Below are 56,550 nucleotides of genomic sequence, written 5' to 3'. Positions count from 1 at the left end.
CCACTCGCGCCGGTTCGATGCTTTCGCCAACGCCGCCCATTATGCCATCCACGTGCTGGCGCAGGATCAGACCGATTTGTGCTGGCGCTTTTCGAAATCCGGCTCCGACTTCGCCGGTCTCGACCTCACCTGGAATGCACATGGCGTGCCGCTGCTGCCCAAGGCCTTGGCGCGGTTCGAATGCTGCGTCGCTGACCGTTTCCCAGCCGGCGATCACATGATACTGCTCGGGCGCGTGCTGGAACTGGAAACGCAGGACGGATCGCCGTTGCTGTTTGCCGGCGGCAAGTCCCAGGCTCAGGACGCGGTGTGATGAATATTCGCGCCGGCTCGGGCCGGTGCCGTCGATTGGCGCACCACCAGATGGCAGGCGAGCTCGACGCGGCGCGGCGGCAGGTTCGAATGAGCCATGTCGTCGAGCAGCACGCTGAGCGCGGCCGAGCCGATTTCGCGCATGGGAATGTGCATCGCCGTCAGCGGCGGATTGCAGAAGGCCGCCAGCGGCAGGTCGTCGATGCCGACGACGGAGACATCGCCGGGCACCGAATACCCGGCCTCCTGGATGCCGGCGATGGCGCCGAAGGCCAGGCTATCGCCGGCCGTCAGCACGGCGGTGAAATCGAGGCCACGCGCCGCAATGCGCTCCTTCACCGCCTTGCTGGCGAGCTCCGGCAGCCAGTCCTGCACCTCGACCACGAGATCGTCGAAGCCGGCGGCGCCGCTGGCGATCAACGCGTCGCGCCAGCCTTCGTAGCGGCGCTCGATGGTGCGCCGGCCGCGCCGCATCAGGAACAGGATGCGGCGGTGGCCGAGGCCGATCAGGTGCTGCGCGGCGAGCATGGCGGCGGAGCGGTTGCAAGGCGTGACGCTGGAATGGCGCATCGACGGATCGTCGCCGTTGACGAGCACGATCGGCTTGGAGAGGCCGGCCGTCAGCGTCAGGACTTCATTGTCGTCCAGGGTCAGGAAAAGGCAGCCGGCGACGCTGTCGTCATGCTCGGATTCGCGCAGCAGTGCGATCTCGTCATTGGGCGTCGAGACCGGCCGCGTCACCACTTCGACACCGAGCAGGCGGGCGCGCTCGTTGAGCCCGTCGAGCACATGGTAGGTGAACTGGCTGCGGGCACTGTCGACCATGGCCACGCTGCTTGCCGCCAGGATGACCTTGCGGCCGGCGACCGAGGCCGGAATGACGTAGTTCATCGACTTCGCCATTTCGATGATCTTGCTGCGAAGCTCATCCCTTACGCCGACCGCGCCGCTAAGGGCACGCGAGGCGGTGCTGACCGACACGCCGCAACGCGCCGCGATCTCCTCAAGTCGAACGCGACGGCTGGGTCGGCCCCTCTTTCCGTGGATCGTCATGCGCCTTCTCCAGCAAAGTTGCACAATTCTGCAAAAAATTTTCAGATTGCGCAAGAAAAATGCCTGTGAGACAGTTTCGGCAGGGTGGAGGAAACGGGAGGAATGATGCCGCTGTCGGCCGAACGCCTGAATTCCGCGCTTGCGAGCCTCGTGGCTGGCATGACCGGCTTGCGCCATGACGGGCGGTTCGATGAACCCAATCTCGACGGGACGCCGGGCGACTATGTCAGCTTCGAGAGCTGGGAATGGCCGCAGGGCGTCGGGCTCTATGGTCTTGTCCGGCTTTGGGCGCAGACCGGCGACGACAGCCTGCTGCAGACGCTGGAAGCCTGGTACGACCGGCGCATCGCCGCCGGGCTGCCAGCGATGAACGTCAACACCACGGCACCGCTGCTGGCGTTGAGCGAGCTTTGGCGCCGACAGCGCCAGCCGCGCTTCGAGCCGGCGTTGCGCGAATGGGCTGAGCGGGTGATCACCGCCATGCCGCGGACGCCCGAGGGCGGCTTCCAGCACAATGTTTCGGACCGGGTCAACGACGATGAATTGTGGGACGACACGCTGTTCATGGTGGCGCTGTTTCTCGCATCCTACGGCCAGGCCGCCGGCCAGCGCCGCTTCGTTGAGGAGGCGGAACGGCAGTTCCTCGTCCATGCCCGCTATCTCGCCGATCCGGCCTCGGGACTGTGGTTCCACGGCTGGACCTTCGCGGGCCGGCATAATTTCGCCGGCGCCCTTTGGGGCAGGGGCAATGCCTGGATCACCGTCGGCATCCTCGACGTGATCGAATTTGCCGACATCACGCCTTCGGTGAAGGCCTACCTGCTCGGCGTGCTCGAGACGCAGATCAAAGCGTTGCTCAAGGTTCAGTCGGGCTCGGGCGCATGGCATACCTTGCTCGACGACCCGACCTCCTACGAGGAGATCTCGGCCACGGCCGGATTCGGCTATGGGCTGATGAAGGCCGCACGGCTGGGGATCGGCCCGCCGGAATGCCGGGCCGCCGGGCTCCGCGCCCTGGAGGCGGTGGTGGCGAACATCGACAAGCAGGGTGTGGTGGCCAACGTCTCCTATGGCACACGAATGGGCCATGATTTGCAGTTCTACCGCGACATACCGATCCACCCGACCGGCTATGGACAGGCGCTGGCCATCCTGTGCCTGACCGAAGGGGCGCGGCACATCAAGGCGGAGGTGGAGGCGGCATGATGCGGACGCTGTTTGGCGCATCGCCGGCGGACATTGCCGGCATGGATACGGAGCGGCTGAGGGCCGAATTCCTGGTCGACGGCCTGTTCCGGCCGGGTGCGATCGAATTCGCCTACACCCACATCGACCGCATGATCGTCGGCGGCGCGGTGCCGCTGGCCAATCCGCTGCTGTTCGGCAACGGCGCGGATGTCGGCACCGAGTTGTTCTTCACCGCGCGCGAGATGGGCATCGCCAATCTCGGCGGCAACGGCACCGTCACTGTCGATGGCGCCCGCTTTGCCTTGGCCAACCGCGATGTCGTCTATGTCGGGCGCGGCGCCCGCGAGGTGATGCTGGAGAGCGACGATGCGGCAAGGCCGGCACATTTCTACATGAATTCGGTGCCGGCCGGCGCCGACATCCCGCATCGCCTGATCGCCAAGGGCGAAGCCAAGCCATTGGTGCTGGGCGACGAGGCGCGCGCCAACAAGCGCACGCTGCGCATGTATATCCACCCCGAGGTCGCCCCGTCCTGCCTCCTGCTCATGGGCATCACCGACCTGGCGCCGGGCAGCATCTGGAACACCATGCCGCCGCATCTGCACGAGCGCCGCATGGAGGCCTATTGCTATTTCGATCTCGCCGCGGCCGACCGGGTCGTTCATCTGATGGGTCGGCCCGACAAGACACGCCATTTGATGGTCGCCGACGGCGACGTCGTCCTGTCGCCGGCCTGGTCGATCCATATGGGTGCCGGCACCGGCCCCTACGCTTTCGTCTGGGGAATGACCGGCGAGAACCAGGCCTACACCGATGTCGACCCGGTTGCTGTGAAGGATTTGCGATGAGCGTGGCGGCAAAGACCGTTCAGACCGATTTTACGCTGCGCCGGCCGCTCGCGGCGGGACAGTCGGTCGTTCATTGGCGGCTCGGGCCTATCGCCGAGCAGCGCTACGATGTGGCCGACCAACCGATGAAGGGGGAGATGGATCCCTTCTTCTTCCTGACCAAGCACAAGAATTTCATTCCGCATGAATATCCGTGCCGCACGCAGTTCGCAGCCGAACGCCGCGGCAAGCGGCCTCAGGTCGGCGCCGAATTCAGCGCCGGGCGCATCTGGCTGCCTTTCGCTTCGCCGCGTGTCGACCTGTCCGGCTTCTGGTTCCGGCCGACGGTGCTTGGAACCTGGGCCGAGACGATCATCGACGCTGCCTCGGCCGGCGAGGCGCTGCTGCGGCTGCGCACATGCGGCGGCGCCATTCTCTTCGTCAACGGCGGGGAAGCCGGCTGGATGGCGCCCTACGGCCGCAATCTGGAAAGCGCCGAGGACTTCCGGGTCGCGCTCAGCGCCGGCCGCAACGATATCCGCATCTGGTTCGACGATCTCGCCGAGCGTGACGCCCGCTACTATTTCCAGCTCGACTATCTGTCGGGCCCGGCCGCTGCGGTCGCCTTGCCGATCGAGGTCGAGGGCGCGGTCGCCGATGCGATGGAGGCGGCGCTCGACGACATGCGTTTCGAGCGTCCTGCCTATGATGGCGGCGAGGTGGCGCTGGTCACCGGCGTGGCGCTGCCGCGCGATGCCCAGGTCGCGGTCGAGATCGAGGGCGATTTCATGTCGATCGAGGCGCCGGTGCGCTTTGCCTTCGAATTGTCCGCCGGCCAAACGCGGCTGCCGATCGCCGACACCGAGCAACTGCCCGCCGATTTTCGTCATTTCAAGGTGACGCTGACGATTGGTGGCCATGCCGCATCGCGCGTCTTCGGCGTCGAGATCTGCCACGCGCGACGACAGGGCGGCGCGCCGGAAACGCTTGCCGCGCGCATCGACGAGGCGCTGAGCGAAGTCGCCGGTCATGCCGAGGCCGACACGGTGCGCGCGCTGGCGCGGCTGGCGAAAGGGCAGGAGGGTGCCGAGACCGACGCCATGATCTCCGGCGTGCTGCCGGCGATCGAGGACTGTCACGACTGCGCCGACTTCATCCTGGTGCCGCTGCTGTGGTGCCGCAGGGCCTATGGCGATCGGCTGGACGCCGGCCTGCGCGGGCGCGTCGACAAGGCGATCCTCGGCTATCGCTACTGGATGGACGAGCCCGGCAACGACGTGCAGTGGTACTTTTCCGAGAACCACGCGCTGCTCTTCCACACCGCGGCCTATCTCGCCGGCGGGCTGTTGCCGCAAGCGCGCTTCGCGCGCTCGGGCCGCTCTGGCCGCGAGCAGTCGGCGGTGGGCGCGGCCCGGGTGCGGGCCTGGCTCGACCATTTCGAGGCTTGGGAAATGGCCGAGTTCAATTCGGCGCCCTACTTTCCGATCGACCTCAAGGGCCTGTGTGCGCTTTACGCGCTGGCGCCGGACAAGGACATCGCCGATCGTGCCGGAAAAGCTGTCATCCGCCTACTGGAGATCGTCGCCCGCTCGGCCCATCACGGCATGCTGACCGGTGCTCAGGGCCGCTCCTACGAGCACACGCTGCGCGCCGCGCGCTCGCTGGAGTTGTCGGGCATCTGCCGCATGGTCTGGGGCAAGGGCAATTACGGCATGCGCTTCCATGCGCTGCCGCAGCTTGCGTTGTGCCTGCGCGACCACGGCCTGAGCATTCCCGCCGAGCTTGCACCCATTGCCTCGGTCGCTGACGATACGGCGTGGGAGTGGAGTTTCGCGCAAGGACAGGACCGCTTCGCGCGGCTCTATCACCACAAGACGCGCGGCCATGCCATGGGCAGCGCCTCCGGCTATCGCTGGAACCAGTGGGGATACCAAGAAACGGTCCTTCACGCCCGGCTGGGCGGGAACGCGGATGCGCAAATCTGGATCAACCATCCGGGCGAAGTCTTGCAGTCCGGCTATGGCAGGCCGTCCTACTGGGGCGGCTCCGGCACCTTGCCCAGGGTCCACCAATACCGCGACCTCGCCGTCGTCAGCTTCTCCTGTTCGGACGAACAGCCTGATTTCACGCATGCCTGGTTTCCGGCCGGTGTCTTCGACACGGTCCGCATCGACGGTCAGTCGGCGCTGGCGCAGGCCGGCGACGCTTTCGCGATGCTCATGACGGATGTGCCGCTGTCCCAGGTTACCAGCGGCCCGACCGCCGGCAATGAATTGCGTGCGGCCGGGCGCAAGGCGACGTGGATCGTCCGTCTCGGCGACCGGAACACCAATCTCCCGACGCTCGAAAGCTGGAGCGATGCCTTCGCCGGCCTGTCGTTGCATTCGAGTGCCGATGGCCAACTCACCGTCGAGGATCCGGAATATGGCACTGTGCGTTTCCTCGCCGACGCAACGATAGTGGCCGAGGGACGGACACTCGATCCGGCCAGTTGGACCGTGCGCGGCGAGGCGACACGCATGAAACGCAGGGAATAGGGAGGATCAGGCCGTGCCCTCATGAGGAGAGGGCGGGGCGGCTTGAATTGATAGGGGCTGAACCCCGACAAAGGAGGAGACGTAGCATGATCAAGACCCGCACCTTGCTGGCCGCGATATCGGTCAGCCTGCTCGCATCGACCAGCGCGTTTGCCGGCGATGTGCGCATCATGTGGTATTCGGACGGCGTCGAAGGCGAAGTCATCCAGGACCTTCTGAACCGCTTCATGAAGGACAATCCCGACATCCATGTCACGCTGGACAATGTCGCCTACAAGGTGATCCAGGAGCAGCTGCCGATCCAGCTCGAAGCCGGCCAGGGCCCGGACATCGCCCGCGTCACCAACATCAAGGAGCTTGCCCAGCACTGGCTCGATCTCAGGCCGCTGGTTGCCGACCCGAAATACTGGGACGATAATTTCGGCGATACGCTGGACTGGATGCGCCCCGACGGCTCGAAGGCCATCACCGGCTTCATGACGCAGCTGACGCTCACCGGCGGCTTCGCCAACAAGACGCTGTTCGAACAGGCCGGCGTGGCGCTGCCCGGCGACAAGGCGACGTGGGACGACTGGATCAATGCCGCCGCCGAGGTGGCGAAGAGCCAGCAGCTACCGGCGGCGTTTGCGATCGACCGCTCCGGCCATCGCATTTCGGGCGCCAATGTCTCCTACGGCGCCAATTATATCGGAGCCGACGGCAAGCCGGCGAAAGTGGACGACGGCACCAAGGCGTTCATCACCAAGCTCGTCGACTGGACCGCCAAGGGCCTGATGCTGAAGGATACGTGGGTGTCGGCGGCGGGATCGACCTACCGCGCGGCGACCGACGATTTCATCAACGCGCAGATCCCGTTCTATTATTCGGGCAGCTGGCAGGTCGCCAATCTGTCGACCAAGATCGGCGACAGTTTCGACTGGGTGGCAACCGGTTCGCCCTGCGGCACGGTCGGCTGCTCGGGCGTGAAAGGCGGCGCGGCACTTGTCGCCATCAAATATACCAAGAACCCCAAGGATGTCGCCAAGGTCATGGACTACCTGGCCAGCGAAGCCATCGTGAAGGAGTTCAGCGAACGCACGCTGTTCCTGCCGGCGCACAAGGGCGTGGTCGCGAAAGGCGGGCTCAAGTGGGGTTCGGCAGACAAGAATGTCGGCCCGGCGCTCGATAGGTTCGTAAAGGCGGCGGGTGAGACCTTGCCTGCGGCCGACGCGCTGCCGGCGTGGAAATGGGCCAACGCCTACTATGCCGCTCTGGTGACCCGCGTCAGCCAGGTGATGGCCGGCGAACTCACCCTCGACGAGGCCTGGGGCAAGATCGACCAGGACATCGCCGACAAGGTCGCCGAGGGCAAATGAGCGCCTCCGCGACCCTCAAGGCATGGGCTGGCGCCGCGCTTGCGGCGCCGGTCGTCTGGCTTGCATCTGCCGTCAACGTGCCGCTCAAATCTTGGCAGCGCGCGACGGGTACCGGCGGCATGGCCGCCTTCTTCCTTGCCCCGAACATGGCGATCTTCGGCATCTTCGTGCTGGTGCCGCTGGTCATCAACTTCTTCTATTCGGCCACGTCAGGCACTGCCTACTTCCTGCAGGACCGCAGCTATGTCGGACTTGAGCAATATCAGCGCCTGCTCGATTGCAGCAATTATCTGGATACCGCCACGTGCCGCGAGGATCTATTCTGGAAAGCCGTGCACAATACCGGCCTGTTCGTCGTCGTGCAGGTGGCACTGATGACAGTCGTGTCTGTTGTCACGGCGCTGATCCTCAACCGCGAGATCGCGGGGCGCTCGTTCTGGCGCGCGGTGTTCTTCTTTCCGGTGCTGCTGTCGCCGGTCGTCACAGGCCTGATCTGGCGCTGGACCCTGCAACGCCAGGGACTGCTCAACTTGATCGTCCATGACTTCGGAGGCGAGCCCTACAACTGGCTGACCGACCGTTTCTGGGCCTTCACCGCAGCCGTCAGCGTTTCGGTCTGGGCCCATATGGGCTTCTACACGCTGATCCTGCTTGCCGGGCTGCAGGCGATCCCGCGCGATCTTTACGAGGCGGCCGAGATGGACGGCACCAAGCCGGCGCGGGTGTTCTGGCGCATCACGCTGCCGCTCTTGATGCCGAACCTGCTCGTCGTCATCGTGCTGGCGCTGATCCGCGCCGTACAGATCTTCGACGAAGTCTATGTGCTGACGGGAGGCGGACCAGGAACCTCCACCCTCTATCTCACGCAGTACATCTATGAGATCGGCTTCGCCTCGCTGCTGCGCAATCCGGGACTGGCCTCGGCGGCGTCCATGCTGATGGGGCTGGTGCTGGTCGTGTTGACCCTGCTTCAGCTGCAGGTCGGACGCCGGGGCGAACGCAAAGGGGTGCGCCAATGAGCGGCGTCATGACATTCCTGACCCGCCGGCGCGGCGGCCGTGGCTGGCATTGGACGGATGTCGTGAGCTGGCTGTGGCTCACCGGCGGTCTCGTCATCATGTTCGGCCCGGCCATCTGGCTGGTCGGCTCGTCGTTCAAGACGCCGGCGCAGCTTGCCGAGTTCCCGCCGACCATCCTGCCCTATGTCAGCCAGCAGGTCAGCGTCGAAGGTTACGACAAGCCGCTCACGCTCTACAAAGTGAAGCTGCCGGACGGTTCGACCAAGGTGCTGGCCGAGATACGCCGCCTCGGCATCGTGGCGCAGATGGTGGATCCGCAGGCGCCGAAGGACATCATCAAGGTCAACATCGCCAACCGGGAACCTGTGCGCGAAATCGGCTTCGCGACAGAAAACTACACCGAGCCCTTCGTCCATTTCGATTTCCTCCGTTATTTGCGCAATTCGGTTTTCGTCACCGCGATGGCGACGCTGATCACGTTGCTCACCAATTCGATGGCGGCGTTTGCCCTGTCGAAATACAGGTTCCGCGGCCGAGATCTCACCATGCTGGTGATCGTCGGCACGCTGATGGTGCCGCTGTCGGTCATCCTTGTGCCGCTCTATTCGGTGGTCAGCGCCGTCGGCCTGCTCGATTCGCTGTGGGGCGTGATCCTGCCGACCGTGGCGACGCCGACCGGCGTGTTCCTGCTTCGCCAATACATGCTGACCATCCCGGACGAGTTGCTCGACGCGGCGCGTATGGACAATGCGTCCGAATGGCAGATCTACTGGCGTATCGTGCTGCCGCTTGCCGCACCGGCGCTAGCGGTGCTCGCGATCTTCTCTGTCGTCTGGCGCTGGAACGACTTCCTTTGGCCGCTGGTGGTGCTGTCGCGCAAGGAGCTCTACACGCTCCAGGTCGGGCTCAATACCTATGCCGGCCAGCTCAACGTGCAGTGGCACTTTATACTGGCGATGACAGTGGTGACGATGATCCCTGTGGTTCTCGTCTTCGTCTTCCTGCAGCGTTACATCACCTCCGGCATTGCCGGCACCGGGCTGAAATGAGGGCGCCATGGGACGGATAACGCTTACCAGCATCGATCGCGCTTACGGCAAGATGAAGATCCTGCACGACATCAATCTCGACGTCGCCGACGGCGAGATGCTGGTGCTTGTCGGCCCGTCGGGCTGCGGCAAGTCCACGCTGTTGCGGCTGATCGCCGGGCTCGATCGTCCGACCGGCGGCAGGATCGAGATCGACGGCGTCGATGCCACCGACGTTTCGGCCGCGCAGCGCGGTCTGGCCATGGTGTTCCAGTCTTACGCGCTCTACCCGCATATGAGCGTGCGCCAGAATCTCGCCTTCGGGCTCGAAAACATCCGCATGGCGAAGGCCGAGATCGATGCGCGCATCGCGGAAGCGGCGCGCATGCTGGAGATTGCGCCCTATCTCGACCGCCGGCCCGGGCAGCTTTCCGGCGGGCAGAAGCAGCGTGTGGCGATCGGCCGTGCGGTGGTTCGCAATCCGACCGCCTTCCTGCTCGATGAACCGCTGTCCAATCTCGACGCCGAACTGCGCATCTCGACACGCGCTGAGCTGGCCGCCCTGCACAAGCGACTGGCAACCACGATGATCTATGTCACCCATGACCAGGTCGAGGCGATGACGCTGGCCGACCGCATCGTGGTGATGCGCTCGGGGCGGATCGAGCAGATCGGCCGGCCGCTCGATCTCTACAATGCGCCGGCAAACCTGTTCGTCGCCGGCTTCATCGGCGCGCCGCGTATGAACCTCTTGCCCGTGAAGGTGCTTTCCGTCGCCGTGAATGAAGTCGCGGTGCAAGGCCCGGGCGGACTGAGCGCCGTGATCGCTGCCAATGGCGCCGCCCTGAAGCCGGGAGACGAAGCTACGCTCGGTATCCGCCCGCACGACGTCGATCTTTCGGCAGGCGGTCCCGGCAGCGTCGAGGCGCGTGTCACGCTGGTCGAGGCTCTAGGTCCCGAGACGGTCGTTCACGCCACCATCGCCGGCGATGAGAAGATGGTCGCGGTGCTTAACCAGCAGGGCATCGGCGCCGGCGGCAAGCAGATCAGCCTGCGGCTCAATCCAGAGCGGATGCATCTGTTCGATACGGCAGGCCTGCGCGTGCCCACAATCTAACCCGGCAACAGGTAAGGTGGAAAAAACGAGTGACGGCGGCGCGCATGGCTGGCGTGTCGACATGGCGATCACCGTCAATCTGTTCCTGCGACGCCGGGGCTGGTGCACCTGTTTTCACTGTCAAAGACGCTACTGCTCCTGGCAATCGAACCCTTCAGGACGAAATTGGCCTTTGGTCGCTGCCCTCGCGCCAGCCGGTCGCGGGATGATACGGAACAATGCGGGAATCCTGAAGACTCGAACCCACGAAAAAATCAATAAAATCAATGTTCCAGACACGTCCTCCGGGCCCACCAAAATCGCTCAATATCAATCACTTATGGCCAACTTCGACCTGAAGTGGGCCAGTTCGCTTGTTCTACACACGACTGAGTTCGATCGCTCTGGCATGAACATGATCCAGGCCGGGGAGGACGATCTACGCCTGTCTCTATCTTTTACCCTTGCTCCTGTTCGTCAATCGGGTTGCGCACAGCCATTCATAGCCCAGTTGTTTCAAGGCTGAAAAGACCACTGGACGATAGGGGCGGCAAAAGGCGGTAACGGCCTGCGATCGGGATGGTTTGGCCCGCCACATCGATAGGTTGCGGATGCAAATAAGCTAGTGCGAAAACAGCAACCGTGTCGCAATGGTCATCGCAGCTGCGTTATCCTGACTTGGAAGGGGGCTTTCGCCGAACTGTTATTTATTTATGGCCGTCGTTCTCGCTGCGCCTGTTGAACGACGGCTTCGCGCCTATCTTCGACGTAGAGGCCAGTTTTGCTGCTGCTCGGAAGCAGACATTTCCCGGGCGCTATCAGACGCAGGTAGAGACGCGGGGAGCTCTTTGGATTTTTCGCTCCCATGGTCTTCATCATACGGTCGCGCGCAGCCGGGTTGCGAAGTTCCGTGGCTATGATTGTGGGGGAAACTCCACCGCGTCAATCGAGAGGCAATCGGTGACGATTCACGGAACTGAGATACTTCGAATACATGGCCGCGGTTTCAATCAACGGCCAAATTGTTCGTGCATCCCGTCTATTCGCCAGCGTTGAATTCACCTTTAAACAAGATTGTCTCCACCGGCCCCGCGGGATTAGTGATCCGCCTCTCCAGCACTTCTACAAGTGTACGTCCAACCACGGCCATGTCGACGGAATGAACGCCGATCTTCGCCGGTAGGAAGCGCGCCAGACGTGTGTTGTCGCGGGCGACGATGTGGACGTCGCGGCCCGGCTCAAGGCCCCGCCGGCCGAGTGCGTGCAACGCTCCAAGAAGGCCCAGTTCATTGGCGCATGCCAGGCCAGTCGGCGGATCTGACGACGCCAGCAGGCGATCGAACCAGGCTGCGCTCGATTCTATCGTGAATGTGCCGTGGCCGATCAGCGATTGGTCGACCGCAATGCCGGCCTCGGCAATCGCTCTTTGATAGCCTGCCAGACGCTTGGCGCTCGCCTGGTCTTTCGGCACGAGAAGTTGCAGCGCAATACGTCGGCAGCCCTTGCCCATCAGCCGTCGGGTCGCCTCGTAGGCGATCTGCTCATTGTCGATATCGACATAGGGATAGGCGATGTCCAGATCGGTTCTGCCGAAGGTGACGAACGGCATGCCCCGGTCGAGTAGCAGCTTGACGCGCGGATCGCCCGAGACCATGCGCGTGATGACCAGTCCGTCCGCGCTGTGCGCCTGGAGCAGGCGCCGCATGCTTTCGACCGGATCGTCGTCTGGTGTGGTGGAATATATGGACAGGCTATAGCCCGTTTGCCGCGCCGCCAGCGTCATGCCCTCGATCAGGGGAAGCTTGGCCAGATCGGACAAGTAATCGCTCGTCTCCATCGGCAGCACTGCCGTCAGCGTCATGGTCCGTCCGGTTTTGAGCGCGCGACCGTGATGATCCGGCACGTAGCCGACGCGCTTGGCCACCTCCTTGACCCGCGCCACGGTCGAGGGATGCACTTCCGGCCCGTCCTTCAGAGCGCGCGATACGGTGGTTACCGAAAGAGAAAGTTCCGCCGCTATCTGTTTTAGATTGGCCATGTCGCCCGACTTGATTTGCGAAAGCGTCGGCTGATTTGCTGAGCTTCGTAACGTTACCGGATTCGACCTAACGGTCAAATCCAACGCCACCACAACCGAAAGGTCCGTCTGAAAGTAGCTTGACTTCATCGCATTTCGCTGAAATCGTAACGTTACGATTGATAAAAAGCCCATCTAAGCGACATTTTGATGAATCCTGGAGGAGGAGAACCCATGTCCTGGCTACCACGCATTTCCCTGGCCGTGATCGCAGTCTCGGCTGCCTTGCCCGCCTTTGCCCAAACGGTCACCATCACGACCGCCGGCGGCGACTATGGCAAGGCCATGAAGGAGGCCATGTGGGAACCCGCCGCCAAAGAGCTTGGCTATGATGTCCGCGAGGAGACGCAAAGCGACGGCCTTGCCGCATTGAAGATGCAGGTCACCTCGGGTGCGGTCACCACCGACATCATCCATCTCGGTTCACCGGAAGGCGCGCAGGCGGCCGCACAGTCGCTGCTGGAGCCGCTTGACTACAAGATCATCGATCCCAAGTCCGTGCCGGCCGGCGCAAAGTCGGACTATTGCTATCCGTTCGACTCCTACGGCACCGTCATGTCTTGGAATACCAAGACCTTTGGCGAGAACCCGCCGAAGACCTGGGCGGAGTTCTGGGACGTCGCCAAGTTCCCGAACCGTCGCGCTCTGCGCGCCAATGCGCAGGACTTGATCGAGATCGCACTGCTCTCCGACGGCGTGGCGCCGGCGGACGTCTATCCAGTGCTTAGCACGCCGGAAGGCCTGCAGCGCGCCATCAAGCGGCTTGAGGCGATCAAGCCAAGCGTCTCGGTATGGTGGACCTCAGGAGCTCAGTCGGCGCAGTTGCTGAAAGACGGCGAAGCGGATCTGGTCGTTACCTGGAATGGACGGGCCCAGACGGTCAAGGCAGATGGCGGCGCCGTCGACTACACGTTCAAGGGTTCCGTAATAGGCACGGACTGCCTTGGTGTGCCGAAGGGAGCCCAGAACAAGGATGCGGCCATGAAGCTCATTGCAGCGATGACGCAGCCCGCGCGCGTGGCAAAGCTCACCGACTTCATCGCCTATGGTCCGGTCAACCCTGCCGCATATGAAGGGGGCCTTATCCCAAAGGACCGCTTGAGGACCCTGGCGACGGCGCCCGAAAATGCCGGCACTTCAGTGTTCTCGAACGCCGACTGGTGGGTCAAGAACGGCGAAGCCGCACAAAAGGCCTTCGATGAAATGATCAGCCGCTGACGCTCCAATGCATCAACTGCAGGGCCGGAGCGCATGATGAAATCGCTTCCGATCACCATCGACAGCGTGCGTAAGGCCTATGGGTCTTACGTCGCGCTGGACGATGTTTCGCTCGATATTAGGGCCGGCGAGTTCCTCACGCTGCTGGGCCCGTCCGGATCGGGCAAGACCACGTTGCTCATGGCTCTGGCCGGTTTTGTCCGGCCCGATGCCGGAAAGCTCCTGTTGGGTGATCGCAACATCACCCGCCTGGCCCCCAACAAGCGGGAGATCGGCATAGTATTCCAGAACTACGCCCTGTTTCCCCACATGAACGTCCTCGCCAACGTCGAGTATCCGCTGGCGCTGCGCAGGATACCGAAGGCGGAGGCGCGTCAGCGGGCGCTTGACACCTTGGCTCGCGTGAAACTGGAAGGTCTGTCGGAGCGCAGCGTCGCCGCCCTGTCCGGCGGCCAGCGGCAGCGGGTGGCATTGGCGCGGGCGATCGTCTTCGAACCTCGCGTGATGCTGATGGATGAGCCGTTGTCGGCGCTCGACAAGAATCTGCGCGAGACCATGCAATACGAGATCCGGCGCCTGCACGACGATCTGGGGATCACCACCATCTATGTGACCCATGACCAGCGCGAGGCATTGACCATGTCCGACCGGATCGCGGTGATGAGTTCCGGCCGCATCCAGCAGATCGATGCGCCGCAGCGAATCTATGATCGTCCATCGACCCGCTTCGTCGCGGAGTTCATGGGCGAGGCCAACATCGTGGCCCCGGGCCTGGCGCGCAGGATCGACGGCGCCGATGCGCCGCGCGAGACGCTGATGATCCGCGCGGAAAGCCTTCATCTCGATGCGAGCCTCGCCGGACGAGATGGAGTGGCGCTCGACGGGACGCTGCGCGCCAAGGCATTTCGCGGCGAGAACTGGCTTTTGACGCTGGCGCTTGACGGTGGGCAGGAAATCCTTGTGTGCATTCCGGCGGCATTGGCCGGTGGCTGCGCCGAGCTTCCCGCCGGTCAGAGGGTGACGGCCTATGCGCCAGCGGAGAAGGTTCACGCGATACCGGGAGCGATGGCGTGACCGTCGCCGCCGATCCTGCGCTCGCCGCGGATGGTCGACGCGAGCGGCGGTTTTTCCTTTCGCTTTCGCTCCCGGCGCTTTTCATTGTTGGACTGGCGGCGATACTGCCGCTCCTCTGGATTATCCGGCAATCCTTCCTGACCACGGCCGGTGAATACACCGTCGGCAATTACGAGAAGGTGCTGTCGAGCGGGCTGACCTGGTCGGCGCTGGCCACCACCCTTGAACTGTCGCTGGGCACGCTGGCGGCCTGCATCCTTCTCGGCACTCCGCTGGCGCTGGCTCTGGCCAGTGCCAGACCAAGGGTGGCCAACGTGCTGATGGCCTTCGTCATGCTGCCTTTGTGGACCTCTATTCTTGTGCGCACATATGGCTGGCTCGTGCTGTTGCGGCGTGATGGCTTGATCAACGCGGCTTTGACGGGTTCAGGGCTGACCGCGGAGCCACTGCCGCTGGTCTACAATTTCACCGGCACGCTCATCGGCATGGTTCACTACATGCTGCCGCTGTTTCTGCTGCCCGTTTACGCCGCGATGCGCGATATCGACACAAACCTCATTCGCGCCGCTGCCAGCATGGGAGCTACGCTCGGGCAAGTGATCCGCACGGTCATTCTGCCGCTTTCTGCCGGCGGCATCTTCTCGGGTTCGATCATTGTTTTCATCTACACGATCGGTTTCTTCATCACGCCAGCGGTGCTTGGCGGCGGCAAGGTGAATCCGCTCTCCATCCGGATCGAGCGCACGCTGTCGACCTTCCAGGATTGGGGCTCGGCGAGCGTCCTGGGCATTCTGCTCCTCGTGCTCATGGCGGTGATCGCTGTGATGCTCCTGGCGGCAAGACGGCTGATGGCACACAACAAGATGGGCGCGGCCCATGCTTGAGGCCTATCTGGACAACAGGCTCGCTCGCGTCCTTCTATGGGGCTTTTCCGCGCTTGTCATGGCGTTCTTGATACTGCCGACGCTTGTCGTCGTGCCGCTCTCCTTTTCGGCGTCCGACCTTCTCGAGTTTCCGCCGCGCGCCTATTCGTTGCGCTGGTATGAGAACTTCTTCGGCTCAGCCACATGGATGGCCGCGCTGAGGACGAGCCTGATTCTTGGGACCTTGACGGCGGCGGTTGCCGTACCGCTGGCGCTACTGGCCTGCATCTCGATGAACAGGCTCGGCGGAAGGGCCGCCGCGACCATTCAAGGCGTTCTGCTCACCCCCTCCATCGTGCCCGGAATCCTGCTTGCGATCGGCCTCTTCTTCGTGCTGGCGGCGCAAGGCCTGGTCGGAACGCTGTTCGGCGTGCTGGTCGGGCATGTGGTGCTGGCCATCCCGGTCGCCTGCATTGTGTTGGCGCCCGCTCTTGCCCGCTTCGACTGGAACCAGGTTCAGGCGGCGCGCAGCCTGGGCGCCGACTGGACCAGATCCATTGGCGGCATCATCGTTCCGCAACTTCAAATCAGCCTGTTGTCGGCGACATTGATGGCCTTCCTGACCTCGCTCGATGAGTCTGTCATCTCGATCTTCGTCGCGAGTGGTCGAAACAGCACGCTGCCGAAACTCATGTTCCTGTCGCTGCGCGACCAGATCGATCCGACCATCGCGGCGATCTCGACATTGTGGACCGCCATTGTCGTGGCCGTCATCCTGATCGTTACCCTTCGCCAAAAATCCTGACTGAGACCGAAAACATGCCAATCAATCCTATCGCAGCCGATCATTCGACAGACATACCCAAGGTGGGGCTGGCGATCATCACCGGCTCGGCAAACTGGGGACTGGCCTTTCCGGAGGATGTCGAAGTCGACGGCGTGCGCACCTTACAGCGCGATATGAGCTTTGAGACACCCTTTGGCCGCACCGACCACTGGAAGCTCATCGAGTTCGATGCCTCGATTACCGCCGAAGGCAAAACGAAACAGGCGCTATGTATGTATTCGCACGGCAACCCTCGCGACCATATCGACCATTCCTGCCATCGCCGCGCGTTCTGGGTGTTGATGAGCGCGGGTGTAAGGCAAATCCTGGCCTGCTCGACCATTGGCGCCGTCAACAAGGCGATCAAGCCCGGCGACATGGTGGTGCCCGCCGACATCATCGAACTGACGCAGACGCCGTTTTCACTGCTCCCTGGCCGCCAGAGCTTCGACTGCTCGGGCAAGCAGATCGTATGCCCAATATGCGCGGCCGCTCTGGTCGAAACCGCCCGCCGTCATTGGCCGTCCCAATGCCGCGTTCATGGCATCGAGCAGCAGCTGGTCGCTGCCCACTGTTACGGGCCGCGGCTAACAACCCCGGCCGAAGCCCTGGCGTTTCGAAGCATGGGAGCCGACGTGCTCAACCATTCGATCGCCCCCGAAGCGACCTTGTCGCGCGAGATCGGCGCCTGTTTCGTGCCTTGTGCGTTCGTGACGGCGGGCTTCAACGATTATATGGACCGCAATCGCCAGGAATTGCTTCAGGACGACGTGTTGCCAAGCCTCTCTATGACAGCATCGCGAGTTGCGCTGGAAACTGCCGCAAGATTACCGGCTGATCCGGAGTGCTCATGCCAGGGTTTGAAGTCGCCACAACCCGCAGAGCGCCTTACCCGGTTCTGAGGCAGCGAGGGAGTTTGACTGGTCACTCACGAGGAGCGCCTATATCGTCAAAGCAGTTGCGTCTGCGGGCGACCGCACCAAAATTGAGAGCGCCCCAAACGGCTTTCCGCGATCGGGACGTGTTACCGACCTCTCAATGATAGCCGCGGGTAGCGCTTGAGACTGCGGCGCGGCTTCCTGCAAATCCTGAATCTTGCCAGGGCTTGAAGTCGCCTCAACCAGCAGAGCGTTCCAGCCGTTTCCGAAGCCAAGGTCCGGTTCGAGCTACAGCGCGCCGGTCTATAGCTGTTCGGTCAGGAGCCGATGTCGACTTTCAGTTGGGACATCGTCGTTCGTCGTCGCGCGAGCGTCCGAACACCAATAGGCGACTTCGCGGCGGTCAGAACGCCTCCTTCGCACGGAACAGATGCCTACCGGCACCTACCTGGCGTCACGCGGATCCCCGCACGACCAGTCGTCCGGGAATGATCACCGTCTTCTTGGGCTCGCGGCCCAAGATCATGGCAACGGTTGCCTTCACCATTGCCTCGACGGGTTGTTCGTATGTCGTCAGATCATAGGCCGGCGCGGCAGCAAACAGCGTGTTATCGAAGCCCGCCACGGCGATGTCTGCCGGCACCTTCAAGCCGAACTCGCTGCGGATGACGTCCATCGCCCCGAAGGCCAGGACATCGTTTTCGCACAGCAGGACGTCAACGCGATCAGTGGGCGATACCTCGTTCAGATAGCGCCGCACAGCCTCCGCGCCCGAGGCCGCGCTATAATGGTGCGCCACCAGTTCCGGCATCTCAGCGATGCCGTGAGCCTTCCAGAATGCCTTGAAACCCCGATGCCGGCCAAGCGCGGTCGACAAAGTCTTTGGTCCGGCCATGAAGCCCGGGCGTCGGTATCCTTTTCCATGCAGATGCCTGCACAGGTCCTTGATGGCCAGGGTGGTGTCGCAGTTGATCGCAGGCACGCCGGGGATCTGGCTGTCGCGTGCCAGAACGAACATCGGGGCCGCTCCGTCCAGCCTGATATCCTGCAGCATTTCGGTTCTGAAAGCGGTGCCGCACATGATCACGGCATCCAGCTGGCGCTGATCGGCGTTGAGAAGCGCATGCACGTGGTCGAAATGCTCGTTGATGTTGATCAGGACGGCAACGAGACCTTCCGATTGAAGTTCGAGAGTTAGCCGCTCGAGGAACGACAGCTTGTAGGGATTTTCGAAGTCGTCGACGAGAACGGCCACTTGATGCGTAAGATTGGTCGCAAGGCTTCGGGCCAGCAGGTTGGGCCGGTAGTTCAGCCTTTCCGCGACAAGCATGACCTTGGCACGGCTGCTCTCGGTGATCGATGCCCCCGGCGTGAAGGCGCGAATGACCGTCCATTTGGAGACGCCCGCCTGTTCCGCGACGTCTCTTGCAGTCGCCCTCTTAGCCATCACTCTTCCCGCCCGCGTCGTCATATGGAATGCCTATTTCATTTTACGGCAAAATGAAATGGACGTTGACATTCCTTCCCCCGCCGCTATGAATATGCACGTTTGCTACCGGTAGCAAAGAGGTAGCCAGACGGGAGCATCGGCGCGTGTGAATGCGCCGAAAGATGGAGGAGGGGCGCCGCCAAGCCGCGCCCATTTGGAGGAATCGAAATGAAATCAATAGTGAGGAAGCTTGCCTTCGGCGCGGCCGTGCTCGGCTGCCTTGTGACTGGTGCCCAGATCGCTTCGGCAAAGGACGTCAAGATCATCGTCGTCAGCCATGGCCAGGCCAACGACCCGTTCTGGTCGGTCGTAAAGAACGGCGTGACGGCGGGCGCCAAGGATGTCGGCGTCAAGGTCGACTATCGCGCACCCGAGACGTTCGACATGGTGGCGATGAGCCAGCTGATCGACGCGGCGGTCAATCAGAAGCCGAACGGGCTGATCGTCTCGATTCCGGACGCTTCCGCGCTTGGGCCCTCGATCAAGAAGGCGGTCGCCGCCGGAATCCCGGTCATCTCGATAAATTCCGGCTCCGATGTTTCGCAGTCGCTCGGCGCTCTCCTGCATGTCGGCCAGGACGAGTATAGCGCGGGCAAGGCGGCGGGAATGAAGCTGAAGGAGATGGGCGGCAAGACAGCCATCTGCGTCAACCAGGAAGTCGGCAATGTCGCGCTCGACCAGCGCTGCAAAGGCTTCGGCGACGGCTTTGCAGGCAATGTGAAGGTTCTGCCGGTTTCCAATGATCCCGCCGACGTCCGCGCCAAGGTGAAGGCGGCGTTGAGCGCGAACGGCGACATCGACACCATCATGGCGCTCGGCGCCAGCACCGCCGGCGAACCGTCGCTGGCCGCCGTCAAGGATGTCGGCAAGCTCGGCAAGATCAATGTCGCCACCTTCGACCTTTCGGCGGACTTCCTGAAGGCGGTCGCGGCCGGCGACGCCGCCTTTGCCATCGACCAGCAGCAGTTCCTGCAGGGATATCTGCCGGTCGTCTTCCTGGCGAATTATGCGAAATACGGCCTGATCCCGGGCGGCAACGTGCCTTCCGGCCCGAACCTGATCACCAAGGACAAGGCGGCGCAGGTCGTCGAATTGTCGGCCAAGGGCATTCGCTGAATCAAGCATTGCCCAATGCCGATTGTCGACGGTCCTCCCCGGTTTCGGGGAGGGCGCTCGACCGCCAGCCGCAAGTTCCGCAACACCGTCCGGACACGAGCACCTCGGCAACTTCGCACGCTATGGGGAGGAATCATGGCTCAGATCGAACAACAGAGCGCCGCTGCCGCGAAACCCGATGAGCGGATCAGGCAAGTCGGTTTTCTCACACATATGATGCGCCGGCCCGAGCTCGGCGCCGTCGCCGGGCTGGTCCTGGTGGTGGTGTTCTTCTTCTTCACCGCCGACCCCTCGATGTTTTCGCTTTCCGGCCTGATGACCATCCTGGCGCCGGCGTCGCAACTGGGGATCCTGGCCGCCGCCGCCTCGCTCTTGATGATCGGCGGCGAGTTCGATCTTTCGATCGGCTCGATGGTGGCCTTCACCGGCCTGATCTTCGGCGCGCTGTTGACCAATTTCGGTCAGTCGCTTTGGATCTCCATCGTCTTCACGCTGCTGCTTGCAGCCGTCATGGGCGCGGTCAACGGACAGATCGTCATCAGGACGCGGTTGCCCTCGTTCATCGTCACGCTTGCCTTCCTGTTCATCCTGCGCGGCCTGACCCTGGTCGGTCTCAAATGGGCGACCGGCGGCTCGACCCAACTGCGCGGGATAGAGGATGTCGTCGGCGACGGATTGCTGAAGCAGGTGTTTTCGGGCGTCGCCTTCCAACCCTTGTTCAACTGGCTGGCCGAGCATGATCTCATCGAGAAATTCGACAATGGCGTGCCCAAGGTGACGGGTGTGCCGGTCTCGGTTCTCTGGTTCGTTGGGATCACGGGGGTCGCCACTTGGATGCTGCTGCGCACGCGCGTCGGCAACTGGATCTTCGCGGCAGGCGGCGATCCGGTCGCGGCGAGAAATTCCGGCGTGCCCGTCGACCGCGTGAAGACGGGGCTCTTCGCCCTGACGGCGTGCGCGGCGGCGCTCGTTGCCATCATCACCGTGCTGGATGCAGGCTCGACGGACGCGCGCCGCGGCTTTCAGAAGGAATTCGAGGCCATCATTGCGGCCGTCATCGGCGGCAGCCTGCTGACTGGCGGCTATGGCTCGGCGATCGGCGCCTTCTTCGGTGCCATCATCTTCGGCCTCGTCTCCATCGGCCTGACATACACCCAGTTCGACTCCGACTGGTTCCAGGTGTTCCTGGGCTCGATGCTGCTTCTGGCCGTCCTCTTCAACAACTTCATCCGCCGCAAGGTGACAGGGGAGCGCTGATCATGGCTGATGGCAAGACAGTGACCTCGCCGCCCGTCATCGAGGTCAACAACATCGTCAAGCACTATGGTTCCGTCATCGCGCTGTCGGGCGTTTCGATGAAGGTGTCGCAAGGCGAGGTGCTGTGCCTGCTGGGCGACAATGGCGCCGGCAAGTCGACGCTCATCAAGACGCTTTCCGGCGTTGTTCGTCCGACCAGCGGCGACTTCCTCGTCGAGGGCAAAAGTGTCAACTTCAACAGCCCTCGCGACGCGCTCGATGCCGGCATTGCCACGGTCTATCAGGATCTGGCGATGATCCCGCTGATGTCGATCACCCGCAATTTTTTCATGGGCCGCGAGCCGCTCAAGGGCATCCCGCCGTTCCGTCACATCGACTTCAAGCACTGCAATGCCGTGACGCATGAGGAGATGCGCAAGATTGGCATCGACATCCGCGACCCCAACCAGGCGGTCGGCACGCTCTCGGGCGGCGAGCGGCAATGCGTGGCCATCGCGCGCGCCGTCTACTTCGGGGCCAAGGTCCTGATTCTCGATGAACCGACTTCGGCGCTGGGCGTCGCCCAGACATCGATGGTGCTGAAATACATCCATCAGGTTCAGCAGAAGGGCCTAGGCGTGATCTTCATCACCCACAATGTCCGTCATGCCTATGCTGTCGGCAGCCGGTTCACCGTGCTCAACCGGGGCAAGACGCTTGGCACCTGCGCCAAAGGCGAGATCGGCATCGATGAACTGCAAAACATGATGGCCGGCGGCAAGGAACTGCAGACCCTGTCCGACGAGCTCGGCGGAACGATCTAACCTCGAACGGGATATTGATGATGACAACGGCCCTTGAGACCGCGGGACCCTTCACCTTGGCGGTTTGCGCGGAGATGGTGTTCCGCTCGCTACCTGTGCTCGATCGCCTCGCGCGGATCACCGAACTTGGCTTCGCCGCCGAGATCTGGGACTGGACGAAGTACGACATTGCCGCGCTTGCCAGGTCTGGAGCCTCGTTTTCCTCGATGACCGGCTATGTGACAGGCACGCTCGCCGATGACGCGGGCGCGGACGAGCTGATCAGGACGGCGAAACTCTCCATACCGGTCGCCAAGGAGCTGAATTGCCCGCGGCTCAACCTTCACGGCACGGGGCTCGACGGGCAGGGGCTGCCGGTCGTCAAGTCCGAAGACGTGACCGGCCAAATGTGGCTCAAGGCCCGCGATACGCTCAATCGCATCGCCGACCTTGGCGAGCAGGAAGGCGTGACCTTCGTGCTCGAGAACCTCAACGAGGCTGTCGACCACCCGAAAACACCGTTCGCCAAGGCGGCCGACACGATCGCGCTCGTCGCGTCGGTCAACCGGCCGTCGCTCAAGCTCAACCTCGACCTCTACCATGCGCAGATCGGCGAAGGGAATCTGATCGAGCTCTGCCGCCTTGCGCTTCCCCACATCGGGGAGATCCAAGTGGCCGATGTTCCCGGCCGCAACGAACCGGGTACCGGAGAAATCAACTACCCCGCCATCGCCCGCGCCCTCTACCAGATGGGCTATCGCGGAGTCATCGGCATGGAGGCCTGGCCGTCGGGTGGCGACGAGCTCGCGCTCAGCCGCTTCCGCCAGGCGTTCACCCTCTAGGCCACCCTTTTCTCGTCAATTGAATTTCGGAGTATCAAATGCCTGCCCACCGCCCTGTAAATATCGCCCTGATCGGGGCTGGCCGCATCGGTTCCTTCCACGCTGAAACCGTTGTGCGCCGGCTTGTCGACGCTAATCTGGTCGCGATCGCAGATCCGGCCGAGGGCGCGGCGCAGGCACTCGCCAGAAATCTGGACGTGCCAACCGTCGCGACCGAGGTCTCGGCAGTGCTTGGCGACCCGGCGGTCGAAGCCGTCATCATTGCATCGCCGGCGCGCTTCCACGCCAGCCTCGCCGTTCAGGCGGCCGAGGCCGGCAAGGCCGTCTTCTGCGAAAAGCCGATGGCACTGACGCTTGAGGAAGCGGACCGCGTGATCGCCGCTGCATCCAAGGCGCAGGTGCCGCTCCAGGTAGGCTTCAACCGCCGCTGGGACCAGGCTTTCGCCGAAGGACGCGCCGCGATCGATGCGGGCAAGGTGGGTACGCCGCAGTTGATCCGGTCGCTGACGCGCGATCCCGGCCCTTATGGCGGCATTCCGGAAAAGACGCCACGATGGACGATCTTCTACGAGACGTTGATCCACGACTTCGACACGCTTATCTGGCTCAACCCCGCAGCTCGGCCGGTCGGGGTCACGGCAATCGCCGATGCGCTCGTGCGCCCCGATGCCAAGGACAAAGGCTTCCACGACACGGCCGTCGTCACAATCCGCTTCGACAACGGGTCGATCGCCGTAGCCGAAGCCAATTTTTCCGCCATGTACGGCTACGATATTCGCGGCGAAGTCTTCGGTTCGGGCGGCATGATCACCATGGGCGACGTGCGCCGCTCGAGCATGACCCTCTTCGACAAAAACGGCGTCTCCAGCGATACGTGGCGGCGCGACACCGATCATTTCGTGCACGGCTACACCGCGCAGCTTGCCTCCTTCGTAGGCGCGGTTCGCAGCGGCGTGGTCAAAGGGCCGGCCGGTCAGGACGCGCGCACCGCGCTTGCGATCGCTCTGGCATGCATCAAGTCGGTGGAAGAGCGGCGCACCGTGTCGATGAGCGAGATCTGAAGGATTGCGCGAAGGTGGTGGGACATGTCGGTTTCAGATCACGGCACCAATCGGTCGCGACCTTTGCGGATCTGAAAGGAGGGATTGCTTGTCGCGAGCTCGTTTTCCCGCCGCAAGTCGAAAAACTCGCCGCCGTCGCCTTTGCGCGTCCTGAACTTCTGGCTTTCGACAGTGCGCTCGAGATTGCTGCCAGCGCCGGCGTCTCGAAGACGACCGTCGCCAGGTTCGCCAGGCTTCTCGGCAAGCGCAGCCTGAAGGAGGCAAGAAGCGTTTTCCGCGAGGAACTCCGACGGCGTCACGAAGCGGACGCTAGGCGGGCAGGTCAGTAGCTGCCATAGCGACAGCGTCGATCACTTCCTTTCAGCAATATCAGGCTTCGGTGATCTCGCAGTCACCGCCCGGTTGGGTGACGATTTCGTCGTGCGTCAGTCTGCCGCCGGCTGCCATGAATCGATGATGATTTGAATCGGAAAGGTGCACAGAGTGTCAGCGCGCAACCGCGTCGACATTCTCGTCGTTCCGGCTGACGAGGAACAGCCCGTGGCGCGCGCGCTGAACACAGTCTGAGTGGTCCGCAGGCTGCTGGGGCCGCTGCCGCACCTTACTTCGGCAACTTGGCGCCCCGCTTGCGCTGGACCAGCACGAGTGTGGCGTCATCCGGGTCAGTCGTGACTGTGAAGCCCATCTCGCGCTCGAGCTCGATTGCTGCGTGGTTTTCCCGGTTTTCGATCGACTCGATCATGTCGAGACCCTGCTCATCCGCGTGGCGGGCAATGTGGGCGAGCAACTCCCAACTGACACCCAGGTGCTTGCGGTCGTCGCGAATGCAGATTGCGACCTCGCCACGCCGGTCGGTCGGATCGCTGGCGAGCGTCGCTACCGCGATCAACATTCCGTCTGGTGCAAATGCAAGGAAGTTATGGATATGAGCATCATCCGAGCGCGTCATGGCAACCAGCCGTTCGTGCGAAACTTCCCGCACGGCGCCGAGAAAGCGGAAGCGCAGATCTTCAGGCGTCACATGGGTGAAAAACTCAGCCAATGCCGGCTCGTCCTCGGGGCGCGCGCCGCGCACTTGGAAACGGAATCCCGTGTGGGTGGTGAGCGTCTTGTTCATTGCATCTGATCCTTGGTCTGTGGTCTGGCTTCATCGCAGCGGCGAGGGCGGTTATTCGCCCATGTCCAAAAGCACGTCCTGCTTGAGGATTTCGATGCTGCGCAGGCCGAGCAGGCGAATGACGCCTTTGTCCTTCAGGCGGGTGAAGACCCGCGACACGGTCTCGATGGTGAGGCCGAGATAGTCGCCAATATCCAGGCGCGACATCGGCAATTCGACCTGGCGCAAGCCGCCCTGGCGTTCCGTCATGTCGACCAGGAATGCGGCGACCCGTTCGATGGCGTTCTGGCGGCCGAGGACCAGAAGATGCTCCTGGGCTCTGATCAAACCCTTGAGCGCCAGCGGCAGCAACTGGCGGGACATGTCAGCGGCCGCGGCGATCCGGACAACGCGGATACCTGTCGCGTTGATTGCCTCTGCGAAGAAATGATGCGTGGCGTCGGCCTCGAAGCCAAAAGTCTCTCCGGCCATATGAAAGGCGCTGATCTGCCGGCGGCCGTCAGCCAGCAGCCGGTACACACGCACGGCGCCGAACTCGACCTGGTAAAGAGGCCCGGCCTTTTCGCCCTGGGCGTAGATCTCCGTGCCGGCCGGGAAGAAGCTGACTGGTTGCGCCATAGCCCCGTCGAGGAGAGCGAAAGGGCTCGGCTGTGTCGGCAGTTCAATCTTGGCGATCTGTCGAGCGTACATGGCTGTCTCCCCGGTTGGTCCGTGACACAGCAATCGCGCGAATCCGCAGATCGCGAAATTCGGTTATGTCCCTAAGGGATACTACCTAGTCAGTTCAGCCCGATTCGATGCACTGGCGACTGCATGGCCTTCCAGGGCCGCCCAATTTTGCAGAACTTGACGCACACACCTTGTCGAGCGTCTTCGACCATGGCTAGTTCCGCGATGCCATGCAGCCGGCCGATTGAGGAAATCGGCGCAAGGCGGGGCAGGCTCCGACCCTCGCGCCAGCCGTGCCGGCGGACGTCACCCACGCTTGGCTTTGGCCGTTTTCGTCTCGGGGTCGCAGTAGATGCCGTAGAGCGTCTGGAGTATGCGTTCCACCTCCTCCGAAGCCAGGCGGTAGTAGACCTGCTGGGCGTCGCGGCGGGTGTCGACCAGCTTCAATGCCCTGAGCTTCGACAGTTGCTGCGACAGCGCCGACTGGTTCATCGCGACAAGGTCCGCCAGTTCGTTGACGGACGTCTCGCCGTCCAGCAGGTGGCACAGGATCATCAGCCGTTTTTCATTGGCCATTGCCGCGAGCAGTTCGGATGCCTCGCGCGCCCTCTTGTCCAACTCGGCGACTTTCTTATTGCGCATATGAACACATTAGCATATTAACAGTTACGCATAATATTAGCCCGATGCTGTCGCCTGTCAAGCCGACGGATCGATGACCCATCGATGACCCTGCGGGAAATCCACACTGGCAGGATCGTTTGACCCGCATCAAGTCGCAACCGGTCGCAAGGGCGCAAGATGAGCCAATGTCGCTGTCTGCGGCAGCGGCAAACATCGGCTCTGCACGCAAGCACCGCCGCAATGGGAGGATAGAGCATGGCGCATGTTGTGGTCCTGGGTGCCGGGCTGGGTGGTACCATCATGGCCTACGAGCTTCGCGACGAACTGGCGAGCGAACATCAGGTTTCCGTGGTCAACAATGGCAGCCACTATTCATTCGTGCCGTCCAACCCCTGGGTCGCCGTTGGCTGGCGCGACCGGCAAGCGATCGAAATCGACCTTGTTCCGGTGCTGGCGCGGCGCAACATCGGCTTTCATCCGCAAGGTGCCAGGCGCGTTCACCCGGTCGAGCGCACGGTGGAACTCAATGACGGCTCATCCGTCACCTACGACTATCTGGTGATCGCCACCGGCCCCGAACTGGCATTCGACGAGATCGAAGGCTTCGGGCCTGAGCACAACACCCAGTCGGTCTGCCACATCGATCACGCACTCAAGGCCAAGACGGCCTTCGACGCGCTCGTCGCCAAGCCCGGTCCGGTCGTCATCGGCGCGGTCCAGGGAGCGTCCTGCTTCGGGCCCGCCTATGAGTTCACCTTCATTCTCGACAAGGCGTTGCGCGACGCCAAGGTGCGCGATCGCGTCCCAATGACCTTCGTCACCTCGGAACCCTATATCGGCCATCTCGGCCTCGACGGCGTTGGCGACACCAAGGGCCTGCTCGAGAGCGAGATGCGCCAACATCACATCAAGTGGATCTGCAACGCCAAGATCGACAGGGTCGAGCCGGGCAAGATGTTCGTCCAGGAAATCGCCGACGATGGGTCGGTCAGACAGGCGCATGAATTGCCGCATGCCTTCGCCATGATGCTGCCGGCGTTCCGTGGCGTGGCGGCGGTGCGCGGCATCGAAGGCCTCACCAATCCGCGCGGCTTCATCCGCGTCGACAAGCACCAGCGCAACCCAGCCTTCCCCGACATATTCGCGGTCGGCGTCTGCGTTGCCATCCCGCCGATCGGCAAGACGCCGGTTCCGGTAGGCGTGCCCAAGACCGGCTTCATGATCGAATCCATGGTCATCGCGACGGCCCGCAACATCGGCCGGCTGGTCAAAGGCATCGCGCCCGATGCCCAGGGCACATGGAATGCGGTTTGTCTCGCCGATTTCGGCGATTCCGGCGTGGCCTTCGTGGCGCAGCCGCAGATCCCGCCGCGCAACGTCAACTGGTCGTCTTCCGGCAAATGGGTGCACACCGCCAAGGTCGGCTTCGAGAAGTATTTCCTGCACAAGATCAGGACCGGCAAGGCCGAACCCTTCTACGAACGCCTGGTGCTGCAGGTGCTGGGCATCGACAAGCTCAAGCAGATCAAAGTCGAGGCATCCGTGGATGTCCCGGCTGACTGACCAAGGTAAGCCGGCGATGGGGCCGGTTGGCGGGCAAGCGACAACCAGCGGTCGCCTGCGGCAAATTCAACACGAGCCCTTGCAGTCAATGATAAGTATTCGTATATTAAAATATAATCATATACAAATGGAGATGACAATGTCCATCGACCGTTCCGTTCTGGCCTTCGCGGGCACCATGGTGCTTTTGTCCGTCGCGCTTACCGCTTTTGTCTCGCCGCTGTTCGTCTGGCTGACGGTCTTTGTCGGCCTCAACATGCTGCAATCGGCGTTCACCGGCTTCTGTCCGGCGGCGATGATCTTCCGCAAGCTCGGCGTCAAGCCTGGATGCGCGTTCTGAGAAAGGTCAAGATGCGCTCGTCTGTTCTGTTCGCCGCGTTGCTGGCTACCTCTCCGGCGCTTGCCGGCACGCTGACGCTGGCGCCGACCACGGTGACCGAATGGAAGGCGGTCTATGGCCGTGTCGAGGCGCGCGACACCGTTCCGGCGCGCGCCCGCATCGGCGGCGTTGTCATGGAGCTGGCGATCACCGAGGGCGACATGGTCAAGGCGGGGCAGAAGATCGCCACCGTCCAGGACGACAAGATCGCCTTTCAGGTCGCCGCGCTCGATGCCGAGCTGCGCGCCCTGCGGGCACAGCTGGATACGGCTCAATCCGAACTCGAACGTGGCCAGACCCTGGTCGACAAGGGCGTTATTACCGCGCAGCGTCTCGATCAGCTGCGCACCGAGGTCGACGTCGCGCGCAACCAGCTTGCCGCGGCCGAGGCGCAGCGTTCGGTGATCGTGCAGCAGGGCGCCGAGGGCGATGTCCTTGCTCCCGGCGATGGCCGCGTGCTGGCCGTGCCGGTGACGCGCGGCGCCGTCATCATGGCCGGTGAAGTGGTGGCCACCATCGGGGGTGGCGGCGTGTTCCTGCGGCTGGCCGTTCCGGAGCGTTACGCGGCGTCCCTGAAGCAGGGAGCCGCCATCCGCATCAGTGCCGGCGGCAAGGAGTCCGCCGGCCGGCTCGCCAAGATCTATCCGCAGATGGACAATGGCCGTGTTGTCGCCGATGTCGAGGTCGACAATCTCGATACCAATTTCATCGATGCCCGGGTCCTGGTCGAGCTGCCGGTCGCCGAGCGCTCCGCGCTGCTGGTGCCGGCATCGGCGATCGAGACCCGTTCGGGGATCGATTTCGTGCGCGTCGCCGCCGGCGGCGGCGATGCCGAACGTGCGGTGGTCGCCGGCGAGCGGACCAAGCGCGCCGGCGGCGACTATGTCGAGATCCTGACAGGCCTCGCGGCCGGCGATGTCGTGATCACGCCATGAAAGATCCAGCATCGTTCGGTATTGCCGGCGCGCTGACGCGGGCCTTCATCGGCTCGCCGCTGACGCCACTGTTCCTGGTCGCGGCTTTCGCCTTCGGGCTGGTGGCGCTGCTGACGCTGCCGCGCGAGGAGGAGCCGCAGATTTCGGTGCCGATGGTCGACATCTTCGTGCGCGCGGACGGGCTGAAGGCCGACGATGCTGTCAAGCTGATCACCGAGCCGCTGGAGACGATCGTCAAGGGTATCGACGGCGTGGAGCATGTCTATTCCCAGACCCGCGACGATCAGGTGATGGTCACCGCCCGGTTCGTCGTCGGCACATCGTCGGACGCCGCGGTGCTGCGCGTCCACGACAAGGTGCGCGCCAACATGGATCGCATTCCCATCGGTGTGCCCGAGCCGCTGATCGTCGGCCGCGGCATCGACGACGTCGCCATCGTCACGCTGACGCTGTCGCCGAAGCCGGAGGCGGCCGCGCGCATGACTGCCAACGACCTCACCCGCATCGCGCGCGAACTGCGCACCGAGATTGCCAAGATCGACAATGTCGGCCTGACCTATCTGGTCGGCGACACCGGAGAGATCATCCGCGTCAACCCGAACCCGGAGAAGCTCGCCCTTTACGGCGTCACCCTGCAGCAGCTCGCGGCCAAGGTTTCCGGCGCCAACAAGGCTTTTCCGACTGGGCGCGTGCGCAATCAGGGCGAGCAGATCGATATCGTCGCCGGCGAGACGCTGGCTTCGCCCGACCAGATCGGCAACCTGCTCTTGACCTCGCGCGACAACCGGCCCGTCTATGTCCGCGACGTCGCCGACGTCGCCTTCGCCACCGACACCGGTGAAGCGCTGGTATCCACGGTCACCAGGGCCGGCGCCGGCGTGGAGCGCGTGCCGTCGGTCACGCTCGCCATTGCCAAGCGCGCCGGATCGAACGCGGTCGCCGTCGCTGATGCTATCCTGCATCGGGTCGCCCTGCTCCAGGGCGGACTGATCCCCGGCGATATCTCGATCGACGTGACGCGCAACTACGGTGAAACCGCCAACGACAAGGCCAACGAGCTCCTCTACCACCTCGGCCTGGCCACGATCTCGATCATCGTGCTGGTCTGGGTCGCCATCGGCCGCCGCGAAGCCATGGTCGTGGCCGTCGTCATTCCAGTGACCATCCTGCTCACGCTGTTTGCCTCGCGCGTCATGGGCTACACGCTGAACCGCGTCTCGTTGTTCGCGCTGATCTTTTCCATCGGCATCCTCGTCGACGACGCCATCGTGGTGATCGAGAACATTTCGCGCCACTGGGCCATGGGCGGCGGGCGCGATCGTCGGCAAGCGGCGATCGAGGCGGTGGCCGAAGTCGGCAACCCGACCATCGTCGCCACCTTGACCGTGGTCGCAGCCCTGCTGCCGATGCTGTTCGTCTCGGGAATGATGGGCCCCTATATGAGCCCGATCCCGGCCAATGCGTCGGCGGCGATGATCTTCTCCTTCTTCGTCGCGGTGATGGTGACGCCGTGGCTGATGCTCAAACTCGCCGAACGGGCGCCGGTGCACGCCCATCAAGACCATGGCAATGGCGGTCCGCTCGGCCGCGCCTACACAGCCGTCGCCCGGCCGATCCTGGCCTCGAAGAAGGCGAGCTGGGCTTTCCTCCTTGCCGTCGGCGTGCTGACGCTTGGCTCGCTTGCGCTGTTCTACACCGAGCATGTCACCGTCAAGCTCCTGCCCTTCGACAACAAGTCCGAACTGTCGGTCACCATCGACCTGCCGGAAGGGTCTTCCGTCGAGGCGACCGATGCGGTGGCGCAGGCCGTCGCCGCCAAGGTTCTCGAGCTGGAGGAGGTCCGAACGGTCCAGACACATGCCGGAACGGCGGCGCCCTTCAATTTCAACGGCCTCGTCCGCCATGCCGTCCTGCGCACCGAGCCGCAGCAGGGCGACGTTGCGCTCAACCTGCTGCCGAAAGCGAACCGTACCCGCTCCAGCCATGAGATCGCGCTCGATGTGCGCCAGCGCATCGCAACGATCCCGGTGCCGGAAGGTACCAGCCTGAAGGTCGTCGAGCCGCCGCCCGGCCCGCCGGTGATGGCGACCCTGCTGGCCGAGATCTACGGACCTGACGGCGAGACGCGCCGCAAGGTCGCCGCCAGGATCGAGACGGCGTTTCGCTCCGTGCCTTTCATCGTCGACGTCGACAATTCCTGGGGCCAGCCCGCGCGCCGACTGCGCGCCACGATTTCGACCGACGATGCGGAGTTCTTCCATGTCGAGGAAAGCGACGTCTTCGACACGCTCGCCATCCTCAATGGCGGGAGGACCGTCGGCTATTCGCATCGCGGCGGCGGCCGCCAGCCGATCCCGATCCGCATCGAGCGGCCGAAGGGCGAAAAGACGCTCGACGAGCGCTTCCTGACCACGCCAATTCCGTCGAATGTCCTGCCCGGCGACCGCGGCGTGGTCGAACTCGGCGATGTCGTGCGGGCGACGCCGGAGCGCGCTTCGTTCCCGGTGTTCAGGCACAATGGCCGCGCCGCCGAAATGGTGACGGCCGAGCTTGCCGGCAGCTTCGAGGCGCCGCTTTACGGCATGCTGGCTGTCGGCAAGGCCATCGACGCTCAGGACTGGACCGGACTGCAGAAGCCCGCGATCGCGCTGCATGGCCAGCCGGAGGATGAAAGCCGGCCGACCCTGTTGTGGGATGGTGAATGGGAAGTCACCTGGGTGACCTTCCGTGACATGGGGGCTGCCTTCGGGGTCGCGCTGCTCGGTATCTACATCCTGGTTGTCGCGCAGTTCGGGTCGTTCAAGGTGCCGCTGGTGATCCTCACCCCGATCCCATTGACCTTTATCGGCATCCTCGGCGGGCACTGGTTGTTCGGCGCGCCGTTCACGGCCACTTCGATGATCGGGTTCATCGCGCTGGCCGGCATCATCGTGCGCAACTCGATCCTGCTGGTCGACTTCATCCGCCACGCGGCGTCGCCTGAAAGGCCGCTAAGCGAGGTGCTGATCAAGGCTGGAGCCATCCGGTTCAAGCCGATCCTGCTGACGGCACTTGCCGCCATGATCGGCGCGGCAGTGATCCTGACCGACCCGATCTTCCAGGGGCTGGCGATCTCCCTGCTGTTCGGCCTGGCGTCCTCGACGCTGCTGACGGTGCTGGTCATTCCCGCGATCTACCGGGTGCTGCGCACGTGAACGGGAACAGAGCGGCCTGTCGAATGCTTTCCTGTTGTCGGATCGATTTCAAGTGGCGCCGGAATGCAACGTCGTCGATTCGCGTCAGATCAAATAGGCGCGCAGCGATTGTCGTTACGGTGAGGTGGATGGAGCTTCGCTCGCTGCCGTCCTTCACCAGCGACGAGTCTCTCGCAAATCTGGTAGCCTACAATTGAGGCGTCTGGCCGGCACAATTGGTGGCATCTACCATTGGGGTCCTTGCAGTAGTCATCCTTGTCTGGCCAACGATGGCGGATCGTGATCGCTCAAGGAGGGGTTAGATATGTCGACGTCCTTCCAGCCGATGCAGGCCAATTTTCGCGTGCAGGAGCTCTCGCAATGAGACGAATCGGCACTTTCCTGCTGGTCATGCCCATCACCATAGCGGTTATGGCCGGTGTGGCTTTCTTGAACTACAAGAACGAGCTTGGCCGTCAGCGGGACGCGGTCAGCCGAGGCAGTCTAATCGCCTACCTCGACATCGGCCCGATCGAATACGCCGACAGCGGTGCGGGCATTCCGCTGCTGTCGATCCACGGTGCCGGCGGCGGCTTTGACCAGGGTCTTGCCCTTGCCGCCGATCTTGTTGGGGGCGGCTTTCGGGTCATCGCGCCGTCGCGCTTCGGCTATCTTCGCACGCCCGTTCCCAGGGATCCCTCTCCAGCCGCGCAGGGCGACGCCCACGCGGCCTTGCTTTCTACACTGAAGATTCCAAAAGCGGTGGTTGTCGGTGTTTCGGCGGGCGCCCGTTCAGCGGTCCAGCTGACACTGCGGCATCCGGACAGGGTCGCCGGTCTCATTCTGATAGTCCCAGCCCTCTATTCACCCAGCAGTCCGGTTGCCATCCACGTGGGTCGCGGCAGCAAGTTTGCATTCTGGGCCGTCAGTGCAGGAGGCGATTTCGCTTGGTGGGCCGCCGAGAATATCGCACCGTCGGCACTTATTCGGTTTGTCGGCGTTCGACCGGCACTATTGGCGGCTGCGCCGCAAGCGGAGAGGGTCCGCGTCATGAGCTTCGTCAGGAGCGTTGAACCGCTGTCGCTGCGCTTCGCCGGTATCAACATCGACAGCGCGCCCGAGCTGCATGAGTTGCCGTTGGAAAAAATCACTGCACCCACGATAATCATCTCCGCGCGCGACGATCTGTTCAATACGCTGCCCGCTGCCGAATTGACCGCCGATAGGATCCCCGATGCACGGCTGGTCGTCTACGACACCGGCGGACATCTCTTGGTCGGACGGCTGCAGCAGGTTCGCTTAGCAGTCCGCACCTTTCTAGTTGCCGCTGGCGTGATCCCCCCATCAGATCTGTGACCAATGTGGCCTTGGCGCCGGTTGGGTGCTGTCGCCCATCGAATGCAACGGTTGGGCCGAGGGTAGAGCGTCATGCCGGCGCTCGCTTTCATAGCGACTGCCGAGCTGAGATTGCCGAAGCTAATGCAATGCATGTCGCCCGGAAGTGTCCTCGGATCCGGGATAACGACATGCATAAAATCAGAAGCTTACAGCAGGTCGGGCGAATCCTATTCGCCGCGACATGCTGTAGGGACGTACTCAAATCCGAGTCGGAGCGATTGGCCAGGACCGGGCTTGCTGCGAGGAAATGTTGATATGCTCTCAGTCTCCATGCGTCACAGCAGTTCAGCATTTTGCAAGAAGCAGCGGGCAGGCCGAAGCGCTGCCTTCGAACCACGTACCGCGCTCGCCTTTAACAATTTGCACGGCGTCATCGAGTTGGCCGATCGCGGCTGGCTTGCCCGTCGCGTCAACGAATTCGATCGCGGCGGCGACCTTCGGCCCCATCGAGCCGGCGGCAAAATCTCGTCCGGATATCTCCGTCGTGGCTAGCCGGCGGAGGGCACGGGCTGTGGCGGTGCCATAGTCGGCATAAACGGCATCGACGTCGGTCAGCAGCAGAAGCATGTCGGCCTTCAATTGGCGGGCAAGAAGGGAACTCGCCAGATCCTTGTCAATGACGGCTTCCACGCCGCAGAGGCTGCCGTCATCCATGGCTATCACCGGAACTCCACCGCCGCCCGTGCAGATGACGATGACGCCGCGCTCGACAAGGAACGAAATCACGGAGGCTTCCAGAATCTCAAGCGGCCTCGGCGAAGGTACGACGCGGCGCCATTTGTCGCCATCGGACGCGATCGGCCATCCGCGTTCCGCGGCAAGCCGAAGCGCCGTCGCCTTCTCGTACACCGGGCCTATCGGCTTGGTTGGTCGAGCGAAAGCCGGGTCGCGAGGATCCACCCGCACTTGCGTCAGCAGGGTGGCGAACAGCCGCTCCTTGAGGAGATTGCCGAGCTCCTGTTCAATGACGTAGCCGATCATCCCCGCGCTTTCGGCGCCAAGTACGTCGAGTGGAAAGGCTCCGCCGTCAGGATGGGCTGCCGCTGCTTGCAGCGCGAGCAAGCCCACCTGTGGGCCATTGCCATGCGTGATTACGATCGAGTGCCCTTCGCCGATCAGCGCCGCCAGCACGGATGCGGCACGCTTGATGTTGGCGCGCTGGTTGTCGGCGGTCATCGGCTCGCCGCGCCGCAGCAACGCGTTCCCGCCAAGCGCGGCCACGATAAGCATTTCAGTTGCCAATCGTCGCGACTAGCAGGGCCTTGATCGTATGCATGCGATTTTCCGCCTGATCGAACACGATTGACGCGTCCGACTCGAATACCTCGTCGCTGACCTCCATGCAGTCGATGCCGTATTCGCGCGCAATGAATGCACCGATCTCGGTATCGGTATCGTGGAAAGCCGGCAGGCAATGCATGAATTTCGCGTGCGGATTGCCGGTGGCCGCCATTACGTCGCTCGTCACCCGGTAAGGTGTCAAAAGGCGAATGCGCTCGGCCCAACCGGATTTGTCCTCGCCCATCGACATCCAGACATCGGTGTAGACGAAGTCGGCATCCTGGACGCAGTCCTTTACGTCTTCGCCCAATCTGAAGCGCCCCCGGCTGTTTTGCGCCAGGTCCCTGATGTGAGCGCTGAACGCCTCGTCGGGCCAGAGTTCGTTGGGCGAAGCAATGCGCATGTCGATGCCGACTTTGGCCGCGCCCAGCGCTAGTGACATCGCGACGTTGTCGCGCCCCTCGCCGACGAAAGCGACAGTCATGTCCGAGAGGTGCTTATGGGTGAACTCGCGCATGGTCATGAAATCGGCAAGAATCTGCGTCGGATGCGCTTCGTCCGTCAGGCCATTGTAGACCGGCACCCCGGCATAGGTGGCCAGCACTTCCGCCTGTTGCTGGGCAAAACCGCGATACTCGATGGCGTCATACATCCGGCCAAGCACACGTGCGGTATCCTTCATGGATTCCTTATGGCCGATATGGCTTCCGCTCGGACCGAAATACGTGACATGAGCGCCCTGATCGTAAGCCGCCACCTCGAACCCTGTGCGCGTGCGCGTCGAATCCTTTTCGAAGATCAGTGCGATATTTTTTCGGGAAAGGCGCGGCACTTCGTGTCCAGCGTGCTTGGCGGCCTTGAGATCCGCTGCAAGCCTCAACAGAAATCGAATCTCGTCACCTGTCAGATCGTCCAGCGTGACGACGGACCGGCCGTGCAGGTTGATCGACATTGTGAAGTTCCTTTCAGATTGGGTCGCGCGCCAGGGGACAGGTCATGCAGTGCCCGCCGCCGCGCCCACGGCTGAGTTCGGCGCCCTCCACGGTAATTACTTCTATTCCAGCCCTGCGCAGAAGGGTGTTGGTGTAGACGTTTCGGTCGTAACCGATGACCACGCCCGGCTCGATCGCGACGACGTTATTGCCGTCGTCCCATTGTTCCCGCTCTGCTTCATAGCGGTCGCCTCCCGTGGCGATGATCCGCAGCGACTTCAATCCGAGCCCGTCGGCGACAACAGACGTGAATGGCTCTCTTTCCTCCGTTACCTCGACTGCCTCGTCTCCGTCACCGGGTCGCAGCGAAAAGGAACGCAGGCGTTCGACAACGGGCGGATACATGGTGACCAGGTCGCGATCACAGAAAGTGAAAACGGTGTCGAGATGCATGAAACCGCGATCTCTCGGCATCAGGGCTGCAATCACACGGGTCGCTTCGCCGCACGCGAACAATTTTCGTGCAAGGTCGCCCACCGCTTGCGGCGTCGTGCGTTCTCCCATGCCGACGAGCACCGTTCCACCACCGATCGGCATGACATCCCCACCCTCCAGGCTATTACAGGTTCCCAGGTCAGGCGACACGAAGGGAATGCTACTGTCTCGAAAGCGAGGATGAAACCGATACACCGCTTCGACATTGGCGGCCTCCGGGCGGCGCGCGGCCCAGTACATGGGATTGACCGAGACCGAGCCATGGATCCAGCAGGAACTGTCGCGCGTGAAAAGCTGGTTCGGCAACGGTGGCAGCACGAACTCCTGAGGGGCGAACGTCCTGCCGGTCAGTCCCGCGGGCTCGAAGGGTAGCTCGGCACGAGCGATGCCGCCGACAAGCACGGTCGCGAGGTGATCCGATGGCATTTCATCGAGCCAACCCCGCATTTCGCCGACCATGTCGAGGCCGACGACACCGGCGTGAATCCTGCGGTCGAGGAGCCAATCGCGGGCCTTGGCCAGGCTCATTGTCTCTGCCAGGAGTTCTCCGAAGGAATGCACCAGCACACCGCGTTCACGCAAGGCATCGACGAAGACATCGTGCTCCTGGCGGGCCCGCTTGACCCACAGCACGTCGTCGAAAAGCAGCGCCTTGCAGTTTCCCGGTGTCAGCCTGCGCAGGCTGAGATCCGGTCGATGGACCATCACCTCGCGCAGCCGGCCGACTTCGGAGTGGACGCCCAGCTTCGTCATCGAGCCGCTCCCTTCAAAGCGGGCTGACGGCGCCGGTCCACATCTCGTAGACAGCGAGAATGGCGACCGCGATGAGGGCTACGGCGAGTGCCGCTTCGGCAGGACGGAATAGGCGCTGATTGGTTTCGCGGCGCGCCCAGATGTAGAAGATGATGCCGGGAGCATAGAGGATCGCGCACATGAACAGGTAGGCAGGTCCGGCTGCGTAGACGAGCCACAGTCCGTAGACCGTTGCCAGCAACCCGGCGATGAGCGGACCGGTGCGCTGCTCGCCAGTCGTATAGCTCTCTCCAGTCAATGCCAGCTTGGCCGCGTAGGCGCCGGAGAAGATGTAAGGCACAAGAATGGCTGCCGATGCGATGTAGAACAGGGCCTGATAGGTGCTCTGGGCGAAGAGCGTGATCACCAGGAAAGCCTGGACCAGTAGGTTGGTGATCAGCAGCGAAGTCGACGGCACACCGCGTTCGCTTTCCTTGCCGAAGAATTTCGGCATCGTCCCATCCTTGGCGGCGACATGCGGAATTTCGGCCGCCAGCAGCGTCCAACTGAGGAAGGCGCCGACCACCGACACGACAAGCGCGATGTTGATGAGGATTGCACCCCAGGGCCCGACAACCGCCTCCAGAACGCCGGCCATGCTCGGGTTTTTCAGCGCGGCAAGTTCCGGCTGGTTCAGGATGCCGAGCGACAGCAGCGACACCAGGGCGTAGAGCGCGAGGCAGGTGAAGAAGCCGAGAACCGTCGCCGTAGCGATGTCCTTGCGGCGCTCGGCACGGCCGGAGAATACGCTGGCGCCCTCGATGCCGATGAACACCCACAGGGTCACCAGCATCGTGCTTTTCACCTGTGCGGTGATCGAGCCGAGGCTGGCGTTGCCGAGACCGGTGAAGTCGAGAGACCAGACCTGAAGCTTGAAGGCAACGGCAACAACCCCAACGAACAGAACGATCGGAGCGATCTTTGCCGCCGTGACGATGAGGTTCACGACCGCCGCCTGCCGGATGCCGGCAAGGATCAGGAGGTGGATCAGCCACAGCAAAACCGATGCACCAAGCACCGCCTGCCAGGTATTGCCATCGCCGAACGCCGGAAAGAAATAGGACAGGGCGCTGAACACGATCACCGCGTAGGAGACGTTGCCGACCCAGGCGCTGATCCAGTAGCCCCAGGCGCTGTTGAAGCCGATGAAAGGACCGAAGCCGGCCTTGGCGTAAGCGTACGGGCCGGCGTCGAGTTCGGGCTTGCGGGTCGCTAGCGACTGATAGACGAAGACCAGTGCCAGCATGCCGACGGCGGTGATGGCCCAGCCGATCAGGATGGCGAGGGGACCCGCACCAGCCGCCATGTTCTGCGGCAGGCTGAACACGCCGGAGCCGACCATTGAACCGATCACGAGTGCAGTCAAGGAACCCAGTCGAAGTCTCGCTGGCGCCGCGGTCTCGACTTTCATAACAGCAATATCGATATCAGCCGTAGTCATGATGCGCTCCCGAATTTGAAGGCTCTGATGGGAGGCAATGAATAGGAAGACGAGGCTTCCAGCTTTGATGCCGGTCAAATTGAAACTTGATTTCCAAAGGTGTGAGTTGAGGGGTCACTCATCTCGCTCGACCAGAGATCGTTTGATCCTCATCAACGTCAAGACGAAATCGCCTCTGCATATTCAGGCCGTTCAATAAACCGAGCGCGGCCCGCTCCCATGCAGAGGTGCAATCATGAACAACAATATTCTGAGGCAGGACATCATCGATGAGCTGGAGTTTCAGCCGAGTATCGACGCGGCCAATATCGGCGTCGCCGTCGACAACGGCGTGGTCACCCTGACCGGCCATGTGTCGACCTATGCGCAGAAGGCAACCACGGAAGAGGCGGTACGCCGCGTCAAAGGTGTAAAGGGTATCGCGCAGGAGATCGAAGTGCGGCCTGTCGGCGGCAACCTGACGGCCGACGACGAGATCGCCAAGCGCGCCCTGCACTCTATCAGCTGGAATACCGTCGTCCCCGACGGAGCGGTACAGGTCAGGGTCCAGAATGGCTGGGTGACACTCACCGGCAAGGTGGAGTGGCAGTATCAGAGATCCGCGGCGTTCGCCGCGATCCGATATCTGGCTGGCGTTCTCGGCGTGCATAACAGCATCGAGGTGCTGCCACAGGCCACGGCGTCCAATGTGAAAAAGTGCATCGAAGACGCCTTGAAGCGCAGTGCGGAAGTCGAGTCGAAAGCGATAGAAGTCAACGTGTCCGACGGCAAGGTTACACTGAAAGGCAAGGTCAACAGCTGGGCCGAACGTCGCACGACAGAGCGCGCGGCCTGGGCCGTGCCCGGGGTGCGCATGGTCGAAGACCACCTTACAATCGCTTAAAGCGTCGGAACGTCAAAGGGACGCGAGCATGGCACGCCGGCGCCCATGCATATGCGGGGTTCCTTCGCCCACGTCGCATCGCGGGCGAAGGGGTCGATGTCGAACAAAGCCCGACCCACGCACGTCTCCGCAGTCGGCGAGGATCGGGCTTGGTGCACTGACAGATCGTCAGGCGATGTCGGCCGGTTCGGCCTTGCGTTTTCGCCCGGTGATCATGGCCCGGACCAGGTTTTCACGGTGCCGTAAGCTTGCCAACGCGACGCCGCCAATGTGCAGCAAGACAAGCAGCAGCAGGCCGTGCGCAGCCAGGCTATGCGCCAATTCGACCCACGACACGCCGAAATAGGCGTCCGTCGTCATCAGCCAGCCGGTCAGCGCGGTTGAGCCCATAGCCGCCATCAGCACGATCACCATCACACCGCCGGCCGGATTGTGGCCGAGGTAGCGGGCTTCGCGGCCGCTCAGTATTGCCGCGAGATAGCGCAGCACCGTCGCCGGATCGCGCACGAATTGAGTGAACCGCGCGTAGTGCGTGCCCAGGACACCCCATAGGAGCCGCATTGCGACCAGCGCGGCGGCAGCGTAACCCGCCAAATGGTGAAGGACCTCCGAAGAATGGGAGGTGAGCCAGGCGGTGATGAAGCTGAGCGCCAGCGCCCAGTGGAAGCCCCGCACGACCCGGTCCCAGACGCGCACCATCTCCGGCGATGGCTGCGCGTCCGTGATCGCTGAAGTACTCAGATCAATTTTCGCCGGCTTCGGCATTGTCGAGCTTTTCAAGGGTCTCGGCATTGTAAGCCCAGTTCACTTTCTTGCCGGCCTTGTCGACCGCGTAGACTTCGTAACAGCCCTTCTCGACCTTGATCTGGCGGACCGTGAGGCCTTCGCCGGTCAACTGGGCCTCGAGCGTTGCCTTGGGCTTGAACTGCGATTTCGGAGCGGTGCTGCAGCTGCCGCCGGCGGCGAGGGCTGGCGCGGCAATTAAGCCCGCCAGGGCGGCCAAGGTGAGTGTACGGTACATGATGGCTCCATTCTGAAGGCGCGGATGTTGCGCCCGTGGGTGGGATTCGGATCGGCTTTGTTGGACGGCGATGACCGTCATGGTGCGACATAGCCAATTCAAGCTGACAAACAGCTGACGGTTGCACGGGCAGCGACATCGACGCTGAAGATCGGGCTCGCGCCGGGTGGATTGATCTGGCGCAAGGCCGGCGTCTCACAGCGCGAGCAGCATGCCGGTCCGGACTGAGAGCACTTTTGCCGTCGTCCTGAAGGAGGATTGTCATGAAAACGATATCGAGAAATGCAGGGCTCGGGCTCGCTGCCGCAATGTTCATGGCCGGTGCTGCCGGCGCCGTCCAGGCCGCCGCGCTTGTTCAAGTCTCGCTGTGGGACAAGGGCGCAAGCATGGAAATGCCGATGGGTCTTGCCTATGCAATGCCAGGCCTTGATCCGGCCAGGGCGACCATGGGCATCAAGGCCTTGCCTGGAGCTGTGAAGGCCGGGGAGGTTACGTTCAATGTGAAAAATGACTCCAAGGACACCGTTCACGAGATGATCGTGATGTACCTTGCCGATCCCAGCAAGCCGCTTCCCTACGTTGAAGCCGAAAACAGCGTCGACGAAGACAGGGCCGGCGACAAGGGCGAGGTTTCGGAGCTTGGCCCCGGCAAATCAGGTGCGTTGACAGTCGACCTGAAGGCTGGAAAATACCTGCTCATCTGCAACGTGCCAGGCCACTACGGGGCCGGCATGTGGGCTGAGTTCACCGTCGATCCATAAAGCGGACAGCGGTTCGCGCTGCAGCGGTGGTTGTCCTGGTTCCGACGGTTGCCAGGATCGCCGGTTTTCAGGAATGGTGGCAAGCCGCGGGATCGGAAATGTGGCGATACCGATGGTGCGCCTCATCCCTGGTCGCCTGTCACCATTGTAAGCCCACTGTCAGCTTGGCTGTTCTAGCCGGGCTTTGCGACCGAGGAATGATTCCCCAAAAACAATCGCCTGCGGGGTCGCCGCATGCGATCAGGAGCTATTTGAACATGCAGCTTTTCAAGTCTGGGCTGGTCTTGGTCCTTTTGACAGCGTCGGCGCCCGCCTTCGCCAACACGACCGTTAACGTCAAGCTATGGGACAAGGACGGCGTCGTGAACACCGACGCGAAGATGGGAATGGGCATGCCGGCGAACATGAGCATGGCAACCATGAGGGTCAAGCTGGACCAGACCGTCGTGCCGGCAGGCAAAGTCACCTTCCAGGTGAGCAACACCTCCAAGGACACGGTCCACGAGATGATCGTCGTCCCGGTCGCGGATGCCAAGAAAGCCGCGTTGCCATATGCGCCGAATGAAAATCGGGTCAACGAGGATGCGGCAGGCCATCTCGGCGAGGTCTCGGAGCTTGATCCGGGCAAGACCGGATCGCTGACGCTCGACCTCAAGCCCGGCAACTACGCAGTCTTTTGCAATATTCCCGGCCACTTCATGAACGGAATGTGGGCGACAATCCTGGTCAAATAGGCCGTGGTCGATGAAGGGCCCGCCGCGCCAAAGCTGCGGCGGGTTTTCGATTGGTTCGCGCCGCCGACCCGTCAGCTTTCCGACGCGATCCAAAGGCGAAATCGCGTCATCGGCCTAGGCTGAGCCATCACGGCCGTTCTACACGGGCAACCTGATAGGTATGCATGGCACCGTTGCGCTCGACCGACACATATTCGCCAGTCACGAACAGTTCGTCGCCGAGATGGAAACCGATCTCGTCGTCGCGATCGCCATCGGCATAGTCGAAAAACCACTGGCCGCCTGGCTTGCGCCTCAGCCGGCCGATGAGATCTTCCTCGCCGGTACGAAACCGGCGAACACGGCAAGAGCCCCTGTGCGATCTCCACTCCTGCACGTCGATCCGACCTTCGCCGGTCAATGGGGCCAGTAGATCATAGCCTTCCTGACGGTCACCTTCCGGATGACCTTTGTCGCGGGCAAGCAACAACCGTATGTGGCGGAATTTCGACGAGAGATCCTTTGAAGTGGTCATGGCGAACTCCTTTCACGGAGTTCTATATCGCGGCAACAGGATGTGGCTCTTGATCCGCATCAAGGAAGCCTCGAAACCTGCGCTTCTTCAGGGGCTCATCCACACCATTGCGCCGCTGGCCAAGGCCATCGCGATCAGGGTGGCGAGGGCCAATGGCGGCCAGAACCTGGCCGGGCCGGCGGAGACAGCAAGTAGCAGGCGGCCAAGCGCATTTGCGGCGAGCGCGGCGAGCACGCCGCCAAAGCAGCCCCGATATGCCAAATGTCGGAATGCCGGCCGTGCGGCTGCGGTCAGGTGCGTCCCGTTCCTGCCAGCCACGCTCCCGACCGACGAGCAGACCTATTGCCAAGGCGAGCCCAAGCTGGGCAATGAGCGGATCCCATCTACGCGGCGATTTTCAGGCGGCGACAGTCGGCAGGCGGTCGCGAACCCACCTGACGATCTGGCCCGCCGTCATTGCACCGGATGTGCGCGAAAGTTCGCGCCCGCCATGGAACAGGATCATGGTCGGGATGCCGCGAATGCCGAGTCTGGCCGCGACAGCCTGCTCGTTGTCGGAGTTGAGTTTGATCAGGCGAACATGCGGCTCAAGCTCGTTGGCCGCGGACTCATATGCCGGAGCCATCATCTTGCAGGGTCCGCACCAGGGCGCCCAGACGTCGACGACAACCGGCAGGCTGCTGCGCGCGATCTGACAATCGAAAACGCGGGTGTCGACGTCTTCCGGGTGACCCGAAAACAACCTGTTCCTGCACTTTCCGCATTTCGCCTCCATGGCGTTGCGGGCCGGCGGCAGACGGTTGACCCCGCCGCATTTGCTGCAAACCACCAGATTTTGCTGTGCCATGGCCATTCACCGAACTTGTTCTCGACCCACTATGCGCGCCACGGCTGTCCATCGCCAAGGGCGCGTAACGCGTTCAGGATAACCGCAACGTCAATACCCTCCTGAATCAGCGCACCGGCAACGGGCGTGATCTGCCCCATGGCCGCGGCCGCCATGGCCAGTCCCGACAGCGCCAGCCCTGCAATGATGCTTTGCAAGGCGATCGCCCGCGTTCGCCTTGCAATGCGCACCGCATCGGCTACCGGCTGCAGCCGGTCGGTCAGAACGATGACGTCGGCTGCCTCGGAGGAGGCGGTCGCGCCACGTGCTCCCATGGCTACACCGACCGTTGCGGCCGCCAGGGCAGGGGCATCGTTGATACCGTCGCCGGCCATCATCGTCGGCGCCAGGGCCTTCTCGGCTTCGACAGTCGCGATTTTGTCGGCAGGGGTCGCGTCGGCCACAATGGCGTCGAGGTCGAGCAAAGCAGAAATGCGCTTCGCCGCCACGACATCGTCGCCTGTGAGCATGATCATGCGTGCAATGCCGGCGGAGCGCAGCTTGCCGAGTGCACTCCGCGCATCGACACGCAGGGCGTCACCGAACGTGAATATACCGGCAAGCCGTCCGCCGAGTGCTACAAAAACCCTGAGCACCGGTTCGTCCCGGTATCTTTCTTCACCGCTCTTCGCCCAACACGGCAATGGCTTGTTGGCCAGCACGAGAGCCCGGGATCCAGCCGCGATAGCCATGTTCTCGACCCGGCCGTTCATTCCCGCACCGCGATGCTCTCGCACATCATGCGGATGCGAAAGCATCAGATGTCTGCCGCGCGCTGCCCGGATGATCGAGTCGGCGAGAACATGGTGCGAGGCCTGCTCCAGGGACGCCAACAGTTGCAGCAGATGGTCGGCATCGCGGCCGGGTTCAGCTTCAATCTCGATGAGTTCGGCGCCACCGATGGTCAAGGTCCCCGTCTTGTCAAAGATCGCCGTCCTAACTTGGGCGAGGGCCTCCAGAGCCGCCGAGCCTTTCATCAGGATGCCGGCGCGCGCGGCGCGCGATACGCCGCCGATGAAGGCAACGGGCGCCGCGAGGATGAGCGGGCAAGGCGTCGCGACGACCAGCACGGCGAGCGCCCGGATTGGATCGCCGGAGATGTACCAGGCGGCACCGGAAACCAGCAAAGTGGCTGGCAGCAGGAAGAGAGCAAAGCGGTCGGCCATGCGAATAAAGGGCGCTTTGACGGTCTGCGCTGCCGCTACCATGCGCACGATCGCGGCATAGGTGCTCTGGTCCGCGCGTGCGGAGGCCCGCATGCTGAAGGTTTCGCCCGCATTGATGGTTCCGCTGCGTAGCATGTCGCCCGCGTTTCGCCGCTCCGGCAGCGGCTCTCCGGTCACCGCCGACTCGTCCAGCGATGCCGACGGGTCGAGCAAGATGCCGTCCACCGGTAGCAGCTCGCCGGCGCGCACCAGGAGAGTGTCACCGACAGCGACCTCTTCAATCGGGATCATTTCTGTTCCATTTGCCGACTTGCGATGCGCGACACGCGGCGAGCGATCGGTAAGTGCTTTGAGACTCCGCTCGGCGCGGCCGCGGGCAAAGTCCTCGAGCACTGTGCCGCCGGCATACATGATCGCGACCACCACCGCCGCCAGCGGCTGGCCGAGCAGCAGCGCAGCCGACATCGACACGAGCGCAATTGCGTCCACGCCGAAGCGGCCGATCCAGAAATCACGCAGAATGGAGATGGCGAGAGCCCCGACCACAGGCAAGGTCGCGATCGTCCAGATCGTGTCGGCCTCAAGCGGGCCGACCCTGGTTTGCCGAACGCCGAAGCCAATGGCGAGGCCCAGAATGGCGATAGCCAGCAATGCGCGGCGAAGGGTGGACTCGTTCATGCGATGTCTTCCGATTTGGTCGATGCTCGCCAATTTTCGTCAGCGCTGACGGGCGCGTCGAACTCGGGCAACAGCTAACCGCAAGAACTGGAGAACGCTTTGATCCAACGCAACGAACGGGCAGGATCGACCAGCGATGATCGCCACGAACAGGAGAAATAAGGGTGACGATCCGAAATCTCGAACATGCGTTCGCGCCAAAGTCGGTTGCTGTCTTCGGCGCGTCGGCGCGTGACGGTTCCGTTGGCCGGGTTGTCTTCGACAACGTCGTCAGCGGCGGATTCGAGGGCGAGATCTGGCCGGTCAACCCGAAATACCTGCAAGTGGAGGGTCGGCAATACTATCGCAACGCGGCCGATCTTCCGGGTGTCCCGGACCTTGGTGTCATCGTCACGCCGCCTGAGACAATTCCAGGCATCGTGCGCGACCTTGCTGAAAAGGGCACGCGGGCGGCGGTCGTCATCACCGCCGGCCTTACGCGCGAAAACGGCCTGCGCCAGGCGATGCTCGATGCGGCCAAGCCCACGCTCTTTCGCATCATCGGACCGAATACAGTGGGGCTGATGATCCCGCCCGCCAAACTTAACGCCGGATTTGCGCATATGGCCGCCAGGCCCGGCAACATCGCGCTGCTGTCGCAATCCGGCGCCATCGCCACATCGCTGATCGACTGGGCGGCGGACAACAATGTCGGTTTCTCGCAGATCGTCTCCCTGGGCGACATGGCGGATGTCGACGTAGGAGATTGTCTCGACATGCTGGCGGGAGATGCTCGCACACGCGCCATCGTGATGTATCTCGAAACGATTCCCAATCCGCGCAAGTTCATCTCGGCCGCGCGTGCGGCGGCGAGGATCAAGCCGGTGATCGCAATAAAATCGGGCCGGCACGAGCAATCGGCCAAAGCGGCCGCGACTCATACCGGCGCGCTATCGGGCGCCGACCGCGTCGTCGATGCGGCCTTGCTGCGCGCTGGCATACTGCGCGTCAAGGGCCTCACGGAGTTGTTCGATGCGGTTGAAACGACCGCTCGTTTCGTCCCGCTGGAACGAGCCCGCGTCGGCATCGTCACCAATGGCGGCGGCGCCGGCGTGCTTGCTGTCGATCAACTCATCGAAGGCAACGGGGAATTGGCCGAACTGTCGCCAGGAACGATCGCCTGCCTGGATGCCGTCCTGCCGAGCACATGGTCCCACGCCAATCCTGTCGACATTATCGGTGACGCCCCGCCAGAGCGCTATCGAGGCGCGATCGAGGCCGTCGCGGCCGATGCCGGGACTGATGTCGTCCTGGTCATGAACTGCCCGACTGGGCTCGGCTCGCCGCTCGCTGCGGCAAGCGCGGTGGCGGCGCTCGTGCAAGACGGCAAGATTGGCGGCAAACCTGTCCTGACCTGCTGGCTTGGCGGATACACGGCGCGCGAAGGGCGACGTGTTCTTCGGGATGCCGGTATTGCCAGCTTCGAGACGCCAGCGGATGCCGCGATGGCCGTCTCCAACCTCAGCGAATGGTCACGAGCCCAGCGGGCCCTGCTGCGCACGCCGTCGAGCCAGGGCGAGGCCGCCACGAGCGGCCGAGAAGCGGTGCTTGCCGTATTCCGGCAGGTTGCCAAGGAAGGTCGGCGAATGCTGACCGAAACCGAAGCCAAGGCGGCGATTTCGGCCTACGGCATCCCGGTCCCCGAGACGATCATCGCCAGATCTCCTGCCGAAGCGGAGGCGGCGGCCGGCCGACTCCTCAAGGTGTCGGAACAGGTCGTGGTCAAGCTCCTGTCGAAGGCGGTCTCGCACAAGTCGGATATTGGCGGGGTTGTGCTCAACATTGTCGATGCCGCAGCCGCAGGGGCGGCGGCACGCACAATCGAGGCGCGCGTGCGCAAGCACGCACCACAAGCCGATATTGAAGGTTATGCCGTTCAGCCAATGGTGGTGCGGAAACAGGCGCAGGAACTCATTCTCGGCATGAACCAGGATCCGATCTTCGGCCCGGCCATTCTGTTTGGAGCCGGCGGCGTCGCCGTCGAGGTAATGGATGATACGGCGATCGCGTTGCCGCCGCTCGATGACATTCTTTCCCGTGACCTGATCGGGCAAACGCGGATTGGCCGCCTGCTGGCCGGATTCCGCGACCGCAAGCCGGCCGATCGGCAGGCGATCATCGCAGCGCTCAACGGCCTGTCGCAGATAATCGTCGACTTTCCGTGCATCGTCTCGATCGATATCAATCCGTTGCTCGCCGATACCGCCGGCGTGATCGCAGTCGATGCTCGCATCGAGATCGAGCCGGAACAGGTGGACGAGCCGGGTCCGAATCGGGCGCTTACCATCAGGCCTTATCCGTCGGGTTGGGGAAAAGAGTTTTCGGCCGACGGCATGTGTTACCATATCCGGCCGATCAAGCCGGCCGACATCGCGCTCTATCCCGAATTCCTTGCCAGGATTTCGCCTGATGATCTGCGCCTGCGTTTTCTGTCGCCACGCAAAAGCTTCTCCGACCAGATGTTGAAGCGGCTCACCCAGCTCGACTACGATCGTGACATGGCTTTCGTCGCGCTGGAGACGAGCTCCGGCGCGCTGGCGGGTATCAGCCGGATATCTTGCGATCCAGACCACGCCGTCGCCGAATACGCCTTGCTGGTGCGTACGGATATACAGGGTCATGGCCTGGGCTGGGAATTGCTCAGGCAGCTCGTCGATTATGCGAAAGCCGATGGGATCGGACGGATCGAAGGGACAATACTTGGCGAGAATACGAAGATGCTGGCCATGTGCCGCGAGTTCGGCTTCTCGACAAGGCGTCATCCGAAGGAACCCGGCCTTGTCGAGGCAACTCTCGAGCTCTGTTGATGCCAATCGTCCTGCTGCAGCAATCAGGAGGCTGTGCGCAGGGTTTCGGACGCATCGCTCTCGGAGTGCCTTCTCAATTCCAAGACGATGTCAGCGAGCTTTCGATCGACGTTGATTCTTCGCCAGCCAGACTGGACGGTATTTCGCAGCAATTGCCGCGAGAGGATATCTATCGTGGCGTCGGAAGGCCCCCCCTTGCGCTCGTCGACCCGCTGCCAAAGGACGAGCGGGTCCGCTTCCAGCCAAAATCCGTGGAAGTCGACAGCCCGGCTGCGCGCCGCTTTCTCGATCCGCTCATGATCGGATGGTCTGTCGAAAACGGCATCGGCCACCACCGAACCGCCCTGCGAAAGGATCAAGCCCACCCGCCATGCCATTTCGCGGTAGACGCGGTCGGAGACTTCGGGCCGATAGGCTTTGTCCGGCAGCCTGGTCTCGGCCGGCACACCGTGCATGGCCTTGCGGATACGGTCGCTTTCGACAATGCGCGCGCCGGGCGGCGCACCGATATGGGCGGCGAGCGCCTCGGCAATAGTCGTCTTGCCGGAGCCACTGAGGCCACCGATGGCAACGAGCCGCGGAGGCGTTTCCTGGAGCAATGCTTGCGCAAGGTCGAAATAGGATCTGGCTTCGGCAGTCAATTTGTCAGTATCGGCACTGCCTTCCTCGACCTGGGTGGCTGTAATGTGCGCACGCACTGCAGCCCGCACCGCCATGAAAAAAGGCAGCAGGATGAACCCGTCCTCGTCGTCGGCTTCGTCGAGATAGCGGTTCATCACAAGATTGGCGAGCTGCGGAAAGCCGCGGTGCCACAGGTCCATCAACAGGAAGGCAAGGTCGTACAGGACATCGATGCTGGCGATCTGGTCGTTGAATTCGATGCAATCGAAGAGGCGGGGCTCGCCGTCGACAAGGCAGATGTTGCGCAGATGCAGGTCGCCATGACACCGGCGGATCTTGCCCGCGGCTTCGCGGCGGTTGAGCAATTCGGAATGGCGGGCGAGTTCTGAGCAGAAGGCCCTGGCAAAGGTCTCGATCTCTGCTTTTTTGAAGACATGACTGGTGGCGAAGCTGGCCTCGTTGATATCAAGCACACCCGCCAGGTTGAACGAGCCGCTGCCATCATGAACCGTCGGCGCGGCACGGTGGTATCCGACGATCATGCGCGCAACCGCGGTCATCAGTGCCGGCGTTAATTCTCCCGCCGTGGCCATACGATCGAGAAGCTTGGACTGATCAAAGCGGACCATCTCGATCGCTGCGTCGACCACTTGCCCCGCGCCATCAAAAGCCAATTTGCCGTCGGCTTCGCGTGTGATGTGACGCACCCCCAGGTAAAGGCCGGGTGCGGTCTTCGAGTTGAGCTCCACCTCTTTCTCGCAAGCGGCCAGCCTGAGGGCTGGCGTCGAGAAATCGACGTAGGGCAGCTTGACCGCCCGCTTCATCTTGTAGGCGCTTTGGCCAACGAGGAAGATGCGTGAAATGTGGGTCTCGATGGCCTCGACCGGCCCCGTGGCGCCATAGGAGGCCGGATCAAAAAGGAACTCGGCTGCGGCTTGCTGGTCGTCGACGATCATGGCCGGCCTTCCCATTGTATCCTGCGAAACTCGTTTCCTCGATCCGCGCTCATTGCTGCAATGTCTGGACATAACCTGCCAATTCATGAATGCGTTCCCTCGTGACGATTTCGCCTGCGTTCGGGCCGTATCTCTTCACGTCGGCAGGCAGGAACTGGCTGCCCCATACTGGCATGTCGCGCTCGCCATGCGCCGGCACCATCGCGCGGCCGTCGATCACGGCATAGACACGCCAATAAGGGAATTCGCCACCATTGCGCCTGGAGATGCGCGTCAGGTCGCTCGGCCGCTTCAACAGTTCGTCGCCCAACGGTCCATCGCCCTTGCCGTCCGGGCCATGGCAGACGGCGCACGAGTTCATGTATTCGGCCTTGCCGTCGCCGAGGTCCTGAGCACTGGCCGTATGGAAGGTCATGCCTGCGAGAACCGCCGCGACCAGAAGTTTCATTGGCGTTGTCCCGATTGATCAGTTGAACCCTACAGCTCTGATGTGCCGTGACGTTGATGCGGATCAAACGCCGCGCACAGAGTGTTTGATTCAGCGCAATGAACGCGGTGGCCGCATCGGCTATGGCTTCGACACCGAGTGAACCTTCACCCGAAGCGAGGAGTTGCCATCATGGCGTTCAAGACACTGCTTACGGTTACCGGACCGAACCAGGGCGAGGACGATCTGAAGCTCGCCGCCAATCTGTGCGAACAGATAGGCGCCCATCTCTCCGTGCTCGTGCTCGAACTGGCAGCACCGCCATCCGGCGGCGAGTATGCTGCTGTCGTCTCGCCTGCCTGGCTCGAGGAACGGCAGGCCGAGTTGAAAAGGCTCGAGAAAAGAATTTCTGACGTCGCCGGCTTTCTCTCTCAGAGCGCCATATCGGCTGATCTGAGCGACGACTATCCAGACACGGGATGGGCGGACGATGTCATCGGAAGGCGTGCCCGTTACGCTGATCTGACCATTCTGGGACCGGATCTGCTGGCAAGCCATGCGCTGAAAGATAAAGTCATCGAGGGCACTCTGTTCTCATCGGGGAAGCCCATTCTGATCGTTCCCGAGGGCTCGCGCCCGACGCTGAAGCCCAAACGCATCCTCGTTGCATGGGACGCCCGCCTCGAGTCGTCGCGCGCCGTCCGCGAGTCTCTCGATATGCTGAAAGGCGCTGAAGATGTTCGCCTTGTCATCGTCGATCCCATTGAAGATGAGTTCCATCATGGCGAGGAGCCGGGTGCAGATGCCGCGGCCTATCTTGCACGGCACGGCGTGAAGGTTACGGTCGAGCGGCTGCCGAGCGCGAAGCATTCGGTTGCCGACGTGCTTCGCCAGCATGCCGGCGACGTTGCGGCCGAGTTGATGGTCATGGGCGCGTATGGTCATTCCCGATTGCGCGAGCGGATTTTCGGCGGGGTCACCAAGTCGATGCTTGTGGGTCAATCGCTGCCGGTCTTGATGGCGCGATAGCAATTCAACGGTAGGAAAAAGGGCCGGTGCAGATTGCACCGGCCCTTTTCATTTCTCGCAAGACTTGATGGTGCGACTACTCGCTCGCTTCCCGTCCGGATAGCTGTTCGATCAGGATCCGAAAGAAAACGTGCGGTGCACTGTCGGCTGTGGGAGGAACGACGGGCTTGAGCGCGCCAGGTTCCCACCAGTCGGCGTGCTTGCTCAACACGGACCACGCATGATCCCGCTGAAGCTTGTGGCCGATCCGGTCAGGCAGTTCTTCGTATCGGCCGTCGGCAATGACACTTTTCCATCCTCGCCCCTGGCCATGTTCATCGACCTGAACGGACACCAGCGGATTGGCCCGCATCCATTCGATTTTTTTGCCCGGCATGGAAAACGCGTAAAGATGAGCATCCGAATGGGCGTAGTAGAAGGGCACGACGTAGGGCTGCCCATCCTTTGCGCATGCCAGGCGACCCACGCGATTGGCCGTCAGCAATCTGGTACATTCCAAAGCAGAAAGCGTGCGGATCTGCATTAGTGCGATCTCCTGTTCTTCACGGCTTTTGAACCAGCCCGGAAACGTGCCGCTGGCCAGTTTTGTACGGTTTGGCAGCCTCGTCCATAGCGGAGACAACGTCGTTGTCGGAGAGCTGCGGGAACCGCAGATAGTGGTGGCCCAAGGCCCCGAACTGTCCTGGCTGGCTAAGGCAGACCACATGGTCCGCTTCCTGTTCCAGCGCGGCGACCGTTTCGGGCGGCGAAACAGGAACAGCCACGACGATCTCCCTCGGTGACCGGCGCTTGAGGGCGCGGATCGCGATTTTCATGGTCGTACCGGTCGCGGCCCCGTCATCGACGATGATCGCCGTCTTTCCCGCTATCGACATCGGTCTAATCTTACCTCGATAGGCAACGCGCCGGCGTTCGAGTTCCGGACGCTCATTTGTAATCAAGACACGCAAGGCGTCGTCGTCGAGGCCATAGGTCTCGACAATTCCACGGTTCAGCACGACCTCCCCAGGATCGCCATCGACGATAGCGGCGACGGCCAGCTCGGGATTGCCGGGGGCGCCCACCTTGCGGACGATCAGCAAGTCGAGAGGAGCGTTGAGGGCTTTGGCCACTTCCACTGCGACGGGCACGCCGCCACGCGGCAATGCCAGTACGATGGGCCGACGCAGTTGAAGCCTGCTCAGTTCCAGGCCAAGCTTCACTCCAGCATCTTCCCGGTCACGGAACATCGGTCAATCCACCGGCCACAGTTTTCGCAGCGACTTCTTCATCGAGTTTCTGACTTGCACGATCTCACCATGCGAAAGGTGACGGTCGAGAAGCTTGAACACGGCACTGATCGCGACATCGAAATCGATCTCGTCATCGTAGCCGAAACTGTTTCTGACGCTGACAATGAAGTCGCGCTTGGTGCGCTCATGCGTTGACGCCGAAGGGTTCCAGCCTTCGAAGTAGAGGCCACGGACCAAAACAGGCAGTTGCGCCGAGAGGTCGGCCATTTCCGCCGGCGACAGCCAATCCCGCACCGTGTGCAGAACAGACCTCAGCAGACGACACGCGCTCGACTCGCTCCAGCAGAGGTCCTTGGCGAGCTCCTTGACCCATTGTTGCGCCTGCTGGCCAGCGTGCGTGAAGTCAGCAAAGGATGTGTGGGAAATATGACCCATGGCGATGCTCCTCGAAGATTTGAACTCCATTCTCAGGCATCGAAAGACCTTGCGCATTGAGCAGGATCAAATCGTTCAAAAGTGCATCGCCCCGATTGTTTTTCCACCGCCGCCTCGACCAGCTCGAATAGGCCGCGCACCGACTGGCAAGGGGGACGAAGACCGTTTTGGACAGGCGGCGGGTTTCAGCCGCCGGATTTCTGCACCAGCAGTGGAATGATGCGGTCGCTTTTCGCGACGGCCGGCCGTCCCGCCGAACCATAGGGAATGCCCAGCGCGTCCCAGGTTTCGACCAGCGCATCCTGCAATTCGGCGATCAACGCGTCCGAATGGAACGGCGTCGGCGTGATGCGCAGCCGTTCGGTGCCACGCGGCACCGTCGGGTAGTTGATCGGCTGGATATAGATACCGTGCACGCCGAGCAGGCGGTCGCTGGCCATCTTGCACAGTTCCGGATCGCCGACCAGCACCGGCACGATATGGGTGGCGGACTCCATCACCGGCAGGCCGGCGGCGGACAGGATCTGCTTGGTTCGGCTCGCCTGCTGCTGCTGGGCGTCGCGCTCGGCCTGTGAGCGCTTGAGATGCCGGATCGACGTTGTGGCGGCGGCGGCGATCGCCGGCGGCAGCGCGGTGGTGAAGATGAAACCGGGCGCATAGGAGCGCACCGCGTCGATGACGGCGCTGGTGCCGGTGATGTAGCCGCCGAGCGTGCCGAAGGCCTTGGCCAGCGTGCCTTCGATGATGTCGATATGGTCGGCCAGGCCTTCGCGCTCGGTGATGCCGCCGCCGCGCGGCCCGTACATGCCCACCGCATGGACCTCGTCGATATAGGTCATGGCGTTGTAGCGCTCGGCGAGTTCGACGATCTCCTTGATCGGCGCGATGTCGCCATCCATCGAATAGACGCTCTCGAAGACGATCAGCTTGGCGCGTTCGCGCCCGGCCGTCTGCAACAGGCTTTCCAGATGCGCGACGTCATTGTGGCGGAAGATCTTTTTCTCGGCGCCCGAGCGCCTGACACCTTCGATCATCGAGGCATGGTTCAGCTCGTCCGAGATGATCAGGCAATTGGGCAAGAGCCGCGCGATGGTCGAGATCGAGGCTTCGTTGGAGACGAAGCCGGAGGTGAAGACCAGCGCCGCCTCCTTGCCGTGCAGGTCGGCAAGCTCATGCTCGAGCTCGACCAGCGGGTTGGACGTGCCGGAGATGTTGCGGGTGCCGCCGGCGCCGGAGCCCATCTTGCCGGCCGCGTTCTGGAATGCGGCGATGACGTCGGGATGTTGGCCCATGCCGAGATAGTCGTTGGAACACCAGACGGTGATTTCCTCGGCGCGGCCGTTGGAACGCCAGATGGCGCGCGGAAACTTGCCCGCGATGCGCTCGAGGTCGGCGAAAACGCGGTAGCGACGCTCTGCATGCAGCTGGTCGATCGCTTCCTCGAAGAAACGCTGGTAATTCATGTCCGAATTTCCTTTGGCTTGAGCGATTCAGGTGCCGCCGCACCGCCCCCGCTGCTGGAATTCTTCCATTGTCGTGGGGACAGTACGACGGCCACTCACCAAGTTCTGGCGCCAGCGTGACCTTATCGCTGATGCCCGCGTTTACTCGCGGGCTCTGTGCTGCGGGGTATCGGCCACACCCAACTCGGCGAGGCTTGAACGTAAGCGGTTGCGCGAGAAGACGGCCTTGATTCAGATCAAAACCACGGCTCGGGAAGTCACTCCTTAGAGCGGTATGAACCGATGCATCGATCCGCTGCGCAGCACGGAAACGCGTCACGCCGGGAACGGTCATTTCACGGACGCGACTGTAGCCATAACCACCGACGACAATCAGATCCGCAGCGGTCTCCCGGCCAATCTGAAGCAGCAGTTCGCCCGGGTCAGAGCGGCGCGCGTCCAAAACTTCCGATCGGCTGACGGCTCTGCATTTCCGGCAGAGTCAAACGGTTGATCTCGATCAAGGACATGGACAGGAATGGTGTCAATTTGACAGTTGGCGACCATCGTTTGTACGTCGTCGGAACGGAGCAATCGATAATGCAAACTACGTCCGTACTGTCGTCTTTGGACATGCCATTGTTGCCGACCACGGAAAATGGCCAGAAATTCTTCCTCGCCATCGCGTCGCTTCAGGTGCATGCCTTCAAGGCCATGATGCGCTACAATGTTGAAACGCTGGGGTTTCTGAAGCACCGCTGTGAACAGGACCTGAAGCTGGCCGATGACTTGATCAGTGGTCCGCAGTTCAACGACGCCTTCGACATCGTCGCGGCTTTCCTGCAGAATGCGACGTCGCAGTATGTGACCGAAGGGGGCAAGGTCGCCACACTGACCTCCAAGTTCGCTTCCGAAACGGCCAGACATGTGCGCAAGGGCGCCAGGATCGCGATCGAAGATGGCGCAGCGAAGACAGTCGCGTAGACCGCAATGCGGAGGTCGTCAGACAACATGAACGCCGTTTGCCGACATGGTCGTCTCAAGGCTTCCGCAATCGGACTGGTGCTCCTCGCATGTGTGCAGTCAGCCTTGGCCGACAGCGTGACTGAGCATGGAAAGGCGTTGGTTGAGGTCAACTGCGCCCGCTGCCACGGCGTCGGAAAAACGGACAAAAGCAGCCATCCCGACGCTCCGCCATTTCGCACGCTGTCAAAGCGCTATCCGATCTCTGACCTAGAGGAAGCCCTCGCTGAGGGCATTTCTACGGGGCATCCGGACATGCCTGAGTGGATTGCCAGCCCCGATCAGATCGAGGCAATCATCACCTATATCAGCACGCTGCAGGGTCCGTGATGCAAGCCCAAAATGCCGCCGGCGATCGAGCCTGAACGCCTGCAGTGCGTCTTCAACGCGAACGTCGGCTATGCGTTCTCCGGCATTGATCGAGGCGCCGCCGGTAAGCAACCATCGCTCATGCTGCACGCCCGTAGGGCTTCATCGACCTCGATATACCGCATAGCGTTTCTCCCTGTCCTGCCGAACCTATGCCCCTCCGCGCGGTCCTTGGTCACATCAAACGGCGTGTGACGCAGATGCCGCGAACGCGAGGCGTTTGACGCTGATCAAATTGTGGTTCGGCAGCCGGCTTAAGATGGCTGACCATGGCCGGAGCGAGGTCATGAGGTAGTTCAGGTAAAAGAGACCCATCGCCATGGACGTCGGATCAGGTATCGGTGCTGCGATCGCGATCAATTGCACTGCGCGCGGCGCCCATGCAATTGCGACCTGTATGGCGTCTGCCGTCGGAACCGTGGTCGGCTTCAGTTCGACGCAGACGATCGCATCGGCCCGGCCGGCGATTTCAGAAAATGATGCAGATCAAGGCGCACCACACCGTTTGCGAAGATTTTGATGCGATGTGGAAACCAATCCCAAGCGCTCCGTTTGGTCGCGATCTCGAACTGGCCGTCATCGACGAAGACGGTGAGCACGCGCTCGTGTTTGCCTGCAGAAGGGTGAAGGAAGGCTGGAAGAATGCTGCCAGTGGTGCCCGTCTCGACATCCGGCCGACCCACTGGCGCGATTGGGGTCGGCAAAGGGCCGACACCAGAATTCGCAAACCTCCCGAATTCTCCCCCTAGACTAGCACTACTTTGGCAGATTTTTAGCGGCGGCGCGTTTTTGGAATTCCCAAGAGAGAGTTTGCGTGATTCATGGGAGGT

At 62.5% G+C, this 56,550-nt stretch carries 53 protein-coding genes and 1 pseudogene (1 of these 54 only partly in view); 31 read left to right on the top strand and 23 right to left on the bottom strand.

The window, feature by feature from the left end:
* A protein-coding gene (locus LB536_RS21575) for a flavin reductase family protein (RefSeq protein ID WP_140761289.1) crosses the window boundary here: on the top strand, nt 1–313 show its 3' portion. 170 nt of this gene lie to the left of the window's left edge; 313 of the gene's 483 nt are visible here — the last part of the coding sequence; the start codon falls outside the window, past its left edge; its stop codon occupies nt 311–313.
* Here LB536_RS21575 and LB536_RS21570 read toward each other — a convergent pair.
* The gene (locus tag LB536_RS21570; protein ID WP_224596125.1) at nt 298–1,365 is read right to left on the bottom strand and encodes a LacI family DNA-binding transcriptional regulator; all 1,068 of its coding nucleotides are present in this window, start codon (nt 1,363–1,365) and stop codon (nt 298–300) included. The genes LB536_RS21575 and LB536_RS21570 overlap by 16 nt on opposite strands.
* A gap of 102 nt (nt 1,366–1,467) precedes the next feature.
* Between LB536_RS21570 and LB536_RS21565 the strand changes: the two genes are divergently transcribed.
* From LB536_RS21565 to LB536_RS21530, 8 genes are all read left to right on the top strand, one after another.
* Nucleotides 1,468–2,571, top strand: coding sequence for a glycoside hydrolase family 105 protein (locus LB536_RS21565; RefSeq protein ID WP_318013481.1), 1,104 nt, complete (start codon nt 1,468–1,470; stop codon nt 2,569–2,571).
* Complete coding sequence (gene kduI / locus LB536_RS21560) at nt 2,568–3,401, top strand: 5-dehydro-4-deoxy-D-glucuronate isomerase (protein WP_224596124.1); 834 nt, start codon at nt 2,568–2,570, stop codon at nt 3,399–3,401. Before LB536_RS21565 ends, kduI begins: the two co-directional genes overlap by 4 nt.
* Nucleotides 3,398–5,917 carry a hypothetical protein gene (locus LB536_RS21555; RefSeq protein WP_224596121.1) on the top strand — a complete coding sequence of 840 codons (2,520 nt, stop codon included), beginning with the start codon at nt 3,398–3,400 and terminating at the stop codon, nt 5,915–5,917. Before kduI ends, LB536_RS21555 begins: the two co-directional genes overlap by 4 nt.
* 86 nt (nt 5,918–6,003) lie before the next feature.
* Nucleotides 6,004–7,272 carry an ABC transporter substrate-binding protein gene (locus tag LB536_RS21550; protein ID WP_224596119.1) on the top strand — a complete coding sequence of 423 codons (1,269 nt, stop codon included), beginning with the start codon at nt 6,004–6,006 and terminating at the stop codon, nt 7,270–7,272.
* Entirely contained in the window at nt 7,269–8,291 is a 1,023-nt protein-coding gene (locus LB536_RS21545) for a carbohydrate ABC transporter permease (protein WP_224596117.1), read from the top strand. The genes LB536_RS21550 and LB536_RS21545 overlap by 4 nt, the downstream gene beginning before the upstream one ends.
* A complete protein-coding gene (locus tag LB536_RS21540; protein WP_224596114.1) occupies nt 8,288–9,340 on the top strand; it encodes a carbohydrate ABC transporter permease in 1,053 nt (350 codons plus the stop codon). The genes LB536_RS21545 and LB536_RS21540 overlap by 4 nt, the downstream gene beginning before the upstream one ends.
* Before the next feature lie 7 nt (nt 9,341–9,347).
* Nucleotides 9,348–10,436 (top strand): ABC transporter ATP-binding protein, encoded by a 1,089-nt coding sequence (locus tag LB536_RS21535; RefSeq protein WP_140761304.1) that lies wholly within the window; start codon nt 9,348–9,350, stop codon nt 10,434–10,436.
* A 61-nt stretch (nt 10,437–10,497) separates the two neighbouring features.
* The gene (locus LB536_RS21530; RefSeq protein WP_224596111.1) at nt 10,498–10,941 is read left to right on the top strand and encodes a hypothetical protein; all 444 of its coding nucleotides are present in this window, start codon (nt 10,498–10,500) and stop codon (nt 10,939–10,941) included.
* 513 nt (nt 10,942–11,454) lie between these two features.
* Here the strand turns inward: LB536_RS21530 and LB536_RS21525 are convergent.
* Complete coding sequence (locus LB536_RS21525; protein ID WP_224596109.1) at nt 11,455–12,582, bottom strand: LacI family DNA-binding transcriptional regulator; 1,128 nt, start codon at nt 12,580–12,582, stop codon at nt 11,455–11,457.
* An 84-nt stretch (nt 12,583–12,666) separates the two neighbouring features.
* Here LB536_RS21525 and LB536_RS21520 point away from each other — a divergent pair, with 84 nt between their 5' ends.
* From LB536_RS21520 to LB536_RS21500, 5 genes are all read left to right on the top strand, one after another.
* Nucleotides 12,667–13,710, top strand: a complete 1,044-nt coding sequence (locus tag LB536_RS21520) for an ABC transporter substrate-binding protein (RefSeq protein ID WP_224596107.1) — start codon at nt 12,667–12,669, stop codon at nt 13,708–13,710.
* 36 nt (nt 13,711–13,746) lie between these two features.
* On the top strand, nt 13,747–14,784 hold the full coding sequence (locus LB536_RS21515; protein ID WP_224596105.1) for an ABC transporter ATP-binding protein: 1,038 nt from the start codon (nt 13,747–13,749) through the stop codon (nt 14,782–14,784).
* The gene (locus LB536_RS21510; RefSeq protein WP_318013485.1) at nt 14,781–15,668 is read left to right on the top strand and encodes an ABC transporter permease; all 888 of its coding nucleotides are present in this window, start codon (nt 14,781–14,783) and stop codon (nt 15,666–15,668) included. The genes LB536_RS21515 and LB536_RS21510 overlap by 4 nt, the downstream gene beginning before the upstream one ends.
* Nucleotides 15,661–16,452, top strand: coding sequence for an ABC transporter permease (locus tag LB536_RS21505; RefSeq protein ID WP_140764904.1), 792 nt, complete (start codon nt 15,661–15,663; stop codon nt 16,450–16,452). Before LB536_RS21510 ends, LB536_RS21505 begins: the two co-directional genes overlap by 8 nt.
* Before the next feature lie 62 nt (nt 16,453–16,514).
* A complete protein-coding gene (locus tag LB536_RS21500) occupies nt 16,515–17,375 on the top strand; it encodes a 5'-methylthioadenosine phosphorylase (protein WP_224596102.1) in 861 nt (286 codons plus the stop codon).
* Between the two features lie 430 nt (nt 17,376–17,805).
* Here LB536_RS21500 and LB536_RS21495 read toward each other — a convergent pair whose 3' ends face one another.
* Entirely contained in the window at nt 17,806–18,798 is a 993-nt protein-coding gene (locus LB536_RS21495; RefSeq protein WP_224596101.1) for a LacI family DNA-binding transcriptional regulator, read from the bottom strand.
* 210 nt (nt 18,799–19,008) lie between these two features.
* Between LB536_RS21495 and LB536_RS21490 the strand changes: the two genes are divergently transcribed.
* The 5 genes from LB536_RS21490 (at nt 19,009) to LB536_RS21470 (ending at nt 23,898) form a co-directional block, all read left to right on the top strand.
* Nucleotides 19,009–19,956: a sugar ABC transporter substrate-binding protein gene (locus tag LB536_RS21490; RefSeq protein ID WP_140764913.1), complete on the top strand. Its 948-nt coding sequence runs from the start codon at nt 19,009–19,011 to the stop codon at nt 19,954–19,956.
* Nucleotides 19,957–20,091: 135 nt separating this feature from the next.
* The gene (locus LB536_RS21485) at nt 20,092–21,213 is read left to right on the top strand and encodes an ABC transporter permease (protein WP_224596100.1); all 1,122 of its coding nucleotides are present in this window, start codon (nt 20,092–20,094) and stop codon (nt 21,211–21,213) included.
* A 2-nt stretch (nt 21,214–21,215) separates the two neighbouring features.
* Complete coding sequence (locus tag LB536_RS21480) at nt 21,216–22,016, top strand: ATP-binding cassette domain-containing protein (RefSeq protein WP_140764919.1); 801 nt, start codon at nt 21,216–21,218, stop codon at nt 22,014–22,016.
* A 20-nt stretch (nt 22,017–22,036) separates the two neighbouring features.
* A complete protein-coding gene (locus LB536_RS21475) occupies nt 22,037–22,837 on the top strand; it encodes a TIM barrel protein (RefSeq protein WP_224596099.1) in 801 nt (266 codons plus the stop codon).
* Nucleotides 22,838–22,875: 38 nt separating this feature from the next.
* Complete coding sequence (locus tag LB536_RS21470) at nt 22,876–23,898, top strand: Gfo/Idh/MocA family oxidoreductase (RefSeq protein ID WP_224596098.1); 1,023 nt, start codon at nt 22,876–22,878, stop codon at nt 23,896–23,898.
* A gap of 38 nt (nt 23,899–23,936) precedes the next feature.
* On the opposite strand, the gene LB536_RS21465 is transcribed toward LB536_RS21470, so the two are convergent.
* The 4 genes from LB536_RS21465 to LB536_RS21450 form a co-directional block, all read right to left on the bottom strand.
* Nucleotides 23,937–24,197 carry a hypothetical protein gene (locus LB536_RS21465; protein WP_224596097.1) on the bottom strand — a complete coding sequence of 87 codons (261 nt, stop codon included), beginning with the start codon at nt 24,195–24,197 and terminating at the stop codon, nt 23,937–23,939.
* A gap of 302 nt (nt 24,198–24,499) precedes the next feature.
* On the bottom strand, nt 24,500–25,015 hold the full coding sequence (locus LB536_RS21460) for a GNAT family N-acetyltransferase (RefSeq protein ID WP_224596094.1): 516 nt from the start codon (nt 25,013–25,015) through the stop codon (nt 24,500–24,502).
* A 51-nt stretch (nt 25,016–25,066) separates the two neighbouring features.
* Nucleotides 25,067–25,705: a helix-turn-helix domain-containing protein gene (locus LB536_RS21455; protein WP_224596091.1), complete on the bottom strand. Its 639-nt coding sequence runs from the start codon at nt 25,703–25,705 to the stop codon at nt 25,067–25,069.
* Nucleotides 25,706–25,990: 285 nt separating this feature from the next.
* Entirely contained in the window at nt 25,991–26,326 is a 336-nt protein-coding gene (locus LB536_RS21450) for an ArsR/SmtB family transcription factor (protein ID WP_140764933.1), read from the bottom strand.
* Between the two features lie 237 nt (nt 26,327–26,563).
* Here LB536_RS21450 and LB536_RS21445 point away from each other — a divergent pair, with 237 nt between their 5' ends.
* The 5 genes from LB536_RS21445 (at nt 26,564) to LB536_RS21425 (ending at nt 33,714) form a co-directional block, all read left to right on the top strand.
* A complete protein-coding gene (locus LB536_RS21445; protein WP_224596089.1) occupies nt 26,564–27,871 on the top strand; it encodes an NAD(P)/FAD-dependent oxidoreductase in 1,308 nt (435 codons plus the stop codon).
* A gap of 139 nt (nt 27,872–28,010) precedes the next feature.
* Nucleotides 28,011–28,211: a DUF2892 domain-containing protein gene (locus LB536_RS21440; protein ID WP_140764937.1), complete on the top strand. Its 201-nt coding sequence runs from the start codon at nt 28,011–28,013 to the stop codon at nt 28,209–28,211.
* Complete coding sequence (locus tag LB536_RS21435; protein ID WP_224596087.1) at nt 28,199–29,185, top strand: efflux RND transporter periplasmic adaptor subunit; 987 nt, start codon at nt 28,199–28,201, stop codon at nt 29,183–29,185. Before LB536_RS21440 ends, LB536_RS21435 begins: the two co-directional genes overlap by 13 nt.
* Nucleotides 29,182–32,379 (top strand): efflux RND transporter permease subunit, encoded by a 3,198-nt coding sequence (locus LB536_RS21430; protein WP_224596084.1) that lies wholly within the window; start codon nt 29,182–29,184, stop codon nt 32,377–32,379. The genes LB536_RS21435 and LB536_RS21430 overlap by 4 nt, the downstream gene beginning before the upstream one ends.
* 360 nt (nt 32,380–32,739) lie before the next feature.
* Nucleotides 32,740–33,714, top strand: coding sequence for an alpha/beta fold hydrolase (locus tag LB536_RS21425; RefSeq protein ID WP_224596082.1), 975 nt, complete (start codon nt 32,740–32,742; stop codon nt 33,712–33,714).
* Between the two features lie 327 nt (nt 33,715–34,041).
* Here LB536_RS21425 and arcC read toward each other — a convergent pair whose 3' ends face one another.
* From arcC to arcD, 4 genes are read right to left on the bottom strand one after another with little or no spacing between them, the layout of a single operon-like run.
* Nucleotides 34,042–34,986, bottom strand: coding sequence for a carbamate kinase (gene arcC, locus LB536_RS21420; protein ID WP_224596078.1), 945 nt, complete (start codon nt 34,984–34,986; stop codon nt 34,042–34,044).
* Between the two features lies 1 nt (nt 34,987).
* Complete coding sequence (argF, locus tag LB536_RS21415) at nt 34,988–35,989, bottom strand: ornithine carbamoyltransferase (RefSeq protein ID WP_224596076.1); 1,002 nt, start codon at nt 35,987–35,989, stop codon at nt 34,988–34,990.
* Between the two features lie 13 nt (nt 35,990–36,002).
* Nucleotides 36,003–37,217, bottom strand: a complete 1,215-nt coding sequence (locus LB536_RS21410; RefSeq protein ID WP_224596074.1) for an arginine deiminase — start codon at nt 37,215–37,217, stop codon at nt 36,003–36,005.
* A gap of 13 nt (nt 37,218–37,230) precedes the next feature.
* A complete protein-coding gene (gene arcD, locus LB536_RS21405; RefSeq protein WP_224596071.1) occupies nt 37,231–38,697 on the bottom strand; it encodes an arginine-ornithine antiporter in 1,467 nt (488 codons plus the stop codon).
* A gap of 235 nt (nt 38,698–38,932) precedes the next feature.
* On the opposite strand from arcD, the gene LB536_RS21400 reads away from it, so the two are divergent.
* The gene (locus tag LB536_RS21400; RefSeq protein WP_140764950.1) at nt 38,933–39,580 is read left to right on the top strand and encodes a BON domain-containing protein; all 648 of its coding nucleotides are present in this window, start codon (nt 38,933–38,935) and stop codon (nt 39,578–39,580) included.
* Nucleotides 39,581–39,748: 168 nt separating this feature from the next.
* On the opposite strand, the gene LB536_RS21395 is transcribed toward LB536_RS21400, so the two are convergent.
* Together LB536_RS21395 and LB536_RS21390 are read right to left on the bottom strand one after the other, a co-directional pair.
* Nucleotides 39,749–40,345 carry a cytochrome b/b6 domain-containing protein gene (locus tag LB536_RS21395; protein WP_318012953.1) on the bottom strand — a complete coding sequence of 199 codons (597 nt, stop codon included), beginning with the start codon at nt 40,343–40,345 and terminating at the stop codon, nt 39,749–39,751.
* Nucleotides 40,323–40,601, bottom strand: coding sequence for a PepSY domain-containing protein (locus LB536_RS21390; protein ID WP_181178814.1), 279 nt, complete (start codon nt 40,599–40,601; stop codon nt 40,323–40,325). The genes LB536_RS21395 and LB536_RS21390 overlap by 23 nt, the downstream gene beginning before the upstream one ends.
* Nucleotides 40,602–40,909: 308 nt before the next feature.
* Between LB536_RS21390 and LB536_RS21385 the strand changes: the two genes are divergently transcribed.
* Entirely contained in the window at nt 40,910–41,362 is a 453-nt protein-coding gene (locus tag LB536_RS21385) for a plastocyanin/azurin family copper-binding protein (protein ID WP_224596068.1), read from the top strand.
* 164 nt (nt 41,363–41,526) lie between these two features.
* Entirely contained in the window at nt 41,527–42,096 is a 570-nt protein-coding gene (locus LB536_RS21380) for a plastocyanin/azurin family copper-binding protein (RefSeq protein WP_224596066.1), read from the top strand.
* A gap of 127 nt (nt 42,097–42,223) precedes the next feature.
* On the opposite strand, the gene LB536_RS21375 is transcribed toward LB536_RS21380, so the two are convergent.
* The 3 genes from LB536_RS21375 to LB536_RS21365 all read right to left on the bottom strand — a co-directional run bounded on the left by LB536_RS21375 (nt 42,224) and on the right by LB536_RS21365 (nt 45,340).
* Nucleotides 42,224–42,610, bottom strand: a complete 387-nt coding sequence (locus LB536_RS21375) for a hypothetical protein (RefSeq protein WP_140764962.1) — start codon at nt 42,608–42,610, stop codon at nt 42,224–42,226.
* 397 nt (nt 42,611–43,007) lie between these two features.
* Nucleotides 43,008–43,457, bottom strand: a complete 450-nt coding sequence (trxC, locus tag LB536_RS21370) for a thioredoxin TrxC (protein WP_140764965.1) — start codon at nt 43,455–43,457, stop codon at nt 43,008–43,010.
* Between the two features lie 29 nt (nt 43,458–43,486).
* Nucleotides 43,487–45,340: a heavy metal translocating P-type ATPase gene (locus tag LB536_RS21365; RefSeq protein WP_140764973.1), complete on the bottom strand. Its 1,854-nt coding sequence runs from the start codon at nt 45,338–45,340 to the stop codon at nt 43,487–43,489.
* Between the two features lie 164 nt (nt 45,341–45,504).
* Between LB536_RS21365 and LB536_RS21360 the strand changes: the two genes are divergently transcribed.
* Nucleotides 45,505–48,186 carry a GNAT family N-acetyltransferase gene (locus LB536_RS21360; RefSeq protein WP_224596062.1) on the top strand — a complete coding sequence of 894 codons (2,682 nt, stop codon included), beginning with the start codon at nt 45,505–45,507 and terminating at the stop codon, nt 48,184–48,186.
* 23 nt (nt 48,187–48,209) lie between these two features.
* Here LB536_RS21360 and LB536_RS21355 read toward each other — a convergent pair whose 3' ends face one another.
* On the bottom strand, nt 48,210–49,763 hold the full coding sequence (locus LB536_RS21355) for an AAA family ATPase (protein WP_224596060.1): 1,554 nt from the start codon (nt 49,761–49,763) through the stop codon (nt 48,210–48,212).
* A 49-nt stretch (nt 49,764–49,812) separates the two neighbouring features.
* Entirely contained in the window at nt 49,813–50,211 is a 399-nt protein-coding gene (locus tag LB536_RS21350; protein ID WP_224596057.1) for a c-type cytochrome, read from the bottom strand.
* Nucleotides 50,212–50,382: 171 nt separating this feature from the next.
* On the opposite strand from LB536_RS21350, the gene LB536_RS21345 reads away from it, so the two are divergent.
* A complete protein-coding gene (locus tag LB536_RS21345; RefSeq protein ID WP_224596054.1) occupies nt 50,383–51,219 on the top strand; it encodes a universal stress protein in 837 nt (278 codons plus the stop codon).
* A 76-nt stretch (nt 51,220–51,295) separates the two neighbouring features.
* Here the strand turns inward: LB536_RS21345 and LB536_RS21340 are convergent, their stop codons facing one another.
* The 4 genes from LB536_RS21340 to hemA form a co-directional block, all read right to left on the bottom strand.
* Nucleotides 51,296–51,742, bottom strand: a complete 447-nt coding sequence (locus tag LB536_RS21340) for a pyridoxamine 5'-phosphate oxidase family protein (protein ID WP_140813428.1) — start codon at nt 51,740–51,742, stop codon at nt 51,296–51,298.
* A 19-nt stretch (nt 51,743–51,761) separates the two neighbouring features.
* Nucleotides 51,762–52,448, bottom strand: a complete 687-nt coding sequence (locus tag LB536_RS21335; protein WP_140813429.1) for a phosphoribosyltransferase — start codon at nt 52,446–52,448, stop codon at nt 51,762–51,764.
* 3 nt (nt 52,449–52,451) lie between these two features.
* Complete coding sequence (locus tag LB536_RS21330; protein WP_224596051.1) at nt 52,452–52,943, bottom strand: DUF2267 domain-containing protein; 492 nt, start codon at nt 52,941–52,943, stop codon at nt 52,452–52,454.
* Between the two features lie 128 nt (nt 52,944–53,071).
* Nucleotides 53,072–54,349 (bottom strand): 5-aminolevulinate synthase, encoded by a 1,278-nt coding sequence (gene hemA, locus LB536_RS21325; RefSeq protein ID WP_224596048.1) that lies wholly within the window; start codon nt 54,347–54,349, stop codon nt 53,072–53,074.
* A gap of 489 nt (nt 54,350–54,838) precedes the next feature.
* Between hemA and LB536_RS21320 the strand changes: the two genes are divergently transcribed.
* Both LB536_RS21320 and LB536_RS21315 read left to right on the top strand, forming a co-directional pair.
* Entirely contained in the window at nt 54,839–55,312 is a 474-nt protein-coding gene (locus LB536_RS21320) for a phasin family protein (protein ID WP_224596046.1), read from the top strand.
* Between the two features lie 27 nt (nt 55,313–55,339).
* Nucleotides 55,340–55,681, top strand: coding sequence for a c-type cytochrome (locus tag LB536_RS21315; protein WP_140813432.1), 342 nt, complete (start codon nt 55,340–55,342; stop codon nt 55,679–55,681).
* A gap of 467 nt (nt 55,682–56,148) precedes the next feature.
* Here LB536_RS21315 and LB536_RS31245 read toward each other — a convergent pair.
* Nucleotides 56,149–56,550, bottom strand: a pseudogene (locus tag LB536_RS31245) (hypothetical protein); the annotation flags it as partial.

The sequence above is a fragment of the Mesorhizobium sp. ES1-3 genome (genome assembly GCF_020164795.1).
Classification (GTDB): domain Bacteria; phylum Pseudomonadota; class Alphaproteobacteria; order Rhizobiales; family Rhizobiaceae; genus Mesorhizobium.
The sequence above is the reverse complement of the archived record's forward strand: the minus strand, read 5'-3'. Positions and strand labels throughout refer to the sequence as shown.

Bases quoted from the DNA above. Each gene is read 5' to 3' on its own strand.
- LB536_RS21570 (WP_224596125.1), bottom strand. From the start codon at position 1,365: ATGACGATCCACGGAAAGAGGGGCCGACCCAGCCGTCGCGTTCGACTT.
- LB536_RS21565 (WP_318013481.1), top strand. From the start codon at position 1,468: ATGATGCCGCTGTCGGCCGAACGCCTGAATTCCGCGCTTGCGAGCCTC.
- kduI (WP_224596124.1), top strand. From the start codon at position 2,568: ATGATGCGGACGCTGTTTGGCGCATCGCCGGCGGACATTGCCGGCATG.
- LB536_RS21555 (WP_224596121.1), top strand. From the start codon at position 3,398: ATGAGCGTGGCGGCAAAGACCGTTCAGACCGATTTTACGCTGCGCCGG.
- LB536_RS21550 (WP_224596119.1), top strand. From the start codon at position 6,004: ATGATCAAGACCCGCACCTTGCTGGCCGCGATATCGGTCAGCCTGCTC.
- LB536_RS21545 (WP_224596117.1), top strand. From the start codon at position 7,269: ATGAGCGCCTCCGCGACCCTCAAGGCATGGGCTGGCGCCGCGCTTGCG.
- LB536_RS21540 (WP_224596114.1), top strand. From the start codon at position 8,288: ATGAGCGGCGTCATGACATTCCTGACCCGCCGGCGCGGCGGCCGTGGC.
- LB536_RS21535 (WP_140761304.1), top strand. From the start codon at position 9,348: ATGGGACGGATAACGCTTACCAGCATCGATCGCGCTTACGGCAAGATG.
- LB536_RS21530 (WP_224596111.1), top strand. From the start codon at position 10,498: ATGGCGATCACCGTCAATCTGTTCCTGCGACGCCGGGGCTGGTGCACC.
- LB536_RS21525 (WP_224596109.1), bottom strand. From the start codon at position 12,582: ATGAAGTCAAGCTACTTTCAGACGGACCTTTCGGTTGTGGTGGCGTTG.
- LB536_RS21520 (WP_224596107.1), top strand. From the start codon at position 12,667: ATGTCCTGGCTACCACGCATTTCCCTGGCCGTGATCGCAGTCTCGGCT.
- LB536_RS21515 (WP_224596105.1), top strand. From the start codon at position 13,747: ATGAAATCGCTTCCGATCACCATCGACAGCGTGCGTAAGGCCTATGGG.
- LB536_RS21505 (WP_140764904.1), top strand. From the start codon at position 15,661: ATGCTTGAGGCCTATCTGGACAACAGGCTCGCTCGCGTCCTTCTATGG.
- LB536_RS21495 (WP_224596101.1), bottom strand. From the start codon at position 18,798: ATGGCTAAGAGGGCGACTGCAAGAGACGTCGCGGAACAGGCGGGCGTC.
- LB536_RS21490 (WP_140764913.1), top strand. From the start codon at position 19,009: ATGAAATCAATAGTGAGGAAGCTTGCCTTCGGCGCGGCCGTGCTCGGC.
- LB536_RS21485 (WP_224596100.1), top strand. From the start codon at position 20,092: ATGGCTCAGATCGAACAACAGAGCGCCGCTGCCGCGAAACCCGATGAG.
- LB536_RS21480 (WP_140764919.1), top strand. From the start codon at position 21,216: ATGGCTGATGGCAAGACAGTGACCTCGCCGCCCGTCATCGAGGTCAAC.
- LB536_RS21475 (WP_224596099.1), top strand. From the start codon at position 22,037: ATGACAACGGCCCTTGAGACCGCGGGACCCTTCACCTTGGCGGTTTGC.
- LB536_RS21470 (WP_224596098.1), top strand. From the start codon at position 22,876: ATGCCTGCCCACCGCCCTGTAAATATCGCCCTGATCGGGGCTGGCCGC.
- LB536_RS21460 (WP_224596094.1), bottom strand. From the start codon at position 25,015: ATGAACAAGACGCTCACCACCCACACGGGATTCCGTTTCCAAGTGCGC.
- LB536_RS21455 (WP_224596091.1), bottom strand. From the start codon at position 25,705: ATGTACGCTCGACAGATCGCCAAGATTGAACTGCCGACACAGCCGAGC.
- LB536_RS21450 (WP_140764933.1), bottom strand. From the start codon at position 26,326: ATGCGCAATAAGAAAGTCGCCGAGTTGGACAAGAGGGCGCGCGAGGCA.
- LB536_RS21445 (WP_224596089.1), top strand. From the start codon at position 26,564: ATGGCGCATGTTGTGGTCCTGGGTGCCGGGCTGGGTGGTACCATCATG.
- LB536_RS21440 (WP_140764937.1), top strand. From the start codon at position 28,011: ATGTCCATCGACCGTTCCGTTCTGGCCTTCGCGGGCACCATGGTGCTT.
- LB536_RS21435 (WP_224596087.1), top strand. From the start codon at position 28,199: ATGCGCGTTCTGAGAAAGGTCAAGATGCGCTCGTCTGTTCTGTTCGCC.
- LB536_RS21430 (WP_224596084.1), top strand. From the start codon at position 29,182: ATGAAAGATCCAGCATCGTTCGGTATTGCCGGCGCGCTGACGCGGGCC.
- LB536_RS21425 (WP_224596082.1), top strand. From the start codon at position 32,740: ATGAGACGAATCGGCACTTTCCTGCTGGTCATGCCCATCACCATAGCG.
- arcC (WP_224596078.1), bottom strand. From the start codon at position 34,986: ATGCTTATCGTGGCCGCGCTTGGCGGGAACGCGTTGCTGCGGCGCGGC.
- argF (WP_224596076.1), bottom strand. From the start codon at position 35,989: ATGTCGATCAACCTGCACGGCCGGTCCGTCGTCACGCTGGACGATCTG.
- LB536_RS21410 (WP_224596074.1), bottom strand. From the start codon at position 37,217: ATGACGAAGCTGGGCGTCCACTCCGAAGTCGGCCGGCTGCGCGAGGTG.
- arcD (WP_224596071.1), bottom strand. From the start codon at position 38,697: ATGACTACGGCTGATATCGATATTGCTGTTATGAAAGTCGAGACCGCG.
- LB536_RS21400 (WP_140764950.1), top strand. From the start codon at position 38,933: ATGAACAACAATATTCTGAGGCAGGACATCATCGATGAGCTGGAGTTT.
- LB536_RS21395 (WP_318012953.1), bottom strand. From the start codon at position 40,345: ATGCCGAAGCCGGCGAAAATTGATCTGAGTACTTCAGCGATCACGGAC.
- LB536_RS21390 (WP_181178814.1), bottom strand. From the start codon at position 40,601: ATGTACCGTACACTCACCTTGGCCGCCCTGGCGGGCTTAATTGCCGCG.
- LB536_RS21385 (WP_224596068.1), top strand. From the start codon at position 40,910: ATGTTCATGGCCGGTGCTGCCGGCGCCGTCCAGGCCGCCGCGCTTGTT.
- LB536_RS21375 (WP_140764962.1), bottom strand. From the start codon at position 42,610: ATGACCACTTCAAAGGATCTCTCGTCGAAATTCCGCCACATACGGTTG.
- trxC (WP_140764965.1), bottom strand. From the start codon at position 43,457: ATGGCACAGCAAAATCTGGTGGTTTGCAGCAAATGCGGCGGGGTCAAC.
- LB536_RS21365 (WP_140764973.1), bottom strand. From the start codon at position 45,340: ATGAACGAGTCCACCCTTCGCCGCGCATTGCTGGCTATCGCCATTCTG.
- LB536_RS21355 (WP_224596060.1), bottom strand. From the start codon at position 49,763: ATGATCGTCGACGACCAGCAAGCCGCAGCCGAGTTCCTTTTTGATCCG.
- LB536_RS21350 (WP_224596057.1), bottom strand. From the start codon at position 50,211: ATGAAACTTCTGGTCGCGGCGGTTCTCGCAGGCATGACCTTCCATACG.
- LB536_RS21345 (WP_224596054.1), top strand. From the start codon at position 50,383: ATGGCGTTCAAGACACTGCTTACGGTTACCGGACCGAACCAGGGCGAG.
- LB536_RS21340 (WP_140813428.1), bottom strand. From the start codon at position 51,742: ATGCAGATCCGCACGCTTTCTGCTTTGGAATGTACCAGATTGCTGACG.
- LB536_RS21335 (WP_140813429.1), bottom strand. From the start codon at position 52,448: ATGTTCCGTGACCGGGAAGATGCTGGAGTGAAGCTTGGCCTGGAACTG.
- LB536_RS21330 (WP_224596051.1), bottom strand. From the start codon at position 52,943: ATGCGCAAGGTCTTTCGATGCCTGAGAATGGAGTTCAAATCTTCGAGG.
- hemA (WP_224596048.1), bottom strand. From the start codon at position 54,349: ATGAATTACCAGCGTTTCTTCGAGGAAGCGATCGACCAGCTGCATGCA.
- LB536_RS21315 (WP_140813432.1), top strand. From the start codon at position 55,340: ATGAACGCCGTTTGCCGACATGGTCGTCTCAAGGCTTCCGCAATCGGA.